Source organism: Fictibacillus sp. WQ 8-8 (assembly GCF_024494405.1).
GTDB lineage: Bacteria > Bacillota > Bacilli > Bacillales > Fictibacillaceae > Fictibacillus_C > Fictibacillus_C marinisediminis.
This window is the reverse complement of the sequence record NZ_JAMXKG010000016.1, coordinates 1-57671: the sequence shown is the minus strand read 5'-3', so window position 1 is coordinate 57671 and position 57671 is coordinate 1. Positions and strand designations below refer to the sequence as shown.

The 57671-nt window shown below is 42.5% G+C and carries 51 protein-coding genes, 2 tRNA genes, 3 rRNA genes and 2 riboswitches (1 of these 58 running past the window's edge); of the genes, 10 read left to right on the top strand and 46 right to left on the bottom strand.

The genetic code is table 11. The annotated features are described in order from the left end of the window. From essC to M1K46_RS21945, 10 genes are all read right to left on the bottom strand, one after another. Positions 1-3702, bottom strand: partial view of a type VII secretion protein EssC gene (gene essC / locus M1K46_RS21990; RefSeq protein ID WP_256227718.1) — the 5' portion only. The gene continues 324 nt to the left of window position 1, outside the view; the window shows 3702 of its 4026 coding nt (coding positions 1-3702); the start codon lies at positions 3700-3702; the stop codon falls past the left edge of the window. Positions 3703-3714: 12 nt separating this feature from the next. Next, the gene (locus M1K46_RS21985) at positions 3715-4077 is read right to left on the bottom strand and encodes a hypothetical protein (protein WP_256227717.1); all 363 of its coding nucleotides are present in this window, start codon (positions 4075-4077) and stop codon (positions 3715-3717) included. Between the two features lie 15 nt (positions 4078-4092). Further along, a complete protein-coding gene (locus tag M1K46_RS21980; protein ID WP_256227716.1) occupies positions 4093-4890 on the bottom strand; it encodes a PP2C family serine/threonine-protein phosphatase in 798 nt (265 codons plus the stop codon). Between the two features lie 38 nt (positions 4891-4928). Next, complete coding sequence (locus tag M1K46_RS21975; RefSeq protein ID WP_256227715.1) at positions 4929-5696, bottom strand: vWA domain-containing protein; 768 nt, start codon at positions 5694-5696, stop codon at positions 4929-4931. Positions 5697-6069: 373 nt separating this feature from the next. Beyond that, positions 6070-7368: an NCS2 family permease gene (locus M1K46_RS21970; RefSeq protein WP_256227714.1), complete on the bottom strand. Its 1299-nt coding sequence runs from the start codon at positions 7366-7368 to the stop codon at positions 6070-6072. 122 nt (positions 7369-7490) lie between these two features. After that, a riboswitch (purine riboswitch) is annotated at positions 7491-7592 on the bottom strand. Between the two features lie 256 nt (positions 7593-7848). After that, positions 7849-9387, bottom strand: a complete 1539-nt coding sequence (gene guaA / locus M1K46_RS21965; protein WP_053356036.1) for a glutamine-hydrolyzing GMP synthase — start codon at positions 9385-9387, stop codon at positions 7849-7851. 133 nt (positions 9388-9520) lie between these two features. Beyond that, a riboswitch (purine riboswitch) is annotated at positions 9521-9622 on the bottom strand. A gap of 41 nt (positions 9623-9663) precedes the next feature. Next, on the bottom strand, positions 9664-11853 hold the full coding sequence (locus tag M1K46_RS21960) for a DUF4129 domain-containing transglutaminase family protein (RefSeq protein WP_256227713.1): 2190 nt from the start codon (positions 11851-11853) through the stop codon (positions 9664-9666). Continuing rightward, the gene (locus M1K46_RS21955; protein WP_256227712.1) at positions 11840-13111 is read right to left on the bottom strand and encodes a DUF58 domain-containing protein; all 1272 of its coding nucleotides are present in this window, start codon (positions 13109-13111) and stop codon (positions 11840-11842) included. The genes M1K46_RS21960 and M1K46_RS21955 overlap by 14 nt, the downstream gene beginning before the upstream one ends. Then, positions 13108-14085, bottom strand: a complete 978-nt coding sequence (locus M1K46_RS21950) for an AAA family ATPase (protein WP_053356040.1) — start codon at positions 14083-14085, stop codon at positions 13108-13110. The genes M1K46_RS21955 and M1K46_RS21950 overlap by 4 nt, the downstream gene beginning before the upstream one ends. Positions 14086-14296: 211 nt before the next feature. Continuing rightward, positions 14297-14545 carry a phage holin family protein gene (locus M1K46_RS21945; RefSeq protein ID WP_062239894.1) on the bottom strand — a complete coding sequence of 83 codons (249 nt, stop codon included), beginning with the start codon at positions 14543-14545 and terminating at the stop codon, positions 14297-14299. A 1422-nt stretch (positions 14546-15967) separates the two neighbouring features. Here M1K46_RS21945 and cspC point away from each other — a divergent pair. Both cspC and M1K46_RS21935 read left to right on the top strand, forming a co-directional pair. Continuing rightward, the gene (gene cspC / locus M1K46_RS21940) at positions 15968-16168 is read left to right on the top strand and encodes a cold shock protein CspC (protein WP_053356043.1); all 201 of its coding nucleotides are present in this window, start codon (positions 15968-15970) and stop codon (positions 16166-16168) included. Between the two features lie 500 nt (positions 16169-16668). Next, positions 16669-17061 carry a hypothetical protein gene (locus M1K46_RS21935; RefSeq protein WP_256227708.1) on the top strand — a complete coding sequence of 131 codons (393 nt, stop codon included), beginning with the start codon at positions 16669-16671 and terminating at the stop codon, positions 17059-17061. 258 nt (positions 17062-17319) lie between these two features. On the opposite strand, the gene M1K46_RS21930 is transcribed toward M1K46_RS21935, so the two are convergent. Both M1K46_RS21930 and M1K46_RS21925 read right to left on the bottom strand, forming a co-directional pair. Continuing rightward, entirely contained in the window at positions 17320-17451 is a 132-nt protein-coding gene (locus M1K46_RS21930) for a hypothetical protein (protein ID WP_256227707.1), read from the bottom strand. Positions 17452-17616: 165 nt separating this feature from the next. After that, positions 17617-18333 carry a hypothetical protein gene (locus tag M1K46_RS21925; RefSeq protein WP_256227706.1) on the bottom strand — a complete coding sequence of 239 codons (717 nt, stop codon included), beginning with the start codon at positions 18331-18333 and terminating at the stop codon, positions 17617-17619. A gap of 587 nt (positions 18334-18920) precedes the next feature. On the opposite strand from M1K46_RS21925, the gene M1K46_RS21920 reads away from it, so the two are divergent. After that, positions 18921-19820 carry a DMT family transporter gene (locus M1K46_RS21920; protein ID WP_256227705.1) on the top strand — a complete coding sequence of 300 codons (900 nt, stop codon included), beginning with the start codon at positions 18921-18923 and terminating at the stop codon, positions 19818-19820. Between the two features lie 275 nt (positions 19821-20095). Here the strand turns inward: M1K46_RS21920 and M1K46_RS21915 are convergent, their stop codons facing one another. Further along, positions 20096-20803, bottom strand: coding sequence for a hypothetical protein (locus M1K46_RS21915; RefSeq protein ID WP_256227704.1), 708 nt, complete (start codon positions 20801-20803; stop codon positions 20096-20098). A 347-nt stretch (positions 20804-21150) separates the two neighbouring features. Between M1K46_RS21915 and M1K46_RS21910 the strand changes: the two genes are divergently transcribed. Together M1K46_RS21910 and M1K46_RS21905 are read left to right on the top strand one after the other, a co-directional pair. Then, positions 21151-22332, top strand: coding sequence for a DUF4317 domain-containing protein (locus M1K46_RS21910; protein ID WP_256227703.1), 1182 nt, complete (start codon positions 21151-21153; stop codon positions 22330-22332). A gap of 240 nt (positions 22333-22572) precedes the next feature. Further along, the gene (locus M1K46_RS21905) at positions 22573-23094 is read left to right on the top strand and encodes an ECF transporter S component (protein WP_256227702.1); all 522 of its coding nucleotides are present in this window, start codon (positions 22573-22575) and stop codon (positions 23092-23094) included. A gap of 98 nt (positions 23095-23192) precedes the next feature. Here the strand turns inward: M1K46_RS21905 and M1K46_RS21900 are convergent, their stop codons facing one another. The 4 genes from M1K46_RS21900 to M1K46_RS21885 form a co-directional block, all read right to left on the bottom strand. Beyond that, a complete protein-coding gene (locus M1K46_RS21900) occupies positions 23193-24176 on the bottom strand; it encodes an aldo/keto reductase (RefSeq protein WP_375162237.1) in 984 nt (327 codons plus the stop codon). Positions 24177-24584: 408 nt separating this feature from the next. Further along, positions 24585-27191, bottom strand: a complete 2607-nt coding sequence (gene ppsA / locus M1K46_RS21895; RefSeq protein ID WP_256227700.1) for a phosphoenolpyruvate synthase — start codon at positions 27189-27191, stop codon at positions 24585-24587. 323 nt (positions 27192-27514) lie between these two features. After that, positions 27515-28945 carry an aspartate ammonia-lyase gene (aspA, locus tag M1K46_RS21890; RefSeq protein WP_256227699.1) on the bottom strand — a complete coding sequence of 477 codons (1431 nt, stop codon included), beginning with the start codon at positions 28943-28945 and terminating at the stop codon, positions 27515-27517. Positions 28946-28967: 22 nt separating this feature from the next. Further along, positions 28968-29954 (bottom strand): asparaginase, encoded by a 987-nt coding sequence (locus M1K46_RS21885; protein ID WP_256227698.1) that lies wholly within the window; start codon positions 29952-29954, stop codon positions 28968-28970. A 191-nt stretch (positions 29955-30145) separates the two neighbouring features. Here M1K46_RS21885 and M1K46_RS21880 point away from each other — a divergent pair, with 191 nt between their 5' ends. Continuing rightward, entirely contained in the window at positions 30146-30499 is a 354-nt protein-coding gene (locus M1K46_RS21880; protein WP_256227697.1) for a helix-turn-helix domain-containing protein, read from the top strand. Between the two features lie 45 nt (positions 30500-30544). On the opposite strand, the gene M1K46_RS21875 is transcribed toward M1K46_RS21880, so the two are convergent. From M1K46_RS21875 to M1K46_RS21840, 9 genes are all read right to left on the bottom strand, one after another. Next, entirely contained in the window at positions 30545-30826 is a 282-nt protein-coding gene (locus tag M1K46_RS21875; RefSeq protein WP_256227696.1) for a hypothetical protein, read from the bottom strand. 10 nt (positions 30827-30836) lie between these two features. After that, positions 30837-31226, bottom strand: coding sequence for an SHOCT-like domain-containing protein (locus tag M1K46_RS21870; RefSeq protein WP_256227695.1), 390 nt, complete (start codon positions 31224-31226; stop codon positions 30837-30839). A gap of 16 nt (positions 31227-31242) precedes the next feature. Beyond that, complete coding sequence (locus tag M1K46_RS21865) at positions 31243-31605, bottom strand: DUF2089 domain-containing protein (RefSeq protein WP_256227694.1); 363 nt, start codon at positions 31603-31605, stop codon at positions 31243-31245. A 216-nt stretch (positions 31606-31821) separates the two neighbouring features. Next, positions 31822-33435, bottom strand: a complete 1614-nt coding sequence (locus M1K46_RS21860) for a DUF2326 domain-containing protein (RefSeq protein WP_256227693.1) — start codon at positions 33433-33435, stop codon at positions 31822-31824. Next, positions 33425-33655 carry an ABC-three component system middle component 7 gene (locus M1K46_RS25925; RefSeq protein WP_375162236.1) on the bottom strand — a complete coding sequence of 77 codons (231 nt, stop codon included), beginning with the start codon at positions 33653-33655 and terminating at the stop codon, positions 33425-33427. Before M1K46_RS25925 ends, M1K46_RS21860 begins: the two co-directional genes overlap by 11 nt. After that, positions 33639-34439, bottom strand: a complete 801-nt coding sequence (locus M1K46_RS21855) for an ABC-three component system protein (protein ID WP_256227692.1) — start codon at positions 34437-34439, stop codon at positions 33639-33641. The genes M1K46_RS25925 and M1K46_RS21855 overlap by 17 nt, the downstream gene beginning before the upstream one ends. Positions 34440-35240: 801 nt before the next feature. Beyond that, positions 35241-35861, bottom strand: a complete 621-nt coding sequence (locus tag M1K46_RS21850; RefSeq protein WP_256227691.1) for a hypothetical protein — start codon at positions 35859-35861, stop codon at positions 35241-35243. A gap of 1316 nt (positions 35862-37177) precedes the next feature. Next, positions 37178-37912: an SDR family oxidoreductase gene (locus tag M1K46_RS21845; protein WP_256227690.1), complete on the bottom strand. Its 735-nt coding sequence runs from the start codon at positions 37910-37912 to the stop codon at positions 37178-37180. A gap of 129 nt (positions 37913-38041) precedes the next feature. Next, complete coding sequence (locus M1K46_RS21840) at positions 38042-38305, bottom strand: Atu4866 domain-containing protein (RefSeq protein WP_191566418.1); 264 nt, start codon at positions 38303-38305, stop codon at positions 38042-38044. Positions 38306-38475: 170 nt separating this feature from the next. Between M1K46_RS21840 and M1K46_RS21835 the strand changes: the two genes are divergently transcribed. Then, positions 38476-39387, top strand: coding sequence for an AraC family transcriptional regulator (locus M1K46_RS21835; protein WP_256227689.1), 912 nt, complete (start codon positions 38476-38478; stop codon positions 39385-39387). Positions 39388-39658: 271 nt separating this feature from the next. On the opposite strand, the gene groL is transcribed toward M1K46_RS21835, so the two are convergent. Continuing rightward, positions 39659-41299, bottom strand: a complete 1641-nt coding sequence (groL, locus tag M1K46_RS21830) for a chaperonin GroEL (protein ID WP_053356066.1) — start codon at positions 41297-41299, stop codon at positions 39659-39661. 99 nt (positions 41300-41398) lie between these two features. Next, positions 41399-41683: a co-chaperone GroES gene (gene groES, locus M1K46_RS21825; protein WP_053356067.1), complete on the bottom strand. Its 285-nt coding sequence runs from the start codon at positions 41681-41683 to the stop codon at positions 41399-41401. A gap of 247 nt (positions 41684-41930) precedes the next feature. Between groES and M1K46_RS21820 the strand changes: the two genes are divergently transcribed. Together M1K46_RS21820 and M1K46_RS21815 are read left to right on the top strand one after the other, a co-directional pair. After that, complete coding sequence (locus tag M1K46_RS21820; protein WP_053356068.1) at positions 41931-42644, top strand: CPBP family intramembrane glutamic endopeptidase; 714 nt, start codon at positions 41931-41933, stop codon at positions 42642-42644. Then, entirely contained in the window at positions 42644-42844 is a 201-nt protein-coding gene (locus M1K46_RS21815) for a DUF4305 domain-containing protein (RefSeq protein ID WP_256227688.1), read from the top strand. The genes M1K46_RS21820 and M1K46_RS21815 overlap by 1 nt, the downstream gene beginning before the upstream one ends. Before the next feature lie 171 nt (positions 42845-43015). Here the strand turns inward: M1K46_RS21815 and M1K46_RS21810 are convergent, their stop codons facing one another. The 6 genes from M1K46_RS21810 to moaC form a co-directional block, all read right to left on the bottom strand. After that, the gene (locus tag M1K46_RS21810) at positions 43016-43252 is read right to left on the bottom strand and encodes a hypothetical protein (protein WP_256227687.1); all 237 of its coding nucleotides are present in this window, start codon (positions 43250-43252) and stop codon (positions 43016-43018) included. A 118-nt stretch (positions 43253-43370) separates the two neighbouring features. Continuing rightward, on the bottom strand, positions 43371-44504 hold the full coding sequence (gene solA / locus M1K46_RS21805; RefSeq protein WP_256227686.1) for an N-methyl-L-tryptophan oxidase: 1134 nt from the start codon (positions 44502-44504) through the stop codon (positions 43371-43373). A gap of 36 nt (positions 44505-44540) precedes the next feature. Then, positions 44541-45311, bottom strand: a complete 771-nt coding sequence (gene tatC, locus M1K46_RS21800; RefSeq protein WP_062239979.1) for a twin-arginine translocase subunit TatC — start codon at positions 45309-45311, stop codon at positions 44541-44543. Between the two features lie 17 nt (positions 45312-45328). Then, entirely contained in the window at positions 45329-45520 is a 192-nt protein-coding gene (locus tag M1K46_RS21795) for a twin-arginine translocase TatA/TatE family subunit (protein ID WP_053356072.1), read from the bottom strand. Between the two features lie 33 nt (positions 45521-45553). Further along, positions 45554-46201 (bottom strand): redox-sensing transcriptional repressor Rex, encoded by a 648-nt coding sequence (locus tag M1K46_RS21790; protein WP_256227685.1) that lies wholly within the window; start codon positions 46199-46201, stop codon positions 45554-45556. Positions 46202-46250: 49 nt separating this feature from the next. Beyond that, positions 46251-46739, bottom strand: coding sequence for a cyclic pyranopterin monophosphate synthase MoaC (moaC, locus tag M1K46_RS21785; RefSeq protein ID WP_062239988.1), 489 nt, complete (start codon positions 46737-46739; stop codon positions 46251-46253). A gap of 230 nt (positions 46740-46969) precedes the next feature. Between moaC and M1K46_RS21780 the strand changes: the two genes are divergently transcribed. Further along, complete coding sequence (locus M1K46_RS21780) at positions 46970-48907, top strand: ABC-F family ATP-binding cassette domain-containing protein (protein ID WP_256227684.1); 1938 nt, start codon at positions 46970-46972, stop codon at positions 48905-48907. 305 nt (positions 48908-49212) lie between these two features. Here M1K46_RS21780 and tsaD read toward each other — a convergent pair whose 3' ends face one another. The 12 genes from tsaD to M1K46_RS21720 all read right to left on the bottom strand — a co-directional run. Continuing rightward, entirely contained in the window at positions 49213-50229 is a 1017-nt protein-coding gene (tsaD, locus tag M1K46_RS21775; RefSeq protein ID WP_256227683.1) for a tRNA (adenosine(37)-N6)-threonylcarbamoyltransferase complex transferase subunit TsaD, read from the bottom strand. Then, positions 50229-50678: a ribosomal protein S18-alanine N-acetyltransferase gene (gene rimI / locus M1K46_RS21770; RefSeq protein ID WP_062239995.1), complete on the bottom strand. Its 450-nt coding sequence runs from the start codon at positions 50676-50678 to the stop codon at positions 50229-50231. Before rimI ends, tsaD begins: the two co-directional genes overlap by 1 nt. A gap of 9 nt (positions 50679-50687) precedes the next feature. After that, on the bottom strand, positions 50688-51380 hold the full coding sequence (gene tsaB / locus M1K46_RS21765) for a tRNA (adenosine(37)-N6)-threonylcarbamoyltransferase complex dimerization subunit type 1 TsaB (protein WP_256227682.1): 693 nt from the start codon (positions 51378-51380) through the stop codon (positions 50688-50690). Beyond that, complete coding sequence (tsaE, locus tag M1K46_RS21760; protein ID WP_053356079.1) at positions 51377-51832, bottom strand: tRNA (adenosine(37)-N6)-threonylcarbamoyltransferase complex ATPase subunit type 1 TsaE; 456 nt, start codon at positions 51830-51832, stop codon at positions 51377-51379. The genes tsaB and tsaE overlap by 4 nt, the downstream gene beginning before the upstream one ends. Before the next feature lie 9 nt (positions 51833-51841). After that, entirely contained in the window at positions 51842-52825 is a 984-nt protein-coding gene (gene thiL / locus M1K46_RS21755; protein WP_256227681.1) for a thiamine-phosphate kinase, read from the bottom strand. Between the two features lie 224 nt (positions 52826-53049). Then, positions 53050-53125 (bottom strand) — tRNA-Asp (locus tag M1K46_RS21750). Positions 53126-53160: 35 nt separating this feature from the next. Next, positions 53161-53237: transfer RNA gene (locus M1K46_RS21745), tRNA-Met, on the bottom strand. 149 nt (positions 53238-53386) lie between these two features. Beyond that, entirely contained in the window at positions 53387-54769 is a 1383-nt protein-coding gene (locus M1K46_RS21740) for an amino acid permease (RefSeq protein ID WP_256227680.1), read from the bottom strand. 101 nt (positions 54770-54870) lie between these two features. Then, positions 54871-56013, bottom strand: a complete 1143-nt coding sequence (locus M1K46_RS21735) for a trans-sulfuration enzyme family protein (RefSeq protein WP_256227679.1) — start codon at positions 56011-56013, stop codon at positions 54871-54873. A gap of 739 nt (positions 56014-56752) precedes the next feature. Beyond that, a 5S ribosomal RNA gene (gene rrf, locus M1K46_RS21730) occupies positions 56753-56868 on the bottom strand. Positions 56869-57249: 381 nt separating this feature from the next. Further along, positions 57250-57365 (bottom strand): 5S ribosomal RNA (gene rrf, locus M1K46_RS21725). A 206-nt stretch (positions 57366-57571) separates the two neighbouring features. Next, positions 57572-57671, bottom strand: a 23S ribosomal RNA gene (locus tag M1K46_RS21720); the annotation flags it as partial.

The window sequence follows — 57671 nt, the reverse complement described above, 5'->3', positions numbered from 1 at the left end:
TGTCAGCTTCTCAAGCTGGTCTTTGATCTCAAAATCCATATTCATCTGCTGCATAAAGTTTTCCGCATCATCGATCATGATGACAACAGGAGGATAGGAATTTTCTTCTTGCCCGTTCCCCCATCCGAAGGAGAGGCTGTCGCTTTTTCTTTCCTCCATCTTGGCATAAATCTCGCTGAACAGCTCTTTTGCCTGCATGAAATCTGCTGCATAGCCCTTCACATGAGGAAAGGCCGCCATGCTCATGATGCCTTTCGTCTGCGGCTCCATCTCGATTAGATAGAGATCAAGCTGATCGGCAGGGATTTGGTACATCAGCGATAAGGCCAGCGTTTGAAGTAGCGACGTTTTCCCGGATTCCACACGGCCCGTGACAAACACATGGTCTGCATCATCCAGATCGAGCGACTGGATGTCCAAATCCTCTACATCAATACCATACGGCAGCAGTTTCGAATCGGCCGTCGGAAACTCGTCCAGCAGCTGGTTTAAGGAAATTTCGCGAGGAAGCATCTGAATCGGTTTTGCCCGTTCTCCTTTCGCCTCGTCCGCCATCTTTCCGGAAATCTCCCGGATAAAGGATACCTTTTCAAGCTCACTCCCTCCGTTATAAGGAAGCATCCCCTGAAAGATATGGGGCGGATTGTGTCCCTTCACAAACCCGCGGCCTTCCGGCAAGTTGGCTGCAGCAAAATTCGGCCGTCCAACAGCATAGTAGTAATCGGTATGGTCAGCCAGTTCAAAAGAGACCATGGAAGCGAAGTTGCTTCTATAGCGCTCGTACATGTCGTTCGTCTGATTTGCCGTAGCGAACGTAAGGATGCCGTAAGTCGCCCCCTCACGAAGGATCGTTTCCAGCTTCTCATTCTCAAATTCAAACGTTGACCGGAACCGGTGATATCCGTCAATCACGAGCAGCAGGACAGGCAGGGATTTTTTTGTGATGCTGCGGTACGTTTCGAGCGAGCTCACCCCTTCATTGGAGAATAGCTCTTTCCGCTTCGCCAGTTCTTTCAGGAAATAACGGAACAGCCTCTGCATTTTTTCCGTATCTTCTTCATGGACGACCCCGCCAACTTGCGGAAAACGGGCAAAGTCTTTCAACTGCCTGCTAAAGTCCACGATGTACGTATGCAGATCGCGTGGACCATGCTGATAGAACAAGGAAAGAAGTGTGGACTGCAGGAACGTCGTTTTCCCGGATCCAGGCATCCCGAATGCCATCAGGTGTCCTTCCTTCAGATCCAGCTCCAATGGATACTGAGCCTGATTGCCCACATCATCAATGATGCCGACTTTCGGCTCCATCCACTTTTCGCTCGATTCCCAAGCACCGGAAGTCCAATTCTCGGTTTCTATCAAATCGGAGATCGGAAGACTTTCAGGCAGCGGCTGCAGCCAAGGACCCGGCAGCGGATGAACATTGTTCTTCTCCGCTTCTTCCTTCATATGCCGGATTAGCACTTGAATCTGCTTTTCTGCGGTCTTGCCTTCTGTCTTGATTCTTTTTTGCACTTCATCAGTTCCATCGAGCTTTACTTCGGAAATGGTGGCAATATTGGCCTCTTCCTCGTTCTCAGGATGATACCCTGCCCCGCTCCAAGCGGATTGGAAGTATTCCAGTACTTCGTTGTTGCCGACCTGGAAATAGGCCCGTCCAGGAACGTTGATGCTCGCAGCGTTTGGAATCTTGATCATTTCGCGGCTGTCGTTATCATCCTGTACGCGCAGACAGATGCGGAAACGGGAGTTACTCCAGATCTTCTCATCCACTACTCCGGCTGGTTTCTGTGTAGCGAGCAGAAGATGGACGCCAAGCGTACGCCCGATCGCGGCGATCGAAATCAGCTCATCCATGAATTCTGGCTGATCTTTTTTCAGCTGGGCAAACTCATCAATGATGATGAACAAGTGAGGCAGCGGTTCTTTTGTCTTCCACTCGGATCGGAAGTATTCATCAATATGCTGAATGTTGCCCGCCCGGTTAAACAGCTTCTGACGCCTCTCCAGCTCAGCTCGCAGCGAGACCTTCGCCCGGTTGATCAGGTTAGGATCCTCCAAGTTTGTAATGGTCGCCACGACATGCGGCAGTCCCTGGAACGTATTGGACATTCCGCCGCCTTTATAATCGATGAGCATGAACGCCATATCATGCGGGTGGTAAGTGGCCGCAAGAGAAAGAATCATCGACTGGATGACTTCACTTTTTCCTGAACCGGTCGTGCCTGCCATCAGACCATGCGGACCATGGCCTTTCTTTTCAATCTTATCGTGGATGTTCAAATAGACCGGTTTGCGGCCTTCTCTGACTCCAATCGCGACAGGAAGCGTAGTCGGATAGCGGTTTTGGCTCCACTTGGACACGACATCCAGTTCTTTTACTTTTTTCACGCCGTACATATCCAAAAACGGCAGAACCTTGGGGATTACTCCTGCAGAGGACTGCTTCACCCTTAGCGGTGCAATCATACGTGACATCGTTTTTGCCTCGGTCAGCGTAAAGTGGTCGATCGCTATTTTTTCAGAGCCAGTAAAGTAAACCACTTCATCCTGGTCATTGGAGAACGTTTCATACAATTGAGCCACACCGTCTCTCACTTCAACGATCAGTTCGCACTCCATCGGCAGTGCTTCTTTCGTCGGAGCAAGCAGAATGGCGGATGCGCCGATCGAATCTCCCTGTTTTAAAATGAGCGGCAAGAGGGAATCATCCTCCAGCAGAGAAAGGCTTGGCAGGAAAAAGACATATTCAGGAATATGAACAACGTCATCATTTTTTCCATCATTTTCAAGCTTTCTGATGTTGAGGCTGCTGTACAGCCTTTCAAACAGTTTCTGTGTCATCAGCTTTCCTTCAGCTACATACCGCCTTTCCCGGTCCTCATCCCAAACGTGAGGCAGCCATTTCATCCAGCTCCACTGTTCGCTTTCGCTTTCAGGATAGGCACTGACAAGCTTCACTTCTTCCGGAGATTGGTGGGTGATAAGCTGAAGAGCCAGTACGTGGGCCATCTCCAGGATATCCGCACGCTCCCCGACCAGTCCGACCACACGCTTTTCCTGAAGCGGGATCGAAACCGGGACATTCTGCAGCTCACGGTATTCGGTCTGCAATTTTTGCGCTTCCGCAATGAGCGGATTCACATCATAACCATCCTGTGCCGGTACTTCAATCTCCATTTTAAACGGACGAGAACCGAGGCCGAGCCTCAAGTCCATAAAGTCTTCAGAATTATAGGCGCGCTCCCATAACGAACTCTTTCGGTCTGCGATCCGGCGTACACAGTCCTGAGGATTCGGATCTTTTTCCCGAAGAAAACGGGACTGCCTGTTCTTCAGGTCTTCAATTTCTCCATGATGCTTCTTAATCTGTTCGTAATACTCATTGTGCAGCTGCTCCACTTCAAGCTTGTATGCTTTCTTCTTTTTGAAAAAAAGAATGATCGTCGCAATATAGGAGCCGAGCATCGGAATACTCATCGCCATCATAAAAATGGCATAGCTCGCACTGTTGTACATCGTTTTTGAAATATAGTACATGATTCCTACGGTTGCGAGCGTCAGAAAGATTGGAATGATCATGGACTCGAATGAAAATTTCGGCTCTGCCGGTTCCCCTTTTGGACGGTGAACGACCATCCTTCCTGAAGGCATCGCGAGCTTTAACCGCGGAGATCGTTTAAAATACGGCGACTTCCTCATCTCGTTCCCTCCTTAATCGATAATTTTCCATGCATAATCCATACTGGTCTGCTCCTCGGGCTGATCGTCTTCCGTGTAATCATCACTGGCCATAAAGTCATCTTCTTTTGGGAGTGATGACTGCGGCTCTTTGCTGAACCGCAAAAAGGAACCGTCCCAAACCCCAGCATCCGACAGCGATTTCTTTTTCTCCATACAGAACCAGTTTTTTTGATTAAAGGAATATTCAAGATCATAGGGCTCTTCTCCCCACCCCATCGCATGCCCTGCCCATTCGTGAAGCGCTTCGGCAATTTTTTTGCTTTCGAGATGGTTGGGCAGGCGCAGATCTTTTTCACTGTCATTATGTATAAAGGAAACAATAATCTCTTCCATTGATTCTCTTCCTTTCTACCAGGCGATGTCTAAAAAAGACAAGTCATCGCTTAGCGGAGATTGGAGCGATTTTTTCGCAAGGATCTGCAGCTGATCCGTTGATGGCAGCTGCTTCAAGCCGTCAATCGCTGAAAACCCATCAGAATAAACCGCGATCCGGCGTACTTCGCCGAATGATTGCCCCGTTACGGTATGAATGTCTCCGCCGATAAGCCCGTCCTTTGTTGACCATCGTTTTTTTGTTTCGGGTTGCATTTTACCATCAGACGTTACTTCCCCTGAGGAGTTCCAGACTCTTAATCGTATATCTCCTGAAGACGCAAGAAACATGCCGGCTTGGCTGGTCATCTCATCTGCCATGTCGATCCGGCCGCAGATGAACATCGTTTCGCTGCCTTTTGTCCGTTTTTCCTCGAGCACTTCTCTTAAAATAGGCGGCATGAAATTCGGCAGACGATGTTTTCTGATCGTCTCTGTCCCTTCCACTTTCAGCTCTGTCAGATATGAGGCGAGTTTCTCTTTAACGCCGGCTTCATCCCTATACTCATCAGCTGGAAGCTCCCCTAGCCACTGAATAAGCTTTTCAGATAAAAAGCGAGCGGCAAGATCCCCGCAAAAGGACAGACTAACCCCATCGCAGACTGCAAAAACGAGGCTTCGATCTTTCACTTCAAACGCTAAAAAATCCTGTCCCGAATCATCAGCTTCCTGTGTCTCACTGGACCTTGCATAACCGTAACGGATAGAAAAAGGATCCCGGTAAACAGACGATACCGGAGTTTCTTTCTTTTGATCACTATAATACGTATACATGGATTCACCTCAGGGTTTATGGAAATTTTAAATGTATATTAACGGACCGGTGTGGCGGCAGACATCTGAAATCCGAGAGAAACCAGGTCAGCATTCGTGCCCGGCAGCATCATCAGCGCTCCGGGTTCAATTTTATAGCCAGTTTCAATCATCATTTCCCGATAGCTCTCCGGCAAAGGACTGGAAAGGCGTTTCAGCTTGTTGCCATAGTCTTCATCGAGCACCGTTTCATACATGATACCCGGCCACTTTTTGGAGTTCTCAATGGGCTTGGATAAAATTTCGTCGGAGATAAAAATATTCTCGACGAGCACTTTTCCGTCTGGCACGGATAGGTTCATGATTCTTTGGACGATTGGCTCAGGATCTTCCCCCGTATAAGCTCCGTCAGTCATGTGGCATATTAATGGAGCAGGACAGTCCTGCATCTTTTCCAATTCCTGCAGGAGAATTTTTTCTGCAGCTGCAAAAGCCTTGGCTGTGTTGGTCAGCCGCTGGGTTTGGACATTATCAAGCGGCTTCATTCTTGCAAGCTCATCAATGCCTTTTATTCCGCCCAATACATCAAAAACATTGTCACTGTAGGCTAAAATTGAAACCTTATAGCGCGGGCTAAGCCTGCTGCCTTTTGTTGAACGGAACACCATCTGCCGGATCGCGGAGTTCAGTGCACTCGTTACCACATCGATCCTTCTTTTTTCCTGTCCGTTCCCGGCGTTCATCATCTGGTTCATGGACGCGCTGATATCGAGCAGGTACATGATGTACGCTGGTGTTTGCTGTGTTGCTTGAAGACGATAATCCATGTTTTATTCGACCCCTATAGTTTAATAGTTTCAATTAATTACCCTTATTGTAAGGAAAAATAATGGAAAAGTGTAGATAAGTTCGTGATTCTGTCATACTGCGAGACTATTTCCCTATTTTTTACGTTTTTATACTATATATCCCAGATGATTTTTGAACAAGGGTCTTCAGTTCTGTTTAATCGAATATTTACTTGCGGATTTGCCGCTTTTACTTGCGGTTCGACACGCTTTACTTGCGAAAACGAATCAGTTACTTGCGATTCGACACGATTTACTTGCAGAAACAGGATCTTTACTTGCAAAACACATCATTTTCACAAAAAAAAAACGCCCAGACAGGTTCACTGTCTGAGCGCTTCGTTTATATTTCCTACTCCACCAAGAAAGCAAAGTAACAGATAAAGATCAAGAACAATACATACATGATCGGATGAATTTCTTTTCCTCTTCCTTTAACAAGCATCGTTACAGGATACATAACGAATCCTAGCGCGATCCCTGTGGCAATGCTGTACGTAAGCGGCATTGCGATAATCGTTAAGAATGCTGGAACCGCGATTTCAAGCTTGCTCCATTCAATCTTGCCAAGAACCCCAACCATGAGGACACCGACAACAATTAATGCCGGAGCGGTTACTGCAGGTGTTACAACCACCAATAACGGTGAGAAGAATAATGCCAGCAATAAGAACAAACCTGTAACAACCGATGTAAATCCTGTACGTCCGCCAGCAGCAACACCGGATGCTGACTCGATATAAGCGGTTGTTGAAGATGTACCCAGAGTCGCACCGACAACGATCGCAGAGGAATCAGCCAGCAGCGCACGTCCTGCACGTGGAAGCTTGTTGTCTTTCATAATTCCAGCCTGGCTTGCAACCGCCATGATCGTACCGGCTGTATCAAAGAAATCAACGAAGAAGAACGTTAATACAACTACAATTAAATGCGGTGTAAATATTTTATCGAAATTAGTGAAAGCTTCGCCGAATGTCGGAGCAAGGCTTGGCACCTTACCAACGATTTGATGAGGGGCATCGATCAATCCAAAGATCATTCCAACAATCGCGGTAATAACCATACCATAGAAGATTCCGCCTTTTACTCCGCGGACGACCATTAGAATGGTTACGATAAATCCGAAGATGGCAAGCAATGTATCAGGCTTCGTCAAGTGGCCCAATCCTACGAATGTTGCTTCATTGGCAACAACGATTCCTGCACTTTTTAATCCGATAAAGGCAATGAACAAACCGATTCCGCAGGCTGTTGCGTATTTCAGTTCTACCGGGATCGCGTTAATGATGGTTTCACGAATTTTAAAAACAGTAATCGCAATAAAGATAAGTCCAGATAACAAAACACCAGAAAGCGCCGTCTGCCAAGGAATTCCCATGCCAAGCACGACCGAGAATGTAAAGAACGCATTCAATCCCATCCCAGGTGCAAGAGCGATCGGGTATTTGGCTACAAGGCCCATAAACAGTGTACCGTAAGCCGCAGCGAGGGCTGTTGCCGTAAAGACAGCTCCTTTATCCATCCCGGTCTGGCCAAGTATTGAAGGGTTAACGAAAAGAATGTAAGCCATGGCCAGGAACGTGGTCAGTCCGGCAATAAATTCTTTTCGGTAGGTTGTACCGTGTTCATCAAAGCTAAAGTAGTTCTTCATCATAATCCCCCTGATTATCTAGTATGGAAAAACAAAAAAGCTCAAGGTTTCTCTACCTTGAGCTAACATACAAAGGGAATAGAAATCACATGACGGAATCAGTGTATAAACCTGAATTCATATGATATTCCATGTACCTTCGTAGTCAGGCCATTTACGGCAGCCTGGTAGAAACTTTCGGGCCATATCCCCGAATTTATACGAAAAGACGATTGTCATGTTTATAAAAAATCGCACTAGCTGACTAGTGGCCAGCTTCAATGCCCCAAGTCCTCGAGGTCGCTTCACTCTCCCACCTCAACACAAAGGGCGTGTTGCTGCGGTAGTGCTCCAGCGCTTGTCGGACTTAAACAGGGCACTTACGCTTTTCTTATAATCTGTGACTTTTATACTGTTTACATGGAAATTATACAAATTGCTACAGATTTCGTCAATCTATTTCCGAATATTTTTATTGGAAATTTATAAAATGTTCGTTTATTACTCCCATTCAATTGTTGCAGGCGGCTTGGATGTAATGTCATACACTACACGATTGATATGGTTGACTTCGTTTACAATGCGCGTAGATATTTTCTCCAGCACTTCATACGGAATACGCGCCCAGTCGGATGTCATTCCGTCGATGGATGTAACCGCACGGATACCGATTGTGTAATCATACGTTCTCATGTCTCCCATTACCCCTACACTGCGGATATCAGGAAGAACCGTGAAGTATTGCCATACATCCCGCTCAAGTCCTGCTTTACTGATTTCGTCACGCAGGATGAAGTCAGATTCACGGACAATCTCAAGCTTCTCGTCAGTAATCTCGCCAAGTACACGGATTCCTAGTCCAGGACCCGGGAACGGCTGACGCCAAACAATCGCATCAGGAATACCAAGCTCTGTACCAACCTTACGAACTTCATCTTTAAAGAGTGTGTTCAAAGGCTCAATCAAGGTAAACTTCATGTCTTCAGGAAGTCCGCCTACATTATGATGGGACTTGATCGTTTGAGCTGTAGCTGTTCCGCTTTCTACGATGTCCGTGTAAAGCGTACCTTGTGCAAGGTAATCCACGCCTTCAAGCTTGCTCGCTTCTTCGTCAAACACGTAGATGAATTCGTTGCCGATAATTTTTCGTTTCATTTCAGGGTCAGAAACTCCCTTAAGCTTGCCAAGGAAACGGTCTTTCGCGTCCACTTTAATCACGTTCATGTGGAACCCTTCACTGAAGGTTTTCATAACACTGTCCGCTTCACCTTTGCGAAGAAGCCCGTGGTCTACAAAAATACAAGTCAGCTGGTCGCCGATCGCTTTATGGATCAATACCGCAACAACGGAAGAATCGACGCCGCCGGATAGAGCACAAAGCACTCTTTTATCTCCGACTTGCTGGCGGATTTTCTCCAGTTCGTCCTCGATCCAGTTTTCCATCGTCCAGCTGCCCTCACATTCACAGATGGCAAAAATAAAATTCTTTAGCATCTCATTTCCATATTCACTGTGGCGGACCTCAGGATGGAACTGAACGCCGTACAAGTGGCGGGAGATGTCGCTCATTCCCGCTACCGGACAGGAAATGCTCGTCACGTCGGTTACAAATCCTTGTGGAGGAGCAACAACAAGGTCACTATGGCTCATCCATGTCACCTGATGTTTTGGAAGATCTTGATACAGCTTGCTTTCATTTGCAATCGTAATTTCTGCTTTCCCGTATTCACGGTGGTTGGCGCGCTCTACTTTTCCACCGAAGTGATGAGTCATGAGCTGCATACCGTAGCAGATTCCCAGTACAGGGATGCCAAGGTCAAAAATCGCTTCATCCGCTGAAGGCGAATTCGGTGCGTATACACTGTTCGGTCCTCCAGAGAAGATGATTCCTTTTGGATTCAACTTCTTGATTTCTTCTGCAGTCGTTGTGTGCGGAAGCAGTTCACTGTATACCCCAAGATCACGAATACGCCTTGCGATCAGCTGGTTGTATTGGCCCCCAAAGTCGAGAACGACGATCATTTCACTGGCTAAATTCATTCTGTCACCCCATCTATTGATCTTTCCGTAGTATTTGCCAAATTTACCCTAACATATCCTTTTCTTTAACAAAAAACCGGAATCCCAGCTCTGTTTTTTCAGCGAAAAAAACAAAGGCAGAATTCCGGTTGTGCATAAAGAACCCTGCCTTCATAGTCAGGCAATTTACGGCGGCCCGGTAGAGACTCTCGATCCTTATTATCGAGGATATACGAAGGAGAATAATATTGACGGCATTGTATCTTAAGCACATTCTAACAATGGCTTGTCAGACGGTCAACCCCGCAGCTTTTTAATTAAATTTTCCCACAATTTCTTGTTGGTATCTGTCCATTGATCAGCAGTCTGCCTATTGCCGTATTGCAGAGATTCATAAGCAGAAGTCAGCATTCTCATATCCCGAGTATCAAGTGAACGGTCAACATAGACCGCATATTCCCTGAGTGTATAGGAAGGATCCTTTTTCAACCCGTAAAGCTGGGCCAGCCAGAGCAGCCGGTCATACGCATCTGCAAATGTTCCTGTCCCTTTTCGCCTGCGGAATCTCCAGATGTAATACTGACGGAGCCATTTTTTCCGGAACACAAGAGCAAGGAGTGCTGCTGCAAAGATAAGCGGAATCGCGTACAGCAAGGATTTGCCCAGGATGGCTAAACTTCCATCTCCATTTTTTCCCTTGCTCGCCGATTGGTCCTTCTTGTCAGGCTGCACTTCCTGTTTGTTTTTCTTCTTTACAGGAGAGACAACTGACGCCGCCGCGCTCTTCACTTCCTCTTCAATCTGGCTTGGGTTGGAAAACCCTCTTGTTGGTTCAAAAGGCACCCAGCCGACTCCTGAAAAATAAACCTCCGGCCAGGAGTGGGCATTGGCATTCGTAACTTTATACGTCTTATTCATGTTTTTCGTTTCCTGATACTCTCCGTATGTAAAGCCCTTCACCCAGCGGGCAGGAATGCCGACTGACCGAAGCAGCACGATCATGGATGTCGAAAAGTTATCGCAGTACCCCTTCTTCGCATCAAACAAAAACTTATCCACGTAATCTTCGTTTTTCTTTGGTGCTCTCACATCGACGGTATCGTATCCAAAGTTATTCAGCGAAAAGAAATTCTCTACCTCCTTGGCTTTATCATACGGATTTTCAGCATTCTTTACGATAGATGCCGCCAGTTTTTTGACTCGTAAAGGGAGCTCTTTTGGAAGCTGCAGATAGTATTCGGTCACATACTGCGGATAGGACTGGCTGCTTTCCCGCAATTTTTTCTCATCGTATTGCGGAAGCTCATATTCCATTTGGTATTTCTTTAGTCTCGTTGGATCGCCCCCGCTCATCGTATCAATCTTTCCGGTCAGCGGATCAAGCATAAAATCAACATTTTTTTTGGCTTGAATGGAAGTAATGACGCCTGGTGAAAGGATGAACGGATAGGTTTTCGCCATTTTGATCGTGGCTTTCTCTTCCATCATCTGAGCTCCCCCCGGTTCAATGAGACTGGAGATTGGAGCAGTATACTCCACCGATTGCGGGTTTAACGCATGAAATTCCGGGGAGAAAGAGTTTTCCCACCCTTTTCCGGTATAGGCGTCCTTCGTTTCGACCCGCCAGTAATGCTTTTCTTTTACGGTCGCGGTAAAAACCTCTTTGTAATCAAATTCGAACGGCCCTCCAAGATGGCTGTCATTCGTGCCATAGCCGATTCGGGCAAACTTGCTGTTGATGCCGGAACCATCTTCACCTTTATCCGACATGGACGTGATAAAAGGTACCGGGTCAGGCCATTGCGGAGATGCTTTAGGCGCAAGCAAGCCGAGCGTGGAAGACAGGGCGATGACCACGGTGAGCGGCACCATCCACATGATGGGAAACCGTCCTTTCATGAGCGAAAATCCTTCGGTCTCCACGATTTTCATTATTCTTAAGATGCCGACAAGAACCAGCCCGATAAACACAGTGCGCACGATCGCCATCTTCGCATCATACGGCGTAAACGTATCAAGGACCGTGATATATAGAACGGTTATAAATAAGAACAAAAAAATTCGTTTAGCCTGAATGAGCCAGTAATGCATGAGATAGCTCACGAGCCAGAGCAGGACAAAGAACAAAAGAGATCTGCTCAGCGAAGACATTTCCGTCCATTCCTGATTCCAGATGAACATCAGATTACTTTCCAGGTCACCGATCAGGTGAGGAACCCATTGGAATGATAGAAAAACATCGGGATAATACAGGGCATGCACGGCATACAGCAGGGCGATTAACTTGATCGGGAATGAGAGCCACACCGGCAGTTTGAAGTACGTAATAATAAACAAAAACGCTGTAAACACAACAAAGACCTGCGTATCCTCAGTGGACGTAATCTGGGTCAGCGGCCTGAGCCACTCCCACAGGAGCATAAACCCGAGAGCATAAAGAACAAGAGAGTAAATTGGGGATGGCCGGTTATCTTTAAATGCTTGCACGGTTTGCACCTGCCTTTAATGCGTCACTGAACCTCGGCCCGTAAATGGAAACCGCAGGAATTAAACTATTGTTTAAACGATGGATGGACGTGAGTTCTTGAGGGTGAAGCCTGTCATTGGCCGACATATAAAAATACACTGCGTTAGCCTGCCGGGCTGTAACCATTTCCAGTGTCCTGATCATTACATCATCCAGCAGCGGCGAGATGATGACAACAGTTCTTCCCTCCAGCCTGCCATCGATAAATTCCTGTTTCAGCCATTCATAAAAAGGCTTTTTTATATCCGGCTGAACGCTCGCAAGTTCATGAAAGATCCGCCATTCGTGGTCGGTTCCGCTGTTCATCAAAAGCTGCCCTTTATTCCGGGAACTGTATAGACCTATTGAGGCCCCTTTTTGCACGGAGTAATGCGTGATGGAGGCCGCAAAGGAAACGGCCTTTTCAAAAAGCCAGTCTTGATTGCCGTAGCTTTCTGCGGATTGATCCAGTACGATGACATAATCGTCATTCCGCTGATGTTCAAACACTTTTGTCAGCAGTTTGTTGGAACGTGCGCTTGCCTTCCAATGCAGCCAGGATAGCTTATCGCCGGGGGCATAATCCCTCACGCTTACCGTCGACGTATAGTCAGTCAGCGATTTTCTTCCGGCCCGCTGAATCCCGCTCTGAAGATGCTTGTCCATCTCCCAGCGCTCGATCTCCTGATACCTTGGATAGATGAAGACCTTATCAGACAGGTTTATTTTTATCTCTTTTTGCACGAAACCGAACACATCTCCTGTTTTCAGCGCGATGCTGTTCAGCTCATAAACGCCGCGCGGCACAGGCTTGATGCGGTATGTGTAGACAAGATTCTTTTTAAACAACGGAAAAAACAACACCCGGGAATGAATCTGATCTTCTTCCCCCCCGTGCAGCGCTTCTTTATATAAGGGAGCGGGAATCTCATCATGGATGACAAGATAAAAGAGAGGAAAAGGTGTTTTTCGTTTAAGGCGGATGGTCACGGTCAGTTCCTCACCGGCCATGAGTAGATCCTTGCTCAGTTCCCTCGTCATCTGTATTCTATGAAGCGGATAAAAGACCATCGTCACCGTATAGACGGTAAAAGGAAAAACGCTGTAAAACAAAAACCAGCTCACAAACCCACCCTGAAACATGGCGTACGAAAAGGTCAGTCCGAGAAGGAGTACGATGCCGGCAAGGCCAAGCGGGGTTTTATATTTGCTGTTCAGCTTCCACTTTAGCCGTTTCATCTGGCATGCTGCCCTTTCTGGATTGGAACAGGCACACGGTTCAGAAGATCACGGATGACGGTATCCGGCGTCTCTCCTTCAAATCTGGCTTCAGGTTTTAAAAGGATGCGGTGGGTAAGGACGTATGGCGCGAGATATTTTACATCGTCCGGCACCACAAAATCCCTGTCCATCATAAAAGCGTGTGCCTGGGCGGCCTTCATAAGCGCCAGCGATCCCCTCGGACTGGCTCCAAGATAGATGGAACGGTGATTGCGTGTGCGGTTTACAAGGTCAATGATGTATTTTTTTACGGTTTCATCGACATAAACGGCTTTCACTTGCTCTTTCATTCCGTTCAGTTCCTCTGCGGTAACGACAGGCTTCAGGTTATCGATCGGATGGTCTTGCACGATCAAGCTTAAGATCGATAATTCTTCATCAGGCGTCGGATAGCCCATATTTAATTTCAGGAGAAAACGGTCAAGCTGAGCTTCAGGCAGCGGATAGGTTCCTTCGTATTCAATCGGATTTTGTGTGGCCATGACAAAGAAGGGATTCGGCAGGATGTGGGTGTGGCCGTCAACGGTGATACTTTTCTCTTCCATGGATTCCAAGAGGGCTGATTGTGTTTTAGGGGAGGTTCGGTTGATTTCATCGGCGAGTATAACATTTCCCATAAGCGGTCCAGCTCGAAATTCAAAGTTCATTTCCTTCTGATTAAAAATGGAAACCCCGGTTATGTCAGAAGGCAAAAGATCGGGAGTAAACTGGATCCGGTTGAACTGAAGTCCCAGCGACTTGGCGATGGCACGCACCATCATGGTTTTCCCGACTCCCGGCACGTCTTCAAGCAAAACATGCCCTCCGGCAAGCAGTGCCACAATGCTTAACTCTGAAACCTGCTTCTTTCCTACCATGACATGTTCTATATTTTTAATAACAGCTTCCAGTTCCGAACGGTAGCTGTCAAACTTAACTTTGTTTATACTCATGCGGTCATCCCCCTTTATAATAGGCGATACGCGGCAACATCTAAGAAAGATATTCCCCCGATTTATGCCTGATAACCCTAATCCCCCAAAAGCAGTCTAGGTTCTATTTCCTATTTTAATTACATTCGCAATCAGTGGACTTAACTCCTTGTTTTCGACAAAAAATTAAAAAGCCGCCTAGATAAGGCGGCCTCGCTTACTTCTATACTCATTACTTGTTGCCGGATGATTCTATGAAATACTTAACCCCCGCTACGGTTCCGATGCCGAGCAGCGCGTATTTCAGTCCCACTAACGTGCTATGCGGAGTGGCTCCTCCTGCTTCCCAGAACGAATACAGCACTCCCAGCACAATGGCCACAATTGGAATATACCGGTTCGAAACCTTCGACGTTTGGCGGATTGCATACAGAACGACAGCAAGCCCCACATATGGCGCAAAGTTATTGATCAAGTCCATCCTTCACCCTCCTTTGATTGAGAAGATTTTATTATATTAATTTATTGCATTTTTCTTTTGAAAAGAACAAAAAAATTCATATCCAGTAAGGAAAGAATACAATTTAAAAAGCCTACCTCCGAAGAGATAGACTTAACTTCCATTCAGATTTTAGAGCATTAGCTGTGACGACGCTTTTTCTTTTTTACTTTTTTGCATTTAAATACAAACTTTGATGATGAACTTGATGATGAACGTTTGCATTTTTGTTTACTTGATCGGTGAGATGAACGTTTACAGTGCTTGCTAAAAGATGACATGTGAGTCACCTCCTATTAAACGATCTGAGAGAAAGAGTAAATCTCTTAATCTCTCAATATACTATGTAAAAATATGGCGAATCGTGAAAGATTAACCGTAAAATGTGCGTTAATCTTGAATGGCTGTTTTAAACCTGCAAATAGCTTATGGGAGACAACTTGTCTAACTTTTTGCGAATGAGCTTGAATTCTATTAAAAAAAGACAGCCTAAATATAAGCTGTCTTACCTTACATCTATTCTAATCCTGGTGCAGGGCCGAGTTTTTTTACCCACTTATTATGATTCATTTTTCCCCAGCAAGGATCACATTCTACCCTCTTCTTGCAGCATTTAGAGGATGAGGATTCTTTTTTACTCTTATGTTGAGAAGAACTTTTTTTACTCTTTTGATGTGAAGAACTTGAAGATTCTTTTTTACTCTTTTGATGTGAAGAACTTGAAGGGTCTTTATTCTCATGATGAGAAGAGCTCGATGATTCTTTCTTGCACTCATAATGAGAGGAGCTTGAGGACTCTTTCTTGCACTCATAATGAGAGGAGCTTGAGGACTCTTTCTTGCACTCATGATGAGAGGAGCTTGAGGACTCTTTCTTGCACTCATGATGAGAGGAGCTTGAGGATTCACTCATAAACTCATGATGAAAAGAGCTTGAGGATTCTTTTTCGCAGCATGAAGAAGTTTTTCTTAGTATTAATTTTTTACACTTCAAGTGGACCAAGGAACGGGATTTTTTTTTGCATTCATGTGAAGATGTTGAAGACTCCTCACAATTCTTAAAAAACATAAACATAAAACTCCTTAAAGTTAATTTTTTTATTATATATTCTATTTTATGCTTGTATTTAGACATTGCTTGGACTTATTAAATAAAGAACTAAAACATGCTGTTATTGAATTCAATTATCTTTTGAATATTGTATAAATATATTTAGAGGAAAAGCCACCTTTTCCAACCTTAAGATTAAGCATATTTTATTTAAGGTCCATTGATTTGCAACATCTTCCGATTCCTGTTATGATAGATATAGAATTATTTTTGTTCGGTGTAAACGATAGTTAATCATCACTTTGGGCAGGGATAGTAATATATTGTGTGGTAACGCACTAGGAGGCAACAAATATGGAACATGGTACAGTTAAATGGTTTAATGCAGAAAAAGGTTTTGGATTTATCGAACGTGAAAATGGTGATGATGTATTCGTACATTTCTCTGCCATTCAATCTGATGGCTTCAAGTCTTTAGATGAAGGTCAAAAAGTATCATTTGACGTTGAGCAAGGTGCTCGTGGAGCTCAAGCTGCTAACGTTCAAAAAGCATAAACTTAAATTAGCATATACAAACAGGCTCTATATATAGAGCCTGTTTTTTATTGTTTATATTTATTACTCCATAAAAAAACCCCACTCAACATTCGAGCAGGGACGTGGTACAAGGTATTTGAAAAATGGTTTATCGCTTCACAGGTTAGTTAACAGTATAACATACTGTTTGAAAATATCAGAATGTATGTTTCTTAAAATACAACTTCATACTATTCTTTACCTTCCCCCTTATTATCCAACTAACCCTCCATTTCAGATAACAAGAAAGCATTGCAGTTTACTCACAATAGCTGACCAGTCAGAAGTGAAATCACTTAAGTTCAATTTGCTTTTCTGCTTATAAATCTCTTTCTCCAATCAGCAACTCTTTATCGCGGTAACCAGGCAGCAGCAGGTAAAATTGTTTGGCAAGGAAGAGCGGCGTATACGGCATGTCGTTTGCCAGCCTGTCAAGGAAGCCTGAGAAACGCAGATGAACAAGACTACTCCCCCTTTGTATGAAGGATAAGGTTCCGCTTCAGCCGCCTGTCGAAGACCTTCACGAGCAATGGAGTGATGATCAAATACAGGCGCTTCAGCATCAGTTAGGTCCTTCCATCATCGGAAATCCTGACACGGTTAAGGAGAAGCTGCAGAAATTTTTAGACATGAGCCAAGCCGATGAATTATGGCGATCGCTCAAGTTTATGATCATCAAAAACGCCTGCGTTCCTATGAAATTTTGTCTGATATCACAAAATAACAGCCACAAAAACCCGGAATTCCTTAATTGGGATTCCGGGTTTTTCCACATGAGAAAAGCGCCGGGTCAGTCAAAACAGCCGGCTCTATATAATATTAATTTACCCCGCAGCCAATACCGCGAGCATAATGAGAGCGATAAGAAGTAAAATCATATTACAAAAGCTTTCGGTAGCTTAGTATCGAAAAAAGAAAAATAATGATATAAGTTCCATATAGGTTGGCTTCTAATTTTGTCGATATCTACTTAGAATTTGTAGATATTTCTCGGGAAATTGTTGAAATTTGAAAAATGGTGAATCCGAATAGTGTTTGTTGATACATAAGTTCTTTACCTGTATCGTCCAGGGGCTTGTCCATATCGGGCAGCGCTATAAGCGCTCCGATGTCAGATTGAACAAAGAACATCAATCGCCATCTTTTAAAAACACATATCCATTCCGTTCTAAGATTTGGCCATACTCCGAATAGCGGGTTTTGGTTCCCCACTTCTTCTGCCCATTTCCTTGGGAGAGAATGCTCGTCTGCTCGTAACTCATATCGCCCTGCGATACGAAACAAAAAAAGAGCCGATCAACCTCATTCTAAAGCAGCTCATTAAGGATGACTCTTATTTTGAATGAGGTTCTCAACCGCCTCAGTTGCATATCGCTTAAACAAATCTCCAATAGATTTCAATTGAGCCCTCGTTTTCTTGTACCCCCTTATTTTAGGAATATGGCGAAAAGCCTCTCCCATTTTCCTTTTGGTTTTTGGACAGCTTCTTCTAAACGGTTATTAAAATCATTTTGTGAACGCCATTCTTGTTTCTGTTCATCCCGCATGTTTTGTATTTCTTTTTGTAAGAGTTCACTTTTTTGTTTTTCTTGTTGCAGCAATGTTTCGTAATGGAGATTTTGCTGTTCCGTTAATTTTTGAATTTTAGCGTTCGTTTTTTGTGCTGAATTTCCAATCGTAGAACTGATAATATGATGATCTTGCTGGAGCCGGGAAACGGTTGTTTTAAGCTGTGACATATCGTTTGTCAATTGGACATTCATTTCACGTGTGGCTGCGAGTTCATTAGCCAAAAACATTAAGATCTCTTTCAATTGTTTGGAATCGCGGGGTAAATTGTCATATGTATCGGGTATCGCAATTTCTGTTTCATCTGTTTGATTGGATCCTTCTACTCTTTCTTTTTGTTGATACACAAGGTCTTTAGCTGTATCGTCCAGGGGCTTGTCCGTATCGCGTAACGCTATAAGCGCTTCGATGTCGGATTGAACAAAGATACGCCGATCGCCATCTTTTAAAAACTCATATCCATTTCGCTCTAAGATTTGGCCATACTTTCGAACAGTGGGTGTTGCAATCGCCACTTCTTCTGCCACTTCCTTGGAAGAGAAAGCTCGTTCATTTGGTTGTATATCATTTCGCATATCGGACCTCCTTTTCTCCTAATTATGGGGTTTTTTGATGGATTCGTATATCGCCCAGTGATACAAAACACACAAAAAAGAGCCTTTCCGCCCCTTTCTTGAGGAATTCTATTAAAGATGACGCTTGTTTTTGATCGAGGTTCTCAACCGCCTCAACTTCCATTTTATCAAGCATGCATTTTGTTTAAATAAAACAGATCTTCAATGAATTTCACTTGGGTCTTTTGTTGGCTTTGGTACATCGTCCGATACATTGGATGTAAATGCCCTAACAGAAGTAATATCTAAAAGACCAGGATAGTCTTTTTTTACTCAGCTCTTTTTGGAGCAATACATAACAATCAGCATTTTCTACTATAGTAAAACTACAGCTAAACGTTGAAGACAAGCAACTGCTTATCAAAAACGAAACAATCTTTTAGGAGAAATTAAGCGTGCTATTAATGAAAGGGATACACATGTTCTCCCGCTACAAAAGACGAAACGAAAACTCATGTCTATTTAAACGAGGGCAGAGCATTTAACTTGTTATATTAATTTTTAAAGGCGTATCATTGCTTAGGTACGTATGTCAAGGAGGCACAACGATGAAACAACTTTCGCGAACACATACAGTCTTACTGCTTACATTTCTTGTGATTATGTGGGGTGTCAATTGGCCATTATCCAAGATCGCACTTAGCTATACTCCCCCATTATTATTTGCCGGAATTAGAACGATTTTGGGCGGCCTTATTTTACTTATTTTTGCCCTTCCAAGATATAAAAGGCTTCGTTTTAAAGAAACATGGCATTTTTACTTTATTTCAGCTTTTTTTAACATCATCCTTTTTTATGGTCTTCAAACGGTAGGTCTTGGTTATGCACCAGCAGGATTGTTTTCTGCCATTGTATTCATCGAGCCGGTGCTGCTCGGGATTTTCTGTTGGATTTGGCTTGGGGAATCGATGTATAGATTAAAAATGATTGGATTACTCCTTGGCTTCACAGGTGTTGCAATTATAAGTGCAAGCGGATTTACAGGTGGTATTTCAGCTGTTGGTATTATCCTGGCTCTTGGCTCTGCAGTAGGCTGGGGATTGGGCACGGTTTATGTTAAAAAAACAGGTGATCGTGTTGATTCGATCTGGATGGTTACCGTACAGCTTATTATGGGTGGGCTCTTCTTATTAAGTGTAGGCTCCAAATTTGAGAGCTGGTCAAATATCCAATGGGAAATGCCATTTATAGCAAACTTATTATTCATCTCTACCTTTGTCATTGCCTTTGGCTGGCTGGCATTCTTTACACTCGTCGGTTCAGGCGAAGCGAGCAAAGTCGGATCATTCACTTTCCTGATCCCGCTGATCGCCATCCTTTGCAGTTCTTTCTTGTTACATGAAAATATTACCTTGAATTTAGTAGTCGGTCTTTTATTTATCGTTATCAGTATATTGTTTGTAAACATGAAGCTCAAATCCAAGACGGTACCCGACTCGAGTGTTTAAAGGTAAAGACATGTAAAAATACACAATCAGTTTAAAAGAGATGATCTCTGGATTTAACAGAGTTCATCTTTTTTTTTGGATTTTTATAATATTCCTTGTCGTCTTGGCTTTTGACTTTGTCGATATCTACTCAGAATTTGTAGATATTTCTCGGGAAATAGCTAATTTGTGAAAATCGTGAATTCTGAATGGTATTTTTTGATACACAAGGTCTCTAGCAAAATCGATCGCAATCTCATGTTATATCGCCCTGCGATATGAAACCTTTCTGCACCTTATTTTCCGAATATGGAGAAAAGCTTACCCCATTTCCCATTACGTTTTTGTATCGCTTCTTCTAAACGTTTATTAAAATCACTTTGTGAACTCCATTCTCTTTTCTGTTCGTCCCGCATGTTTTGTATTTCTTTTTGTAAGAGTTCACTTTTTTGTTTTTCTTGCTGCAGCAATGTTTCGTAATGGTGTTTTTGTTGTTCAGTTAATTTTTCAATTTTAGCATTAGTCTTTTGCGCTGAATTTCCAATACTAGAACTTATAACATGATGATCTTGCTGGAGTCGGGAAACAGTTGTCTTAAGCTGGGATATATCGTGTGTCAGTTGGACGTTCATTTCTCGTGTGGCTGCGAGTTCCTTGAATAAAATCATTAAGACTTCTTTTAGTTGATTGGGGTCATGGGGTAACTCTTCATATGTATCGGATACAGCAATCTCTGTTTCATTGGATTCTTTTAATCTCTCTTGTTGCAGATCTACAAGATCTTTAGCTGTATCGTCCAGGGAGTTGGCCGTATCGCGAAGCGCTATAAGCGCTTCGATGTCAGATTTTACAAAGATACGCCGATCGCCATCTTTCAAAAACTCATACCCATTCCGCTCTAAGACTTGTCCGTACTTTCGAACAGTGGGGGTTGCTATCCCCACTGCTTCCGCGACTTCCTTGGAGGAGAAAGCTCGTTCATTCGGTTGTATATCACGTCGCATATCGGGCCTCCTTTTCTATTTAATAGTTTATTATGCAGGTTACATTCGCAAGTTATATCGCCCAGCGATACAAAAAACTTAAGCATTTTTATTAAGATGAGATATACCTATCTAAGTATATCATTTCGTTAAATATGAAGATTTTTTGACAAACTTGCATATCGCCCAGCGATACAAGATACATAAAAGAGCCACTTGTCCACTCCTCTGCAGAAAAACCCCATCACCCTTAACTCGCCTAAGTATAAACAATTTATGTTAAAATAAATGCTGCTTCATACTCAAGGTGGAGAGCCCTTTCTACCTTCAAATTTACAAATCAGGGCAACTTAGGAGTGTATTAAACTATGAACAAAAAAGATATCGCACAGCTGCGAAAACAATTTAAAAAAGAAAATGCTTCACTTAACATCTCCACCATCTTTAATGTGTATATAACGAAAGAATCGAGTGACATTTATCATCACCAGAGCCAGCCTTTTGAAATGCTAGATTCTGAACAACAAGAGCTGTTTCTGAATAATTTTAAAAAATTACTTGCCGGCAACCTGGATGAGAAGCTCTTTGAATTAAAGTTTCAACGTAATGCTGAGAACAGCAGCCAGCTCATCCTCCATCAAGGTTTGCTCAGCAGTGATACCGAGGACTGGAAAGAGCGAATGCTCCAAATGGTAGGCAAAATGCTGCAGGATCGGCTATACGAGATGGATATCGTGATTACCTTCATTAAAGGAGAATACTTCAAACCGACTAAACGCCGTGGTGCTGATTCTGAGGAAAATGGACACGATACCGTTTACTCTCATCCCTTTATTCTTTGCAGTATTAACAATACGCAAGATCCTAAAAAGGAACTGCTGTTTGACTATGTGGAAAAAGAGTTCAAATACAACTTTGTGCTTGATCCCATCATCAACCTGAATGCACCAATTGCAGGATTCCTGTTTCCTTGTTTCACTGATAATGCGGCCGATGTGAACCACATCCTGTATTCGGCAGGGAAAATCCATGAGCCTGATTATTCATTCATAGAGCAAGTGTTAAACGCTGAAGAAATGATGACAGCTAGGGATGATAAAGCCGTTTTTGAAGAAATTATTAAAAACGTAACCAGTGATCAATTAAATACATCCACTCTCTCCAATGTGTATGAAGAAATTCACCGTATGATTGAAGAAAATGAAGAGGAAGAACAACCAAAATTGGACACCAAGGACGTGGAACGTGTGCTCAAGATGAGCGGCCTTGAAGACATCAACACGGAAAGGGTAGAATTAGCCTTCAAAAATGTAATAGATGATGACAAGTACGAGATTAAAGCAACCAGCGTCGTTCCGAAGTATAATTCAAAATCCATTAAAATTAACACCAAAGTCGCCAACATCTCCATCAGCCCTCAGGATCTGCGATACGTCAAACAAGTTCATCTCAGCGGCAAACGCTACCTCATGATTGAAGTGGAAGAAGACACCGTTATCGAAGGCTTTACGATGATTCCAGAGGCTTTTGCGGAGAAAGTGGAGAATTAATCGATCAAAACGAACAGTAAAAGATAGAAAAAGCTTCTCACAAGTTTTTAACTTATGAGAAGCTTTTTTATAGATTTTTTTTCGATATTGCCTTCCATACCCCAAGGGTTCACCCCTAAATGCCGTATATTTACTATTTTCTAAAGCGTGACAGATAGCTATAATAGATGAGTGGGATATCCCACACCTTTACAAATAAAAAAGCTAGTAGGCTGAAATATAAATGAAAGAGGTAATTATGTGAATACAACATCATCATCGATAGCATCCACAAAAACAAGAGCATTAGTCATCAATGCCCTTTTCATCGGATTGACTTTTGTGGCAACGTACATTAACTTCAAACTTCCGATCATGGGTAACGGAGGATTAATTCATCTAGGTAACGTTCCTCTATTTGTAGCGGCATTTGTTTTCGGCAGAAAAACAGGAGCCATTGCAGGCGCAGTCGGAATGGGTTTATTTGATCTCCTCTCCCCGTGGACGGTGTGGGCACCGTTTACCTTCGTTATCGTAGGAGCAATGGGATATGCAGCCGGACTCATCTCCGAAAAAGTACCCGGCAACAAAGTGCTGGTCAACACCCTGGCCGTAGCCGCCGCCCTTATCATTAAAATCATCGGCTACTACTTTGCAGAAGTAATCCTTTATCATAACTGGGTTCAGCCTTTTGGGTCTATTCCGGGGAATTTTTTGCAGGTTGTTGTAGCTGGTATTATTGTCGTGCCGCTTGTAGCACGCATAAAGAAAAGAATTATATAGATTGAATATCCCGGAAGCTTTCTGGGAAAAAGCAACGAATGAATGAAAAAGCTTCTCACCCCTTTTCAAAAGGATGAGAAGCTTTTTTATAGTCCTGTTTAATCGATTGGCAGAGGGGCATTTGGTGCTACAAGACTTTGTTCCCTGAGCTCCTGCCAGAAAGCAGAAGGAATTTTTTCCTTGGCGGCTGCTATATCCTCTTTCACATGTTCCGTCCGGGTAGAGCCGGGAATGACAGCAGCTACTGCAGGATGGGCCATTGAAAATTGAAGAGCTGCACTTTTAATGCTAATCTGATGCTTTTCAGCAATCTGCTTCATCCGCTTCGCTTTCGAAGCAATGTCATCAGGAATCTTTCCATAATCGAAATGATCTCCTCCAACCAATACGCCGGAATTGAATGGAGCTCCGACCACAATCTTTACATTTTTCTCTGCCGCCTTTGGCATTAATTTAAGCAAGGCGTGCTCATGGTTTAAAAGCGTATAATGGGTCGCTTGCAGGCAGATATCTGGGCGTGTTTCTTCCAGTTCAATGGCGAGTTCGATCGGTTCGGTACGGTTGACACCAAGCCCCCACGCTTTGATTACACCTTCTTCACGCAGGCGGGACAGCACGCGAAACGCCCCTTTTCTCGCAATATCAAACTGTGTTGCCCACTTGTCTCCGTGAAAATCAGGCGACACATCATGCACGTACACAAAGTCCAGACGATCCGTTTTTAAACGCTCAAGACTTTGCTCAATGGATCGAAGCGTCGCATCTTCACTGTAGTCCGTAGTAATCTTATTTTTACGGCCGTACTCAAACATCCCTTCCTTTTTCTCTGTCTCCTCTTCAACGACCCTGCCTACCTTCGTTGATAATAAATAGTCATCACGATTGTGTTGGGACAATACTTCTCCGAGCCGCAATTCGGCCAATCCCGCACCGTAAAATGGGGCTGTATCAAAATACCGAATCCCCAGATCCCAAGCGGTCTCAATCGTTTCCCTTGCTTCCTCCTCCGGCACTTCCCTGAACATATTTCCAAGCGGGGCCGTACCCAGCCCCAACTTTCCTTTAATCAAGCTCATAGTCATTGCCTCCTATTAGAAGATTAGTGATTTTATAAGGCTGTTTTCGCAACCTTTGTTGCTCTTGAGGGTAGTTGTTTTCCGTTCCAGGCTGCTCGCTTTCCGCGGGGCGTGCGTTGAACCCACCAGCGCAAGCGCCTCCTTGGTTTCACCTGTCACGCTCGTCCCGCTGGAGTCTCGCCCCTTGCACTCCAATCAACTTGTCGATGAAGTTTCTTTACAAAAATGTTCCCAAAGCAAGAATCTTTTAGAAAAGAGCCTATTATAAAAAGTAAAGGGCAATACTCCAGCGTAAAAAAAGCTACTTTAATTTGATTCCTTATCTGTTTGGACTTTAAACACTCTCACACAAAAAAGCCGCCTAATCAATTGGCGGCTTATCATAATGACCCGTTCATCCTAATGATCGTTCATTTACAATATTTCTATATACCCTTCTGTACCATGCACCCGAATTCGCTGTCCGTCTCTTATTAGTCCGGTGGCATTTTCCACCCCGACAACTGCTGGTAAGCCATATTCACGTGCGATAACTGCTCCATGGGTCATCAGTCCACCAACTTCGGTAACTAGACCTTTTATGGATACAAATAATGGTGTCCAGCTAGGGTCAGTATAGGAGGTGACTAATATATCTCCATCTTCCAGATCAGCATCTTCCATGTTTAAGATGACACGTGCTCTGCCCTCTATAACTCCGGAAGAAACAGGCAGGCCTGCAATCGCTTCGGCTGGGAGATTTTCTCGTTTGTACTCACCTGCAATGATTTCACCATCAGACGTGATCACACGTGGGGGAGTTAGTTTTTCATATAATTTGTACTCGTCTTTTCGTTTGCTGATGATCTGTTCATCCAGCTTATTTGTGCGTACGACTTCGCGAAGTTCTTCAAACGTGAGATAGTATATATCTTCTTTTTCATGAATCACATTGGCTTGAACGAGTTGTTCGGCTTCTTTCAGTAATGCCTGCTTATATACGAAGTAGCGATTGATCATGCCGTATTTTGGATATTCACGATAACCAATGAAATTCCGGATGATGCGAATCATTCGTTTTGTCTCTTTGGCTTTTTGTTTACCATCCGGCAATTGCATCAACCGATCCAATAACTCTTGTTCCTTTTTTAAAGCTTCCTGCCGCCCTTGCTCAAATCTTTGATGACTGGCATTCGGTTCAAAGTTTTTGATGTTACTGAGAATCAAGGGGATAAGTGTTGTTGGTTTCTCGCTCCAACGGCTTCTCGTAATATCGATCTCTCCGGCACATCTCATTCCGTATTTGTTGAGATAATGATGGATGGCGTCCCGGGTTTGTTGTCCTCCTTCAAATTGGACGAGTTCATCCAAAAAATGATCATCCTTTACCTGTTGCAGATACTCAATGACTTCTGGATAAGGACGAATCACATCGGCGACATCCATTAATGCCAAACCCATTTCCGAAGTAATATTGTTTGGTACAGATTGAGATAGCGTGTCGGCTGCGTTCTTTTCACCTAACCACTTGTTCATGTTTTCATTGATCCATGCTGAAGCATCGAAAGCAGCCATAAATACAGCTGAACTTTGTGGATTAAATAAGATCTTCCTTAGTTCCTGGATATCTTCCAAAATAAAATCCATTAAATCCGATCCTGATGTGGTTTTAATGTTGTGTTTTAATTCTTCAATCGATGCTTCGTTTTTCTTGATTAACTCCGTAACGATGGTCGGATCGTTTTCGTTTGGTGCTGGAACATCCGCAGGTTGACCATGTTTTCTTTGCCCTTGTGCATTTTCGTCATCTGGTACCGATTTTATAAAATGTTCTCGCTCAATGACGGTCATTAGTGCGTCCTTCATCAACGGATCGTGCTGGCCCATGGCCTGTAGTAGACCTTTCCGACTGCCAGGTGAAGCCAAGCGTTTTGTCGCATCAACAAATAATCTTCCTCCAGCTCTTCGCATCGGGGCTGGAGTGACTAACAGGAAAAACGACAGTCCAAATGGTTTGATGGCATCGGTCATCATTTGCTGGTGGCCGACAGAGATATAGACGTGATTTTCATGATCATCCGCTTCTGGGATAGGGTATAGCGTCGTAATCGGCCGGCTTTGAACGATGTAGAATGTATCATCAGCCAAACACCATTCGATATCTTGCGGGCTGCCAAAATAAGCTTCAATCTGTCTTCCCATGCGTTCCAGCTGCAGGATTTGCAGTTCAGTAAGTGTTTGAGTCTTTTGCTGATCAGGATCGATCGGCTGAGTCTCAGTTCCGCCTTCTTTTCGTCCATAGATGGCCAATTTTTTGGCTGCTATCCTCTTATCGACGATTTCTCCTTCCTGTACTTTATAACAATCGGCAGAGACCAAGCCGGAGACCAGTGCTTCTCCAAGCCCAAAACTGGCATCGATGGAAAGCAGCTTTCGGTTAGAGGTCATCGGATCAGCGGTAAATAGAACCCCGGACACCTGAGGGAAAACCATCCTTTGAACGATAACGGAAAGATAAACCTGTCTGTGGTCAAATCCATTCTGCATACGGTAGATTACCGCCCGATCTGTAAATAGAGAAGCCCAGCATTTGCTGATATGCTGCAGGATTGCTTCTTTTCCGATGATATTCAAATAGGTGTCCTGCTGGCCAGCAAAAGAGGCATATGGCAGATCTTCAGCGGTCGCACTGGAACGCACGGCATAAGCATGTTCATCGCCAAACCGGGAGAGGTAATCAGCAACGGCGTTCACAACATCGGAAGGAATTTCTGCTTCCATAATGATTTGTCGAATCTTTTTGCTGATTTCACCAATTTGACCTCGATCCTCTGCTTTTAGCTTTGTCAGCTCATCCAACAAAGATTGAAACGTTTTGTTTTGTTCGATGGCTTTTTGATATCCCACTGTTGTAACACAAAATCCTTCAGGTACTTGTATTCCTTGAATTTTTGATAATTCCCCTAAATTTAACCCTTTTCCGCCAACGAGCAAAAGCTGTGTTTTTTCCATTTCCTGAAAATCGAGAACCAAAGGACGCATACTATATCTCCCCTAACCATTGGATTTGGTTTCTTGGATATCCTTATCCCCCTTAAAGCATGGAATTAAAATTCAATTGTATTTTATCAACAGCAAATAAGTATAAACAGCCTATTTTTACCATTTTTTATATGCTATAATTAACTTAGGGAGAGTTAGCCCGAAAAAACCTTTTCAAGATTAAGACATTGAAATTTTATAAAACCGATTTAAAAAAGGATTCCCGCCTTACTGGGAGTTATTTAAATTCGTTTATACCACTATAAAAGGTGAGATACGCAAAAAAGAGATGATGAGCACTTGCTCACCATCTCTTTTCCATATTACTCTTGATTTAAAAGGACCCCACCCGCAATGCCCGGGATGGTCATCTCAAACGGATTCAAAATTAAATCCAATTCTTCTTCTGTTAGGACATCATACAGCAGGCAAAGCTCTCGTACGGATTTGCCGGTTGTGATTGCTTCGCGTGCAATTCGTGCACAAACTTCGTATCCTAAGTGCGGATTGACGGCGGTAATGATGCCTACGCTTCGTTCCACATATTCTTTCATGCGGTCTTCGTTCGCCTCAATACCGGACAGGCAATAATCCGTAAAGCTTCGGAAGGCATTGTTCATGATGCTGATCGATTGAAGCAAGTTAAAGACGAGCACAGGCTCCATAACATTCAGCTCCAGCTGACCCGCTTCCGATGCAGAACATATCGTCAGGTCGTTCCCGATGACCTGAAACGCGACTTGGTTAATAAGCTCCGGCATGACCGGGTTTACTTTTCCAGGCATGATAGATGATCCCGGCTGGCGCGATGGCAAGCTGATTTCACCTAGTCCCGCACGAGGCCCTGAAGCCATCAAGCGCAAGTCATTCGCGATCTTGGACATGTTCATCATACATACTTTCAACGCCGCGGAAACTTCTGTGTAAGCATCTGTGTTCTGCGTCGCATCGACAAGATGCTCCGCTCCGACAAGCGGCAAGCCGCTGATGTCTGCGAGGTGCTTAACCACATTTTCAATATACTGTGGATCGGCATTTAAGCCTGTCCCGACCGCAGTCGCTCCCATGTTCACTTCGTAAAGATGCTCGCGCGTCTGCTTAATACGCTTAATGTCGCGTTCCAATACACGGCTGTATGCTTCAAACTCTTGGCCAAGGCGAATCGGTACCGCATCTTGAAGATGGGTGCGCCCCATCTTAATCACGTGGTCAAACTGTACAGCTTTCTTTCTGAAAACATCTAGCATATAAGCCATCGTATCGAGCAGCTTCTCCAGCAATGTAAGCGTCGAAATATGAATCGCTGTCGGAAACACGTCGTTCGTCGATTGTGACATGTTCACATGCGTGTTCGGGCTTAATTTTAAGTAGTCGCCTTTATTATGGCCAAGCAGTTCCAGTGCACGGTTGGCGATGACTTCATTGGCGTTCATGTTCATGGAAGTCCCGGCTCCGCCCTGAATCGGATCAACGATAAAGTACTCGTGCCATTGCCCTGCCAAAATCTCATCAGCCGCTTGAACGATCGGCTCACCCAGTCCTTTATATAAACGGTGAACATCCATATTGGCCAAGGCCGCAGCCTTCTTCACCATAGCTAATGCATGAATCATTTCCTTATGAATTCTGTATCCCGTGATTTGAAAATTTTCTACAGCGCGTGACGTTTGAATTCCGTAATAAACGTCTGCAGGAAGTACCTTTTCACCTAGAAAGTCTTTTTCCCTGCGATATGCGGTCTCACTTGTTATCATTTCCCCTGCTCCCTTTTGTGTTTTAGAATGTGATATCATCTGCAATTGGGGTTTCCATCCATTCCTTTACCTTGCGTGGATCCTGCGTCTTACCCAAAACCCCCATAAACTTAGGTACGATGGCTTCTGTATTCATGTTTCTGGAACGTATAACGTTTTGATTTACTTTCCGCCCTACTTCATATATTTCAATATCCTCCCCTTCTTCCAAACATTGTGTCGTAATGACCACGGGGATTCCACACTCAATTAATTCGTCCAATTTCTCCAATATATTTCTACCCTGAAACGGAATGCCACCGCTTCCATAACTTTCGATCACAATTCCCTGACACTGGGTTTTCAGGTAATCAAAGAATTCCGGCTTCATCCCAGGATATAATTTTACCAGAGAAACATCGGTACAAAGTGAAGTATCGAGCTTAATTTTCTTATTCTGTGAGTAATGAATAGGCTTGGTGTACTCAATATGATCTTTATAAATCGAAGCAATATAAGGATAATTGATACTTTCAAACGAATCATAGCTCTTCGTCCTCAGCTTGATGGCCCTTGTTCCTTGAATGACTCTCCCATCAAAAACGACATATACGCCTCCGATCTCTTCACAAGCAAAGCGAACCGCGTCCGCGATATTTCGTTTCGCATCGGTTTTCTTAAAAGAAATTGGGATTTGGGAACCTGTAACCACCACTGGCTTTTCGAGATCCTGCAGCATATAGGAGAGAGCCGCTGAAGTATAAGCCATGGTGTCTGTTCCATGCGTAATCACAAAACCGTCGTACTCCTCGTAATGCTCATAAACCGCTTTTGCCATTTCAACCCAATATTCCGGCTGCATATTGGTACTATCAATATTAAGCAAAGCCTTACTATCAATCTGGCAGAGTAAATTGAATCCCGGCACATGACGTAAAATCTCGTCGGCTGTCATCTCAGGAACCAGCCCATTTTCCCCTTCCAGCGAGGCAATTGTCCCACCGGTAGTAAGCAGAATCAACTTCTTCAATATAACCCCTCCTTAAAGCCATTTCTATAAAAATTAAACGAGCGTTTAATTTATTCATTAATATGCGTTACGCGTACTACATACGCAATTTTAGTAATGATCGAGAGGGAAATCAAGCTTATATTATTCAATACGCGTACACCTTATTTTTATCTGTGATATAATAAACGAAATCAAAGGGGAGTTAAAAGATGATTTTAACTAGATTAACAACTTTAAGGAAGGACAAAAGGTGGTCACTGCAGTATACGGCGGATCGGCTCGGAATTGCTAAAAGTACATATGCAGGCTATGAATCGGGGCACCGCCGCCCTTCATTGGAAGCCATTGCACAAATCGCTGATTTATTTGACACCTCCACCGATTACATTCTGGGCAGAGTCGATCACCAAACTCCTCAGCTGGTTGAGGATACGTCCCCATGCATGGAATTAACGGATCTGTCTTCTTTAAATCTGTCTGTCGACGGCATCTCCCTTTCTAAAGAAGAAATGCAGCAATTTATTGCGTTTATCAGAGCCAAGCGGCAATTGGAAGGTACATAAAAAAAAGAAGCAACTCAACTCATGAGAAGCTTCTTTTTGATTGAATTAAAGTCTGATCTTAACTTCCGTACCATCCTGCGCTTTAACATCAACCAAGATCAATCCAGGGTAGTTTTTCAGTTCTTTTACGATGGACTTTAGCATCTCTTTATCAATGATTGGCATAGTAAAGCTCGATTTTTTTCTGTCCGAATAATCCTTCGTCCACTTCTGTAATTGCTGCTGAAAGAACGTTGAAGAGAAAATAGAAATTCCCATGCTTAGAAGTGCGTATGGAATAGGCATGGTGAACCGTACATCTTTTGTTTTCACCTTTAATTGCAACATAGGCGAACCACTACTCGATAATGACAGAAACGGTATCTCCGTTTGCTGACTTCACATTAACAATTTGGCCATCCAACTCGTTTTCAATCGCTTCGACAATCAGATTGATATCAATATCTTTTACATATTTCTCTGATTCAGGAATGCTCGATGCGATGCTGTGGCCCGCCAGTAACACGACCTTCACTAGTTTGATTGGCAGATTGGCTGTGACATTATCACCTTCAGCCGAATAAACACGGACTTTTAGCATTTTATCCAAATACTTATCCGCTTTCTCTACTCGACCGCTGCCTGTTTCTTCTTTTTCTTTTAAGACTTGAATCAGTTCTGCACCCTTATCCGCATCAATTTTACCTTCTTGCACCATCGTTAGCACTCTTGTAATTTCCTCTTTCATGATAACCCCTCCTTATTCATTTTTTTAAAAGTTTAATGGCTTCCTCCGGAGTGATCTCGCCATTTTCTAACATGGTGACAACCTTTTTCTCGTCGACTTCATTTTTCTTCTTCTGTTCATAACCAAGAGATGAAATGACGTCGGAAAGCTTACCGCGAACCGTCGGATACGATATCCCCAGTTCCTTTTCAACCTCTTTAATATTACCTCTACATGTTAAAAATACTTCCACAAAATGAAGCTGATCCTTTGATAATGAAGCCAGTTTAGATAGTTCAAACTCATTTTCTATGGTTGTGCTGCAATGGGTGCAGTGCAGTTTAGTAATTTTCAGCGTTTTACTACAGACAGGACAATCTGTGATTACTTGATAAGCCATTTTCACGATCCCTTCCTTAACTTTACATTTATTATACGAAGAATATTCTAATAAGTAAATAAAAAATGTTAATTTTTATCTTATATATTATTAAAATAATAAATAACATTATTAATAATATTGATTTTATAGTTCAAAGGAAAGAATGAATCAGCGTATATCAAAAGAAAAAAGCTTATCATAAGTACAATGAACTTATGATAAGCTTTCTGTTTACTATCTATTATTCCATGACCATCCGAATAGCTCTTTTCCATTTACTGATAACTCTAACACTTTAGTCTCCTTCAATATTTTTTGACTAATTGGACTATAAGCAGAAATTTTATCAAAGGAAATGAATATTTGTTTATCTGCACTTTTATATTTCAACAATATTTTCTCAATGGCTACATCGGATATTTGTTTTAATACCACAGAGTCGTGTATTAAAATAGGTAATTGAGTTAACTCCAATATGCTTAGATCATACACAACCATACTTTTATAAGACGTGCCAGTACCTGTATCATCTATAGTTTCAAAGGTATATTGATTCTTATCAAATGTAACAATGGGCGGCTTTTTACTACCTGAATATATGTAATCATTGATTTCTAACATTTTGGTATTAATTATATTTTGTAACTGATGCAATTGTTCAAGCTTTAAATTATCTCTCCGCTGTTTAACATCCTCTCTAGAAAATTTTAGTGTATTTGACATATTAAATGCATTATTTTCATTTTCAAGGATTTCAATCCTTTTTTGTAAATTTGAATATTTAACTAGTATCATTTTCGATAAATTAGGAACTTGAATAATTTCGTTGATTTGTGCTTCTAATTCATCTATTTCACTTTGTGCAATTGCGATTAATTTGCCTAGTTCTAATTTCTTTCGTTTTAATTCCAACTTTAATACTTTTCTAATTTCTATATGAAATTTCTCGATTTCTGACAATTTCCTTACCTTAGCATCAGGAAAAAAAGTTAATAAATCATCAAAATTTGTTTCTTTCAGATTTCCCGTTTCATTGATGTTTCCTTCAATGATTGCCAATTGTGAATGGAGCTTTCCACGATGTCTTTTTGTAATTGACAAATTTCTTTTCAATTGTAACAATTCCTCTGATTTTATAGAATCTATGTCTAAGAAGTAGCCATTTAATTCTTTTGATATTTGTTCCTTTTCATTATTAAGAGAAGTTAACTCTTTTAAGTTAGCTACATATTTTCTTTTACCTGTCGAAGATACATAATTATATTTTTGGGCATTTTTAAATGCTTTTAATTCGGACTCTTTTTCTTTTAATAAGATATCTAACTCAGAAATGACACTATATAAACCAAAAAGCTTTAATAATGCATTAGTTGGCTCCCCCATTTTTTCATTAGGAACAATATTCAACGGTCGTTTTTCATCTAAATTGTCTTTTCCATATATTCTTGAAAAGCGACCAACAATATTGCGAAAGCTTATATCATTAAGAGAAATTTGATACATGTCTTTTAATAATTCACAGTAATTATCAAGGGAAATATTAGACAATATATTATAGTTCTTATCACATTTATTAACACTTTCAAGATCATTTGTAGTCCTTGAAAAAAAATATTTCTCTTCATTAAAAATAAAACAAAACTTTATTTCATGATTTCCTATATTTCTCTGTATATCTGATGACTTCATAACATAGTCCTTACCACCAAATACAAAGTCAATAATCATTAAAAAGGTAGATTTCCCTATAGAGTTACTTCCAAAGTCATCACCCAGCACTGTATTTAGTCCTGCATGAAACTCTACTCTGGTTTGCATAAATCTGTCGCATATAATTTCATACAGCATTGATAATTCTCCTTAAGTTATAATCATAATCAATTTTTCCAAGAGTATATAAGCATTCTAATGTTTCTATGAATTCAGCTGTGCTCTCAAATTCATTTACTACATTTAAATATAGTTGATAAATAGTTATGTGTTTTTTCTCTTTTATCTCAAATAGAATTATTGGAAATTTACTTATTACACTTTCTTTATAAGAAAATAATTTATTCGGTAATTTCATTGAATACCTCACAGTTTTGCACAAAATATGACACTACAACTTCACAGGCTTCATAAGATGAGCTGCTTACCCGAGAGTGCAACCAGTTAACCAAGGAGGAAAAAATATCACTTTTAACCGATATTTCTTTCTCACATTTTAGAAAGGTTGTCCTTATTTCGGATGCAATTATATTAAAATTAAGCTGTCCAGAATCTTCCAGATTCCGGAATGTTTCTTTAATAAAATTAAAATAAATACAAACATACGATTCAATCTTAGTTTTTAAAATTGGATACGTATCTTCGATTTTTTCTGATATCTTTAATGCTTTGTTTTCTAATTCCATTCTCTTTAGTGTTTTCATGTTAGCAGTGGAAAGAGCATTGATTACTAAAATAATTTCATCCTCTATATCTTGATGAGAAGCTGATACTCGTGCATTTGCAAGGTTTAATAGTTTCTTTTTTAACCCTACTAATCTTAAGTATTCATTTTTTGTTTTGTTATCGTCGTATAAACCATGACAATCCTTACATAATGCAATTTTATTTTTGAAGTCCTCACAATTTGTGCCTAAACGTTCTAATCCATCTAGTTCTATTATTTCAGCCTGTAGGGGACTATTCGGATATATATGAGCTATTTGATAGAGTTTACTTTTGCTATTTCCTTTGGCTACTAATAAATTTTTTCCACACAAAGGACAAAGTCCACCTACCTCTAATAAATAGGCATGATCCATGTTTTTAGTTATTGGTATTCGATCAATCAAATATGGATCTACTTTTTTTGCTTCACCCAAGTTTACGCCTCCTTATCTAAGGTAAATAGACAGCTAAACACAGAAAACTTATTTCCACCAACCTATATTTACCATAATACTACAATTCTCCCTATTTTATTTATAATAATTAGATAAAATACTGTGTAGAATAAATGGCCTTTCAATGTAATATTCAAACTGGAGTATCATATTATTAGTAGATAACTTTATTAAATAATATACTTCTAAACATTTTAGACCGGTTTAATTAAGAAAATAAAATATTAATAGTTGTATATTGCAGTATCGGAACAGTTGAGGTGCATTTCACAACTACTGCAAGCAAGGAGCTATTTTAATTTTGTAGAATTTTATTTATTTATTATCTGTAAAAAAAGAAGCATGTTATAAGCTTAGTGGACTTATAAAACGCTTCAAAATAGAACCTTCAGGTAAACGTGAAAACACACCTGAATTTCTTAACTCCTTATATCATAACTGGTGGGCGGTTTATTAAAAATCAATCCGTTCTAAAACTTCTTCTACGATCACAGTTTCTGTTATTTGGGTCATAGATGTTTAAAATGCAGTAAACGATCTACAAAAAATGTATATATCCACATAACCTTAGAAATAAAAAAGAAGCCACTCAAGAGTGCGGTGAACTCATGAGAAGCGCCTCATTATAATGCTGGTATATCAAGGCTTCAGGGCGTTACATCATACCGCCCATGTCAGGCATGCTTGCGCCACCAGCATTTTCTTAAAATTGCAGCAAGAATGGATGAACAACCCTTGTAAAAACATAAAGTAACTGGACTTGAGGTCTACTTATTAAAATTATCTACTTGCGTTTTTGTATTCCCTGTATGCTATCGCCACGTTTACCCAAATGCCTGAGAGTATATAAGGAATAGTTAATAATTTTATAAACAAGTCAATTAAACTTTCTATTTCTAAACCATCCTTTTTAATATCTACTAATACCTCTTTACTAAAGATGTCTTTTAATAGGTCGGGTGTAAAGTAAAAAACAAATGTTACACTTAATATACTTAAAAATAATGCATTAACAATTTGTACTGCAACTTTAATTTTTTCAATATCAAAAACGAAAGCAACAAAAACCCAAGTCAATATAAAGAAAAAAACATAAATTAAAAAAAAGTACAAGTCATTATTTATAAGCATAGGTATAAACACACCGATTACCATAAACGGTAATAAAGCAAGTATAACTGGTGCAGAGATTAACCAAATTACTTGGCGAAATACGGTATTTGCTTCTATAATTGAACTTCTAATTAATCTGGCATAGAACAAAGTCAAAAAGAGATACACTAATATTGATGATTGAGCAGGGGCGAAACGATTTAATATTACTCCTAAAACTGATAATATAAAAATTAATAATAAAAAGATTTTATTATTATCTAATAAGATAATAAATTTCTCTTTCACTTATCTCCCTCCTTGACATTTTATATTAAATTTAGAACTGCAAATGCACTACCAAATACTTATGTTGAAGGAATGTTATTTATATTAAATTCCCTCTCAACAATGGCTGCATATGCTAATGGGCGACGTTCAATTTCGTTTTTTTCTCACTGCTAAGTGCCGAACCAACTGCACCCAATAAACTGACTGTTGCACTTGTAGTGTCTAGATTACTATCTTCAGCAATTCCTTTCGTAAAATCAATGGCCGAAGAAGCTATTGAACAAATTGTAGAAAAATTTATCATGTTCCATTTAAAAGATTTCATTTCACCTGAAATATATCTTATTTCATCCTCAGAACTCTCAGCAAAATACTTTATTTTTTCCTCAATTTGAAATTCTGGAACAAGTTCAAGATGAAGAATAAACTCTTCTATATATCTGCGAAATCTTCTTAGCTTATCATAATGTTTTTCTTTAAATCGAAAAATATCATAAGGATCGTCAACAATAGCAGGAACAGGTAATACCTTTTCAATTATTCTTGCACGAAGTTTTTCTTTTAGTAAATCACGTGTGTGCTCTTTCTCTGTTTTAGGAAGAAAATAAGATAATTCATTATAACTATCTGTGATAGGTGTATATTCTGTAAGTGTTCCAAGTACTGTTGCAACCTAAAAGCATTTAATAATTTTTGATATTTGTTTTTGTAGTAATTTTAAATCGACTGTCATCCAAAAAGTCTTGATACGCAAATTTTAACAACACAAAAAACCACTCCCTTATTTTAGAGGAAGTGGTTATTGCTTTCCATATAAGTTATTTCCATTACTACTTCATAAGAAGTGCATGACATAGGTAGAATAGAGCGGAGAAATAGCCTTAGCTATTCCTCCGATGTTTGGCTTAAAAGCCTTACATCATGCCGCCCATTCATTTAATAAAATAATAAAAGAAAATAAATTTATAAAATCAATGATATTATAGGGTTTTCATCTTACACTTATAATAATTTAAAACAGAAGGAAAAAAAACTATGAGCATAATTATGAGCATTTTATGATGGATTGGGTAGGGTACTTTTCCTTACCCTTTTCCACAATAATCAGCTTTTAGACTTTATTTTTTACGTTTTATTATTTGTGCATATTATTGGAATAAACATGAAATAACACATCATTATAAGTAGCACGGTTTCGTCAGACTTTATTAATATCTTTGAAATAAAGTTTGATTAAATTAACTCTATAAACCTTGATAAAAAAGTAAATATCATAAATAGGACTGATAATTTTTGTTATCTTCCATAAATCTTTCAATACGGTATTTCAAGCTTTAATTGGCAGCTGTTGGTCTTACAATGATCTCGTTTACATCAACGTCCGCAGGTTGCTCAATCGCAAATAGGATCGTACGAGCAATACTGTCTGGTGAAATCGCAATCTTCCGATACTCTTTCATCACCTGACTAGCTTCTTCATCCGAAATACTATCAGCGAGTTCAGATTCGGTTACCCCCGGTGAGACGATGGTTACGCGGATATCATCTCCAACCTCCATACGAAGCCCTTCAGATATAGCCCGGACAGCGAATTTAGTGGCGCAATATACAGCCGCAGTAGGAGAAACGGTGTGTCCGCCAATTGAGGAGATATTAATGAATTGACCAAATCCTTGTTCTTTCATAATCGGAAGCCCTGCTGCAATGCCATGAAGAACGCCGCGAATATTCACGTCGATCATACGATCCCATTCGTCAACCTTTAGAGCTTCAAGTTTTGAGAGGGGCATCACACCTGCGTTATTCACAATCACATCAACTTGTCCAAATGTGTTTTTCACATAGTTGATGAGTTCTTCCATTTGATCCCTTTTGGTAACATCCAGTATCCTATAATCGGCTGAGCCACCTTCTGAACGAATTGCGGATGTAAGAGCCTCTAGTTTTTCCGTGCGTCTTGCACCTAATACAACACTGGCACCGCTTTGAGCAAGAAGACGTGCAGTAGCTTCACCGATACCGCTGCTTGCCCCCGTAATTACTACTACTTTTCCTGCAATGTTAGACATGTTTTTTCCCCCTTAGATTTTTACACTTTTTCTCAAGAATACAAAAGCAACCTTTTCTTTGCATATACGAATTAACCTTTATGGCCTCCGGTTATTTCAAAGGCCAATTCGCATTTTTAGAATTTCGAGTTACTTTTTTTCTTCTCGATGGAGAATCATTCCTGCATGATAGAGAATTCCATTTCGAAAATCACCATCTGCAGTAAAACCAGTATCATCCACATAATCGATATGATTGCCTGTAATTGTGTAACTGCCTTGATAAGCACTTTTTCTGTTGCCTCGAGCCTCATCATAACGGCTGTTAGGCAGGAGTTCATGACGGATGTACCCGTCTTTCGTGACCCACATACCGATATATGAATGTTGTTCTTTGCTTGTTTGTTTCGCCATTTCGTTCCCCCCTTTTGCATAATTATCCCGTAATCGGGACTTTATAAGGTAGCCAATTCGCAGTAAATCATTGCCTAATCCTCTAAATTTTTATAAAATTGGGCTATCCAATATTAGAGAGGTCATACTTTTTCGCAAGTATTCTCAAATCAAAGAAAGGAGTCGTTATGATGGAAGAAAAAAGGATGGATAATAGAGTCATGGAGCAGCAAAAGGAATTAGCGGGACACATTGAACGATTTTGTTATGACGATGGGGTTCACTCTACTGCTATTTCTTCATTGCATTTCATTCGTGCTTCTCATAAATCAGAACCAATACATTCAATCCATGAGCCAGCCTTATGTATCGTCGCCCAAGGAACAAAACTAGTTATGCTGGCACAGGATGGCTATCAATATGATCCTGCTCATTATCTCGTTGTGTCTGTGAATCTGCCAATTTCAGGAGAAATAATCCAGGCGACCTCAGAGTCCCCGTATTTGTGTCTTCGATTAGATTTTGATCCGAAGCAAATCTTCGACATTATTAAGGAATCTAATCAAACAACAAGCAAAAAGGGAGATTCCCAACCAGGCTTGTTTGTAAGTAAAATGAATTCACTTCTGCTTGATGCCGTATTGAGACTTGTTCGTCTTTTAGATACGCCAGAGGATATTCCCTTACTCGCACCTTTAGTGATCCGTGAAATTCTTTACCGAATTCTACAAGATGAACAAGGTGATTCTGTAAAACAGATAGCAATGATCGGAAGTCATGCGCAGCGTATCGCCAAAGTGATTCATCTGATAAAGCAAGATTTTGCTAAGCCTTTACGCATTGAAGAACTAGCTTTGACCGCAAACATGAGTTCTTCATCACTGCATCATCATTTTAAACAAGTTACGAGATTAAGTCCTTTGCAATATCAAAAACAATTAAGGTTACAAGAGGCTCGTCGCCTCCTGCTTTCTGAGGTAGCAGACGCTGCAAATGCCGGATTCCAAGTTGGTTATGAGAGTCCTTCTCAATTCAGTCGTGAATATTCTCGAATGTTCGGTCTGCCCCCAATAAGCGATATAAAACGCCTTCGTGAATCTTAACTTCACTTGTCCCTTTCGATTGAAGCAGGTGTAGGAGAGATTCAGGAGAGTTTAGGACATACAGCATTAATATAACTATGATGTTTATGCTCATACACCATCAACAAAGAAGAAAAGGCCTCCCACCAGTTCATAAACCAATGAAAGACCTTCTCTATTAAATTTGTTTTTAGTTAAAAAAATGCTCATACTTTTACTCACTAGGAGCAAAAGTATGAGCATTTATCTTTTATTCACTTAAAAACCTCTATATATCAAGGTTTAATGGCGTTTACATCATGCCGCCCATTCCGCCCATGCCCATGCCGCCCATGTCAGGCATGCCTGCGCCGCCAGCGTTTTCTTCTGGTTTGTCAGCGATAACAGCTTCTGTCGTTAGGAACATAGCTGATACGGATGCTGCGTTTTGAAGTGCAGAACGAGTTACTTTCGTTGGGTCAACGATACCGGATTCGAACATGTTTACCCATTCGCCAGTAGCAGCGTTGAATCCGATTCCGATTTCTTCGTTTTTCAAGCGTTCAACAACTACAGATCCTTCAAGACCAGCGTTGTGTGCGATTTGGCGAACTGGCTCTTCCAATGCGCGAAGAACGATTTTCACACCAGTTGCTTCGTCACCGGAAGTTTCAACAGCTGTAAGTGCACGAACAACGTTCACTAATGCTGTACCACCACCGGATACGATTCCTTCTTCTACTGCTGCACGAGTAGAGTTTAGGGCATCTTCAATGCGAAGTTTGCGCTCTTTCAGCTCAGTTTCTGTAGCTGCACCAACTTTGATAACGGCTACTCCGCCTGCTAGTTTAGCCAAACGCTCTTGAAGTTTTTCTTTATCGAACTCAGAAGTAGTTTCTTCTAATTGAGAACGGATTTGTGTTACGCGGCCTGCAATTTTGTCAGACTCGCCAGCACCTTCAACGATTGTTGTGTTTTCTTTCGTTACAACAACTTTAGAAGCTGTTCCGAGTTGGCTGATGTTCGCAGACTTAAGGTCAAGTCCTAGCTCTTCAGTGATCACTTCACCGCCAGTAAGGATCGCGATGTCTTCAAGCATAGCTTTACGGCGGTCACCGAAGCCAGGAGCTTTAACAGCAACTGCGTTGAATGTTCCGCGAAGTTTGTTTACTACCAATGTAGCAAGAGCTTCACCTTCAACATCTTCAGCAACAAGCAATAATGGCTTGCCTTGTTGAACCACTTGCTCTAATACAGGAAGGATTTCCTGAATGTTTGTGATCTTTTTGTCTGTGATCAAGATGTAAGGATTCTCAAGAACCGCTTCCATTTTGTCAGAGTTGGTTACCATGTATGGAGATGCATATCCACGGTCGAACTGCATACCTTCAACCACTTCAAGCTCAGTAGTGAATCCTTTAGATTCTTCGATTGTGATAACGCCGTCGTTTCCAACGCGCTCCATAGCTTCAGCGATCAATTGGCCTACTTCATCGTCAGCTGCTGAGATGGCAGCAACTTGAGCGATAGACTCTTTGCCTTCGATCGGCTTGGAGATCTTTTGAAGTTCTTGAACGGCTACTGCTGTAGCTTTTTCGATTCCTTTGCGAAGAACCATTGGGTTAGCGCCGGAAGTTACGTTTTTCAATCCTTCACGGATCATGGCTTGAGCAAGAACAGTCGCTGTTGTAGTTCCGTCACCGGCAACATCGTTGGTTTTGCTTGCTACTTCGGCAACCAATTTAGCACCCATGTTTTCGAAAGCATCTTCAAGTTCGATTTCTTTCGCGATCGTTACACCATCATTCGTGATAAGAGGTGAACCGAATTTCTTTTCAAGAACGACGTTGCGTCCTTTTGGTCCAAGCGTTACTTTTACTGCGTTTGCAAGTGCATCTACACCGCGAAGCATTGCGCGACGAGCGTCTTCACTGAACTTAATGTCTTTAGCCATGTGTAAAACCCTCCCATAATTTTAAAGTTCGTAAATTTAAAAGCTATCGATGCAGCTTTCATAAAGCTGTCTATGTAGCTTATCTGTTAATGGTTAGAATTAGCCGATTACAGCTAAAACGTCTGTTTCACGAAGAATAAGGTACTCTTTACCTTGATACTTCACTTCTGTTCCTGCGTATTTTGAAAAGATGATAGAATCTCCCTCAGAGACTTCTAGCGCTACGCGTTCTCCTTGCTCAGTTACGCGGCCTGTACCTACTGCAACAACTTTGCCTTCTTGCGGCTTTTCCTTTGCAGAGTCTGGTAAAACGATTCCGCTTGCAGTCTTTTCTTCACCTTCTACAAGCTCAATCACAATACGATCACCTAGTGGCTTTAACAAGTGAAACACCCTCCTCAAAATAATAGAAAGTTTAAATTTATTAGCACTCTGATTTAACGAGTGCTAACTCCATTTCCTATAATAAATAATTTTTTTCCACTTTGCAAGTATAGACCTGATGGTTTTAAGAAAAATTTATGAAGGGGGTCCCATGCCATGTTTTCAAGCAATCTATGTTAGAATAGGGAGATACATGGGAATGCTGAAGACATGACCATACCGAACCTAACTAAAGGAGTAATATACATTGACGAAGCGTTACTTATGGATTGTACTCACTTATGTACTGATGCAGCTGTCAGGCTATGTCGGTTACCCCCTCTTGAACTCTCTTGGCATTCCAAGGGATCACTGGGCCGGACTTTGGGGAACCATCAGCTTTCTCGCTGCTCTCTTAATTGTTCTTCTTCTCCTCATTCCCGATATGAAAGACCCGTCTTTACGAGGAGGACGCGTATCCCGTTCATCCGCTGTCGGCTGGGCCATTCTCGGAATCTTCATGGCTTATGGGGCGCAGATTATTGCCGGACTTATTGAAATAAAACTGCTTGGCATTAAGCCAGGCTCTGAAAATACTCAAATGCTCGTTAAGATTGCGAAACTCACTCCTTACTTTATGGTTGTGACCTCCATTGCGGGTCCGATCCTGGAAGAGATCATTTTCCGAAAAATTATTTTCGGGAGCCTGTATAAACGGTTTAACTTTGTGATCGCAGCGCTTATCAGCTCACTGATTTTCGCAGCGGTACACTTTGATTTCACCCATCTGCTCGTTTATACAGCCATGGGATTTGTATTTGCATTCCTGTATGTACGGACAAAACGCTTGCTCGTTCCCATTGTCGCCCATGTCTCCATGAATACCCTCGTCATGCTCGTACAGGTGGTTTTTGCTGATAAGATCAATGACTTGCAGGATAAAGCGGAGAAAATGCAGATGATTATTGGGGGACTTTTCTAATGAGAACATCACCATTTTTTATGAGCGGTTTATATACTGTCATGGGCATCCTTTTCACCTGGCTCGCCATTCATTATTCCAATGAATACGGCGTCACCGGGATTTGGACCCTGATCACCATGCTTGTGGCGACCTTTGATTTTGCCAATGCGATCAAGTACTTCCGATTGCATCGCCACATTAAAAAGTATAAGAAATAAACAAAACCCGGCTGGACAGTGTGTCTGAGCCGGGTTTTTTGTGCGGTTCAGGGATCTTTGCGGCTGTTACTATTGGTTCGACACGAATTACTCACCGTTTTTCATGCTTTACTCACGGTTTGGCGTGATTTACTTCCAGTTCGACAAGCTTTACTCACGAAAACAGAGACTTTACTCACACAACACATCATTTTCAAAAAAATCCACAAAAATGTGGCCACCTTTGACTTTGCCAATGCGATCAAGTACTACAGGCTTGACCGCCACATCAAAAAATACATTAAATAGCAATAAAGGGGCTGTCCAAGAAGTCTGTAAGCTGTTGATTTCCGTTCCTGGGTGCTCGCTTTCCGCGGGGCGTGCGGTGAGCCTCTTGGCGCTAGCGCCTGCGGGAGTCTCACCTGTCACGCTAGTCCCGCAGGAGTCTCGCACCTTCCACTTCAATCAACTTTTCATTGAAGATTTTCAAGCCAAAAAGGAGCTGCTGAAGGTCAATTTTCGACTTTCAGGACAGCCCCTTTTTTATTTACTCTTTTTCAAATCGGCGGATGGAGAATGAAGAAATATCTTGTTCACTCTTTCCCGCTATGATTAATTCGCTTAAAACCTGGCCTACTGCAGAGCTGAATTTAAAACCATGTCCTGAAAAGCCTGAGGCAATGGCCACGTTAGAATGGTTCGGATGTAAATCGATGATGAATTTTTCATCTGGCGTCATAGTGTAAATACAGGTTTTACCGAATTTCAACGACCCGCCTTTTGGCATATAGCGGTTCAAAAAACCAGCAAGATCGGATTCATCTTCCTCTTGTTCACCAAAAAGAGCTAATGGCTCATCCGGATTGATTCGATCGCCTCCATCATGCCGCCCCGTCTTTAGCCCCGAACCGTTGATGCTTGGAAAGCCATAATAAAGACCTTGAGGTGTATCTACAGCAAAGGCTGGAAAGGATTGAGAGTTATAAAGTTCTTCATGGGCATCGAACCAGGCAAATGTTTTTCTCACCGGTTTAAGAGGAAGATTCAGCTTTAGCTTGGCAAGGAGTGGCCCAGACCACGCTCCTGCCGAAACTACCAGGGCATCTGAAGAAAATGTCTGTTCCTCCGTCCTAACAGTTACTTTCTTGCCGTGGATATACAGTTCTTTAACCTTCTGATTGGTTAGAACCTCTGCTCCATACTTTTCTGCAAGCTCTCGATAAGCTTCGATACATTCCTCGCATTTTAGCACTCCGGACGTTGGCTCATAGCATCCTATATAGTTTTCAGGCAATGTCATTCCCAGCCACCGCTCGTTCACTTCATGCGAAGACAACACTTCAAGAGGCAGAGAATAAGTCTTTGAACTGGAGATAATATTCTGAACGAATTCGGATTGATGATCCCCGGCATTCAAGACGCCTGTTTGAAGAAACAGCTCTTTGCCTGTCTCTTTCTCCAGGTCTCTCCACAACTCCCGTGCTTTCAGAACGAACGGAACATACTCTTCTCCCTCTGCGTACGCATACCTTATCATTCTTGTATCCCCGTGGTGGCTGCCTTTGTTGTGCGGTGGATCATATGAATCTAACAATAAGGTTCTTTTTCCGCTCTTCGATAAAAAAGATCCTGCCGCCATTCCCATAGAACCGGCTCCAATGACAATAACATCATAGTGCATGATTTATTACCTCCATCTATAAAAAAACACACCTCATTAATCGAGATGTGTCTTTTCCAATTCAAGATCAAGCATAGCCTCTTCTTCTGCTTTCAGCCGCTTTTTATAGGCATTGGCCGAAATTAAAATACTGATCTCATACAGAATGATGAGCGGAACGGTGATGGTCAAGTGTGAAATCAGCTCTGGAGGACTGATCAGACCTGCCACAACGATAATTCCAAAATAAGCGAATCTCCTGATCTTTCGTAAAAAATGAGGAGTAACAAGCCCAAGCCTTGTTAAGAACATGACAAGGACCGGAAACTGAAACAACAAACCAAACGGCAGTATTAAACTGAACAAAAATGAAAAATACTCGTTAATCCCATATTCCCCTTCGACATTCAGCGAATTCGCAATGTTCGACATGAAATGAACGACGAGCGGAAACAGAATGAAGTAGCCGAAGCTCAGTCCGGCTGCAAACAGCAGAAAGGAAATCGGAATGTAAGAGAGTGTTACTTTTCTTTCATTTTCAAAAAGACCGGGGCTGATAAAAGCCCATATTTGATAGAGCGCCACCGGCAGGGAAAGCAAAAGCGCAATAATAAAAGCAAAATCTATATATACCTTCAGAGGATCGGTAAGATTAAACGCGTTCATCTGGATGTCTTTTGCTACATTGTCACTTTGCAAATAAACAATGACGGGCTTGGCAAAAAAGAGACCCACAACCATAAAGAGAAAAAAGAAAACGGCCGTAATGACGATACGGTTTCTTAATTCACCCAAATGGTCGTAGACCGGCATGTTTTTATCTGTCATTTTGTTCATCCTAACTGCTACTTCTGTTCGTTTTGGAGAGACTCTTTTTCTTTCTTGTCGTTATCATGATCATCCATGAGTCCCTGTGTCGCATTTTTAAATTCTCTTAACGTTTTTCCTGCTGCCCGTCCAAGTTCCGGAAGCTTTTTCGGTCCAAATACGACTAATGCGGCCGCGGCGATAAACACTGCACTACCTGCTCCAATCATTCCAGACACCTCCTTTACTGCAAAATGGAAAATCTAAAAATCAACTGATGGGTAATGTTTCATAAAATAAATCAAAGACTGCAATTCCACTGCTAAATCAATATGATGCACCCTGATCTCGGCCGGCAGTGTCAGGCGCGCAGGTGTAAAGTTCAAGATGCCTTTGATCCCAGCCCGAACGAGCTGGTCGGCAATAAACTGGGCAGAGCCCACTGGAACGGTCAGGATGGCGACTTCTACATCACTTTCCTGAAGCTCCGCTACTATGTTGTCAATAGAATGGATCGGAACTCCAGCTACTTCTTTTCCTACCTTGGCCGGATCCACGTCAAAAGCGACCTGGATGACTGTATTATTGTTTTTTATAAAGTTATAGTGCAGGAAAGCGGTCCCTAAATTTCCAACGCCAATCAAAGCAACCTTTGTTACTTCATCCTGGTTAAGCGTTTTCCGGAAAAAAGATAATAAATAGTTTACGTTGTAGCCGTAACCCTTTTTCCCGAGAGCACCGAAGTAGGAAAAATCCCTTCTGATCGTTGCTGAGTCTACTTTTACTGCTTCGCTAAGCTCTGCAGAAGATACCCGCTGCTTTCCTGAAATGGAAAGGTTTTTCAGAAAACGGTAATAAAGCGGAAGCCTCTTGGCAGTTGCCTGCGGTATTTTTATCTGTTCCTGATTCATATTAGAGCCCTCCACTATCAGAAAGCTTATCTACAGTTTACCATATTTTTTAAGTGGTACGTTGAAAATCCCCGTTTTTTCCGCCGGTTTTGCTCTGCAAAAAGGTTGGTCCAATGATCATTCCCTTATCCACGGCCTTGCACATGTCATAAACGGTTAACGCTGCGGCACTCGCTGCAGTCAAAGCTTCCATTTCAACACCGGTATTGCCTTTTGTTTTCACGGCTGCTTCAATATGCAGCCTGTACTGTTCTTTATTTTCTTCTTCCCATTGAAACGTAATATCTACACCCGTCAGGGACAGAGGATGGCACATTGGAATCCAGTCGGATGTTTTTTTCGCTGCCATAATGCCTGCGACCTGCGCAACGGCAAGGACATCGCCTTTACGAAACGAGCCTTCTGATATTTTTGTGTAGATTTCCTTGTTAACAGCGATTGAGCTTCTGGCTGCAGCTGTACGGACCGTCGCATCCTTTTCGGAGATGTCTACCATTTTTGCTCTTCCTTGTTCGTTAAAATGCGTAAAAGATTCCATAACCTTCTCCTTCTTCCTAGAATATACACTATCTTTGAAATCTATGGCGGATGATTTGCACTTTAATTCTAACGAAATGTTGAACATTGATTAGTTGCTCCGCTTCGCTTATGTAAGCTACACTAAGAGTAGACAGAATTCAGCAATACAGGCTAATCGAGCAGCATCTCATATCGCATTCAGTCTGTGAACCTTGTTATTCGTCGATAGGAATTTGAGGTGACTATACATTGATTATTTTGCAAGTGAATGACTTAACAAAATCATTTGGGGCTGACCCTATTTTATCGAATATTAAGCTGGAAGTCCAAACCCGCGACAGAATCGCGCTTGTCGGAAGAAATGGAGCAGGCAAATCCACGCTTTTAAAAATCATTACCGGTGACATGTCCTACGATTCAGGACAGCTGATCATGCCAAAAGGCGTCCGAGCCGGTTATCTAGCCCAGGACACTGGCCTTGAGTCCGAACTGTCCATCTGGGATGAGATGATCAGCGTGTTCGAGCCGCTTCGGAAGATGGAAAAGCAGCTGCGCAGCATGGAGAGCCGAATGGGCGAACCTGCGCTGACCGCAGATGAAGCAGCCTACAATAAACTGCTAAAAGAGTATGATGAACTGCAGATTCAGTTCAGGGAAGCGGGCGGCTATCAATACGAATCGGACATCCGCACGGTACTTCACGGCTTTCAATTCAGCGGGTTTGACCCGTCAACTCCCGTGCAGACATTAAGCGGAGGGCAGAAAACACGCCTTGCGCTGGCTAAACTGCTCCTTACAAAGCCAGACCTTTTAATACTGGACGAGCCGACCAACCACCTGGACATTGAAACACTCTCATGGCTTGAGCAATATTTGCAGTCCTATCCCGGCGCGATCCTGCTCGTCTCGCATGACCGCTACTTCCTGGATAAAATCGTGACGACGGTCTATGAGATCTCCCGCCATCGCTCTTCCAAGTTTAAAGGCAACTACACGCAGTATCTGGAACAAAAAGCAGAACGCCTTGCACTGGATATGAAAGCCTATGAGAAGCAGCAGGATGAGATCGCCAAGCTTCAGGATTTTGTTCAAAAAAACCTCGTCCGGGCCTCTACCACTAAACGTGCACAGAGCCGCAGAAAGCAGCTTGAGAAAATGGAAGTCATGGACAAGCCGCTTGGTGATGAAAAGTCCGCTTCCTTCTTGTTCGATATAGAACGCCAAAGCGGCAATGACGTATTAAAGCTTGAACAGGTCGCTACCGGTTATGAGGACGGTGTGCCGCTCATCACTAACATTGACTATCATGTTTCCCGCCAGGACAGCGTCGCGCTAGTCGGGCCGAACGGCATCGGAAAGTCCACTCTTTTAAAGGCCATCTTAAAACAGCTGCCTTTATTGGAAGGAAACATCGCTTACGGCGCCAATGTGAAGATCGGCCATTATGAACAAGAGCAGGCGAACCTCAGCTCCAATAAAACATTGCTGAACGAACTCTGGGACGAGTATCCGGACAAAACGGAAAAAGAAATCCGAACCGTTCTAGGCAACTTTCTGTTCAGCGGGGATGACGTACTCAAGTATGTCAATGAGCTGAGCGGCGGCCAAAAAGCCCGGCTTGCTCTGGCTAAACTGATGATGCAAAAAGCCAACCTGCTGTTATTGGACGAACCGACAAACCATCTGGATCTCGACAGCAAAGAAGTTCTTGAACAGGCACTCATCAATTTTCCCGGTACTATAGTTTTCGTTTCTCATGACCGTTATTTCATCAATCGGATTGCCACCAAGGTCGCTGAGCTTTCACGGACGAAAATTACAAATTATCTCGGTGACTATGATTATTATATTGCGAAAAAAACCGAGACGCGAGAACGTGAAGAACTAAAAAACAAAAGTCTCCCTTCCTCCCCGCAAGCGGATGAACCCGCCTCAGCCGGAGCGTATAAACAGGACAAGGCGGCTAAACGCGAGGACCGAAAGCGGCAGAGGAGAATTGAAGAAATAGAGACCCTCTTGGAGAAGCTTGAAACCGAGCAGGCTGTTCATGAAGAAGCGTTATGTGATCCCGCCGTTTACCAGGATTATGAGAAAACGCAGGAACATAATGAAAAGATCGAACAGATCAAAGCAGAAACTGAGCATCTTATGGAAGAATGGGAACTGCTCCAGCTCGAAGAAGAATAATGATTCACAACAGCGGTGCCAGGCACCGTTGTTTTTATTTTGCGATAATTCACAGTATCCACAAGGTTATGCACAGCTTTTATAGATAATAACTCTTTCATCAACATAGTTATACACATTATCCACAGTTTCATAAAATGTTATCCACATTATTTTATGCACAGGCATAGAAAGCAGTTTTATTGCTTTTTTTTCATTTATTCACATTATCCTCTGTCTTGTGGATAACTTTGTCCACATCTCACTAAAGCACCAAAATGCCTCAACAAAAAAATCCCTTCTCACATGTAGAAGGGATTCTTACGTTATTGTGCCTCTAAATCGAGACCTGGTACACCATTGAGTGCCCAGTCTGCTCTTTTTCCTTTTTGATAGGCAATACTGCCGGCTGCTGCGATCATAGCAGCATTATCTGTGCATAAGTTGAGCGGAGGAATAATGAGCTCATAGGGAAGATCGCTGAACTTAGCTTCCAGCGCCGCTCTTAATCCTTTATTCGCTGCTACACCGCCTGCTAAGAGCACCTGTTTCACATGATGCTCACGCGCAGCACGTGCGGTTTTTTCTACAAGCACATCAATGACCGATGCCTGAAAGCTCGCCGCCAGATCTTCAGGCTTAATGATCTCTCCGCGCTGCGCCGCATTGTGGACGGTATTGATAACAGCTGACTTTAAGCCGCTGAAGCTAAAATCATAAGAGTCTGCTTCCAGCCAGGCACGGGGCAGGTTAAGGACGGGTTCTCCATCCTGCGCGAGCCGATCAATGTGCGGTCCTCCCGGATAGGGAAGGTTCAAGGTACGCGCTACTTTGTCATAGGCCTCTCCAGCTGCGTCATCTCTCGTCTCACCGATCACTTCAAACGAGCCATGCTCCTTCATCAGAACAAGCTCAGTATGGCCCCCGGAAACAACAAGAGCAAGCAGCGGGAACTCCATCTCAGTGATCAGCCGGTTGGCATAGATATGCCCGGCGATATGATGAACCGGTACGAGCGGAAGACCATGGGCAAATGCCAAGGCTTTCGCTGCATTCACACCGATCAAAAGCGCCCCCACGAGTCCTGGTCCCTCTGTAACGGCAACCGCCGTCACGTCTTCCATTGTAATTCCCGCATTCTGAAGCGCTTCTTCCATCACTACTGTAATCTGTTCAACATGATGGCGTGATGCCACTTCAGGCACGACTCCGCCAAAACGCTTATGGCTTTCAATTTGTGAAGCGACTACGTTTGCCATAATTTCTGTTCCATTTTTCACGAGCGCGACCGCTGTTTCATCACAGCTCGTTTCAATCGCCAGTATAATTTCATCCTGTTTCATCAAAGCATCACCCACATCACTAAAGCGTCTTCCCCATTATCGCTGTAATAATTTTTTCTGATACCGCCATCCTGAAAACCAAGCTTGCGGTATAAATTTTGTGCTACATAGTTGCTGACCCTGACTTCAAGGCTGAGCCTTGCTGAACCATAACGCTTCGCCAGTATCATCGCCTGCTTCATGATTGCTTCCCCAAGCTTCTTGCCTCTGTATTCAGGGCGGATCGCCACATTTGTAATATGGGCATCATCTATAATGACCCAAACACCGCAGTACCCGACAATTTTCCCATCCGTCTCTAGTAAAAGGTAGTAGGCAAACTGATTATGGACAATCTCATTATAAAAAGCTTCCTGTGTCCAAGGCAGAGTAAAGGAAGCGTGTTCGATTTCAATGATATCCTGCAGGTCATTGACCGTCGCCAACCTGTATGTGTATGTCTCCTCCATGGTCTGCACCTACTTCTTCTGTGCCGCCAGCCAATTCACTTCTGCTTCTGCAAGCTGAAGGTAGCTGGGAACAAAATGATGGACAGATTCTGGTTCCTTCCCCATGCCGATTCGTGCCAGTTCAGACGGGCGCGGGTTATGATCAGCTGACGTACCGAACACCGCTTGATCACCGAGCTCTTCTAGAATACTTTCTTTATGCAGCTCTAAATCGTTTCCCAAAAACAGAACCGGTTTCTCCAGGCGTTTCAATTCTTCAAGCCAATTGGTCCTCAATGCAAGCCGGTCCTCTTTTACCGCTTGAAAGCTGCCTTTTTCACAGCCATACAAGCCTGTATATAGCTGGGTCCTCCTGGCGTCAAACAACGGGCAGACATAGCCATTGAAGTATTTTCCGTTCTGAGCCAAGACCTCAAGACTGGAAACACCTGCGAGCTCCTTTTTCAGCGCCCAGGCCAGCGTTTTCGCGATTGTTACCCCGATTCTTACTCCTGTATACGATCCCGGCCCTTTCGCCGTAATGATCCGGTCCAGATCGGCTGGCTTCATATTCATTTCCTTCAATAAATCATGAATCGCCGGCATAACCCGGATGGAGTGATTCTTTTTCAAGTTCGTCGTATAATCCCCAATGACTTTCTCTCCATCAACCACAGCAATACCCATGACGAGGTTCGATGTATCTATGGCTAAGGCCTTCATTTTCCTAACTCCTTACATATCGTAATAAATCGTTCGCCTGCAGGGTGAAATTTCAATTCCCTTTTTTCGTCTCCCGTGCGGCGGATCTCAATATTCAGCCGGTCTTCCGGAAGCCGGTCAGCAATGAACTGTGCCCATTCCACCACCGTTACTCCTTCACCTTCAAAATATTCCTCAAATCCCAAATCTTCATCGCTGTCTTCCAAACGATATACATCCATATGATAAAAAGGCAGACGCCCCTTATATTCTTTAATGATGGTGAATGTCGGTGAATTGACCACCCGCTTTACACCCAGACCCTTGGCAAGACCTTTTGTGAATGTCGTTTTACCTGCACCAAGATCTCCTTCAAGAGTAAGCACATCCCCCGGCCCAAGCAAGGTTCCAAGCTTCTCAGCAAGCTCACTCGTTTCTTCAGGAGAGGCTGTTGTTATTAAAAGTTGTTCCATACTTGCACCTCAATCAGAAAAATGGTTATATCCCGCTTTCGACAGTTTTTCAACCGAAGTTCCTTTGTCCAGCAGCACACCGGGCGTCCCTTTTGTTACCCGTCCGATCACCGTTAAACAAATCCCGGCTTTTTCGCAAGCCGCCTGCACTTCAGGAAAGGCATCCGGAGACATCGTCCCGATCAATTTGTAATCTTCTCCGCCAAACAGCATCCATTCGTCCTGCATCTTGCTGGGATAGTACTGGATGGCTGCACTTTTTGGAAGTTTATCATGAAAAAGTGTGATCGAAACACCGCTCGCTTCTGCGATCTCATTTGCTTCGCTGGCCACGCCATCACTGATATCGTTCAGCGCCACTCGACTATTGGACTTCGCCAAGATCCTCCCTGCCCCCACATGCGGCAAAGGGAGCTGATGCTCTTTGACAAGGAGAGCTTCCTCTGTGCTGAATTCACCTTGGTGAGACCGTTCTAAAAGCAGGGACAATCCACCCGCTGAATCTCCGACCGGGCCTGATACAAAAACAACATCATCAGGTTCAGCGTTGCTTCTCAAAAGCTTCCTTCCTTGCTCTACCTGGCCCAATACGGTCACAGATAAAACAAGAGGACCTTTCGTAGAAACGGTATCGCCGCCGATCAGATCCATATCATATTCTTCAGCAAGTGCAGCCATCCCCTTGTAGATCTGGGACAGCTTCCCTTCCTCCCATGAAGGCGGAATAGAAATGGAAACCAAGTAAAAGAGAGGTATACCACCCATTGCAGCAATATCGCTAATGTTGGCGGCAAGCGCTTTATGGCCGACATGAAACGGAGTCAATGTGCTTTGCGTGAAATGAACGCCCTCCACCATCGTATCAAGGCATACAATCTGATCAAGCTCTGAACCTTTTATGAGAGCCGCGTCATCCCCAATTCCTTGTATAAGCGATGACTGTTTATGGCTGGCCGGACTAATCGTTTTAATCCACTCAAATTCATCTTTCATCGTATGTACCCTTCCACTTTCACGGTCGTTTTTAACAAAAAAGCCTTTTGATTTTATACCCTATCCTATTTAAAATCCCTGTGCTTTTTTTACAAAAAAGCCTTAGGCATCGAATGATCCTAAGGGTTATGTGTCTTTTATTAGTTTATCTTATTTTATGAAAAAAACCTATTTTTACATAAAAAAACACGAAACAAATTGTTTCGTTTACGTTTTAAAAGTAATGGCGGACCCGACCGGGGTCGAACCGGCGATCTCCTGCGTGACAGGCAGGCATGTTAACCACTACACCACGGGTCCATTTATCATTTACTCATGGAGTAGATAAATTAAATTGGTTGCGGGGACAGGATTTGAACCTGCGACCTTTGGGTTATGAGCCCAACGAGCTACCAGACTGCTCCACCCCGCGATGATATGATGTATTCGGCTGACTTTTTCATCCGAACTTATTTATGTCTGAGTCGACAATAATTAATATATCATGAATTTTGAAATCACACAACCCCTTTTGTATAATTGCACGCCAGTAAATTTTTACTGACGTGCAACTTAAAATTATTATGCCACTTTCTCGTCTTTATTATCCTTTTTATTAAGACCTTTTCCATAATAAAAAGCAACTAGTCCTAAAATCCAGATCGGTCCAACGATAAGAGCGATTCGTGTTTCTTTAAAGTACCCCATGATTCCTACCACCATCAGCAAAAAGGCTAAAGCAATATAAGATCCATAAGGCCACAGTGGTGTTTTGTACTTCAATTCTTTAAGTTCTTGCGGTGATAACGACTTTCTGAACTTCATCTGGGACAAGAGAATGGTTCCCCAAGTCCATATTGCTCCGAATGTAGAGATACTTGTAATCCATACAAACACTTTAGATCCCGGGAAGAGATAATTCAGAATAACCCCGATCAATAGGACTCCTGAAGATACAAGGATTGCCTTTGACGGAACACCGGTGCGGCTGATTTTTTTCATGCCGGCCGGCGCCTGCTCCTGCTCAGCCAGATTGAACAGCATGCGTCCTGTGCTGAAAATACCGCTGTTACAGCTGGAAAGGGCTGCTGTCAAAACAACAAAGTTGATGATTCCAGCGGCTTGGGCAATACCGATTTTATCAAAGGTCAAAACAAATGGGCTTCCAGTAGTACCAATTTCATTCCACGGGTAGATGGACATGATAACAAAAAGTGCACCCACGTAGAATAGTAAAATTCTCCAAAACACAGTGTCAATTGCACGGGCAAGTACCTTTTTCGGGTTTTTAACTTCTCCAGCCGTGACACCAATCATCTCAATGCCCAAGAAGGCGAACATGACCATCTGCATGGACATTAAAATACCTTTAACTCCATGAGGAGCAAATCCTCCATGATTCCAGAGGTTGCTGATCCCTGTAGCAATTCCGTGATTCCCAAAACCGAATATAATAATGCCTAGACCTGTAACAATCAAAACGATAATAGCGACAATCTTAATTAAAGCAAACCAAAATTCAAATTCTCCATAGGCTTTTGCGGTGATTAAGTTGACAGAAGCCATAATAACCAATGCAGCTAGTGCCCATATCCATGTCGGTACATCTGGAAACCATTTTTCCATATAGATTCCGACAGCTGTAATTTCGGCCATACAGGTAACCACCCATAAAAACCAGTAGTTCCAGCCGGTGATATACCCTGAAAGCGGTCCAAGGTGATCTTTTGCGTATCGGCTGAATGAGCCGGCTACAGGATTATGAATCGCCATTTCTCCAAGGGCTCTCATAATCAAAAACATGACGGCGCCCGCAATCGTATAGGCAACGAGTATAGCAGGACCAGCAAGCTTTATAGCATTAGCAGAACCCAAAAATAACCCAACACCAATTGCGGCACCAAGTGACATTAATGTGATATGTCTTGATTCCAATCCACGGTGTAATTCTTGTTGTTGCTTCATATATCTTGTTGTCCTCCTTGCTGTCTTTGTAAAGCGCTTTCATAGCTATTCTAGCACATTCTCACAAATTCGACAAATCTGATAATTTACCATAAATTCCCTTACAGCGCATGATTAAGGGCGTTTTGGAAGACTTCGGTAATGTCCCCCTTATCTTCAATGCCAACCGAAATCCTTACTACATGTTTCGTAATCCCCAGTCTTTTTATAAGCTCGTCCGGCATGGCTCGATGAGAAGTCCCTAGCGGATAGGATACACTCGTCTCCACACCTGCCAGCGTTGCAACGATTTTAACCCATGATAAGTGGCGGAAAAACCCTTCAATATCGGCATCATCACTCAGCTCAGCAGTAACAATCGCTCCGTTGCCTTGCATGCTGACCGACTCAGGATAATATACCTTTTTAATGGCTGGATGTTCCTTCAAAACCTCTGCTAACCAAGCTGCGTTCTTCACTTGCCGTTCCATTCTTACGCTCAAAGTCTTTAATCCTCTGGCCGCCAGCCACGCATCAAAAGGTCCGAGATTACATCCAAGGTTCGCCATCTTTTCTTTGGCTTTTTGGACAATGTCCTGATCCCCTGCAATGATTCCCGCTGTTACATCACTATGTCCTGCAATATATTTTGTCGCACTATGTATGACTACGTTCACACCCTGCACATACGGCTGAAGAAGGTATGGAGTAGCAAATGTATTATCAATCATCGAGATGACTTTATTTTTCTTGGCCAGCTCTGCTATCCCGTGAATGTCCTCTACTCTAAGCAATGGATTAGTAATGGATTCAGAGTATAAGATCTTTGTATTGGGCTGTATGGCTTCTTGTATGGACTGCTGATCCGCAAAAGGGGCAAACGTGACTTCAATGCCAAACGTCTTCAATTCTGAAGCAAACAGATGGTATGTACCGCCATATAGATCATCACAGGCAACAATATGATCTCCGCTTTGCGCAACTGCAAGCACCGCACATAAAATCGCTGAGAGTCCAGAAGACGTCGCTGCTCCTGATGGTGCTCCCTCCAGCCGTGCCACTCCCGTAGCTATATCATCATTGTTCGGATTATCCACCCGTGAATACAAGTACGGCTTGTTTCCTCTGAAATAATCTTCAATGTCATCCAGGTCTTTAAATGAATAGGCAGTGGTTTGGTAAATAGGCTGTACCTTGCTTGCCACTTCCGACTCCCGGATTGTACTAAAATGAACAGCTTTTGTATCAAACTTTTTATCCTCCATGCTAACACCTCTTCAGCCATAATTTCACCTATCATACCATATCTGCTGTAGAAGAGTTATGTGTGTTTTTAATAAATTGCAGAGATACTGCGTTGGCTGGTGTGTGGAAAGGGGTTTATTGAAGAAAAAGAACTTATTAGGGTTTGTTTTTATAGATTTTCTGGGGTTCCCCCTATGGGGTGGCTTCTTTTTGATGTATATATGAGGGTTCAAGGAGGGTTCGAGGTCAGATGAGGGTAATTTAGGCGATCTTTCCATGGGCGATTTGGATCGTTACTTGCGGGTTTGGTTGGTTTACTTGCGGCTTTGGCTCGTTTACTTGCGGTTCGACAGCGTTTACTTGCGATTTCATACCCGTTACTTGCGATTCGACAAGATTTACTTGCCTATCACGTCATTTTCATACTTATTTGGTTGATCCCTCGATGGTTTTATGAAAAATAAAATAAGTAATTAGTTTGTATAGGCTTTATTTTTTCGTTTTCTCTTTGAAAATCATCTTTTTGTGGCTAATGGATAAGGTTTTGAAGGTTCTACTTTGTTGTCCGAGAGCGTTACTTGCGGATTTGGTGGGTTTACTTGCGGATTTGGCTCGTTTACTTGCGGTTCGACAGCGTTTACTTGCGATTTCACACCCGTTACTTGCGGTTCGACAAGGTTTACTTGCCTATCACGTCATTTTCATAAAAGAACATACAAAAAAGCACCGCTGGAATCAATCCAACAGTGCTTCGTTCATGCCTGGCAACGTCCTACTCTTACAGGGGGAAGCCCCCAACTACCATCGGCGCTGAAGAGCTTAACTTCCGTGTTCGGTATGGGAACGGGTGTGACCTCTTCGCTATCGCCACCACTGAATATCCCTTGCTCCGAGCACGACCCAGGCGGCGATATGCAAACCACCTTATTTGGTTGATCCCTCGATGGTTTTATGAAAAATAAAATAAGTAATTAGTTTGTATAGGCTTTATTTTTTCGTTTTCTCTTTGAAAATCACCTTTATGTGGCTAATGGATACGGTTTTGAAGGTTCTGCTTTGTTGTCCGGGAGCGTTACTTGCGGATTTGGTGGGTTTACTTGCGGATTTGGCTCGTTTACTTGCGGTTCGACAGAGTTTACTTGCGATTTTACACCCGTTACTTGCGATTCGACAAGGTTTACTTGCCTATCACGTCATTTTCATAAAAGAACATACAAAAAAGCACCGCTGGAATCAATCCAACAGTGCTCGTTCATGCCTGGCAACGTCCTACTCTTACAGGGGGAAGCCCCCAACTACCATCGGCGCTGAAGAGCTTAACTTCCGTGTTCGGTATGGGAACGGGTGTGACCTCTTCGCTATCGCCACCAGACATATGTAGGTTTTTCAACCTATTTTGAGGTATATTCCCTCAAAACTAGATAACTTTCCATCCAAACTTTCACTGATGCTAACGTCCAGCTCCATGAACCATATCCTCGAGGTCGTTTCAATCCCTCCTACGAACACCAAAAACGTGTTCTTGTCAGGATCTCCAACGCTTGTCGGATTTAAACGGTTCATACCGCTTTTGTTAATAAGGATAAGCCCTCGACCGATTAGTATCTGTCAGCTCCACGTGTCACCACGCTTCCACACCAGACCTATCAACCTCATCATCTCTAAGGGGTCTTACTCA

Excerpts from the sequence above, each read along its gene's own strand:
- M1K46_RS21985 (WP_256227717.1), bottom strand. The coding sequence starts at position 4,077 with ATGGAAGAGATTATTGTTTCCTTTATACATAATGACAGTGAAAAAGAT.
- M1K46_RS21980 (WP_256227716.1), bottom strand. The coding sequence starts at position 4,890 with ATGTATACGTATTATAGTGATCAAAAGAAAGAAACTCCGGTATCGTCT.
- M1K46_RS21975 (WP_256227715.1), bottom strand. The coding sequence starts at position 5,696 with ATGGATTATCGTCTTCAAGCAACACAGCAAACACCAGCGTACATCATG.
- M1K46_RS21970 (WP_256227714.1), bottom strand. The coding sequence starts at position 7,368 with ATGAAGAACTACTTTAGCTTTGATGAACACGGTACAACCTACCGAAAA.
- guaA (WP_053356036.1), bottom strand. The coding sequence starts at position 9,387 with ATGAATTTAGCCAGTGAAATGATCGTCGTTCTCGACTTTGGGGGCCAA.
- M1K46_RS21955 (WP_256227712.1), bottom strand. The coding sequence starts at position 13,111 with ATGAAACGGCTAAAGTGGAAGCTGAACAGCAAATATAAAACCCCGCTT.
- M1K46_RS21950 (WP_053356040.1), bottom strand. The coding sequence starts at position 14,085 with ATGAGTATAAACAAAGTTAAGTTTGACAGCTACCGTTCGGAACTGGAA.
- M1K46_RS21945 (WP_062239894.1), bottom strand. The coding sequence starts at position 14,545 with ATGGACTTGATCAATAACTTTGCGCCATATGTGGGGCTTGCTGTCGTT.
- cspC (WP_053356043.1), top strand. The coding sequence starts at position 15,968 with ATGGAACATGGTACAGTTAAATGGTTTAATGCAGAAAAAGGTTTTGGA.
- M1K46_RS21935 (WP_256227708.1), top strand. The coding sequence starts at position 16,669 with ATGAAGGATAAGGTTCCGCTTCAGCCGCCTGTCGAAGACCTTCACGAG.
- M1K46_RS21930 (WP_256227707.1), bottom strand. The coding sequence starts at position 17,451 with ATGAGTTACGAGCAGACGAGCATTCTCTCCCAAGGAAATGGGCAGAAG.
- M1K46_RS21925 (WP_256227706.1), bottom strand. The coding sequence starts at position 18,333 with ATGCGAAATGATATACAACCAAATGAACGAGCTTTCTCTTCCAAGGAA.
- M1K46_RS21920 (WP_256227705.1), top strand. The coding sequence starts at position 18,921 with ATGAAACAACTTTCGCGAACACATACAGTCTTACTGCTTACATTTCTT.
- M1K46_RS21915 (WP_256227704.1), bottom strand. The coding sequence starts at position 20,803 with ATGCGACGTGATATACAACCGAATGAACGAGCTTTCTCCTCCAAGGAA.
- M1K46_RS21910 (WP_256227703.1), top strand. The coding sequence starts at position 21,151 with ATGAACAAAAAAGATATCGCACAGCTGCGAAAACAATTTAAAAAAGAA.
- M1K46_RS21900 (WP_375162237.1), bottom strand. The coding sequence starts at position 24,176 with ATGACTATGAGCTTGATTAAAGGAAAGTTGGGGCTGGGTACGGCCCCG.
- ppsA (WP_256227700.1), bottom strand. The coding sequence starts at position 27,191 with ATGCGTCCTTTGGTTCTCGATTTTCAGGAAATGGAAAAAACACAGCTT.
- aspA (WP_256227699.1), bottom strand. The coding sequence starts at position 28,945 with ATGATAACAAGTGAGACCGCATATCGCAGGGAAAAAGACTTTCTAGGT.
- M1K46_RS21880 (WP_256227697.1), top strand. The coding sequence starts at position 30,146 with ATGATTTTAACTAGATTAACAACTTTAAGGAAGGACAAAAGGTGGTCA.
- M1K46_RS21875 (WP_256227696.1), bottom strand. The coding sequence starts at position 30,826 with ATGTTGCAATTAAAGGTGAAAACAAAAGATGTACGGTTCACCATGCCT.
- M1K46_RS21870 (WP_256227695.1), bottom strand. The coding sequence starts at position 31,226 with ATGAAAGAGGAAATTACAAGAGTGCTAACGATGGTGCAAGAAGGTAAA.
- M1K46_RS21865 (WP_256227694.1), bottom strand. The coding sequence starts at position 31,605 with ATGGCTTATCAAGTAATCACAGATTGTCCTGTCTGTAGTAAAACGCTG.
- M1K46_RS21860 (WP_256227693.1), bottom strand. The coding sequence starts at position 33,435 with ATGCTGTATGAAATTATATGCGACAGATTTATGCAAACCAGAGTAGAG.
- M1K46_RS25925 (WP_375162236.1), bottom strand. The coding sequence starts at position 33,655 with ATGAAATTACCGAATAAATTATTTTCTTATAAAGAAAGTGTAATAAGT.
- M1K46_RS21845 (WP_256227690.1), bottom strand. The coding sequence starts at position 37,912 with ATGTCTAACATTGCAGGAAAAGTAGTAGTAATTACGGGGGCAAGCAGC.
- M1K46_RS21840 (WP_191566418.1), bottom strand. The coding sequence starts at position 38,305 with ATGGCGAAACAAACAAGCAAAGAACAACATTCATATATCGGTATGTGG.
- M1K46_RS21835 (WP_256227689.1), top strand. The coding sequence starts at position 38,476 with ATGGAAGAAAAAAGGATGGATAATAGAGTCATGGAGCAGCAAAAGGAA.
- groL (WP_053356066.1), bottom strand. The coding sequence starts at position 41,299 with ATGGCTAAAGACATTAAGTTCAGTGAAGACGCTCGTCGCGCAATGCTT.
- M1K46_RS21815 (WP_256227688.1), top strand. The coding sequence starts at position 42,644 with ATGAGAACATCACCATTTTTTATGAGCGGTTTATATACTGTCATGGGC.
- solA (WP_256227686.1), bottom strand. The coding sequence starts at position 44,504 with ATGCACTATGATGTTATTGTCATTGGAGCCGGTTCTATGGGAATGGCG.
- tatC (WP_062239979.1), bottom strand. The coding sequence starts at position 45,311 with ATGACAGATAAAAACATGCCGGTCTACGACCATTTGGGTGAATTAAGA.
- M1K46_RS21795 (WP_053356072.1), bottom strand. The coding sequence starts at position 45,520 with ATGATTGGAGCAGGTAGTGCAGTGTTTATCGCCGCGGCCGCATTAGTC.
- M1K46_RS21790 (WP_256227685.1), bottom strand. The coding sequence starts at position 46,201 with ATGAATCAGGAACAGATAAAAATACCGCAGGCAACTGCCAAGAGGCTT.
- moaC (WP_062239988.1), bottom strand. The coding sequence starts at position 46,739 with ATGGAATCTTTTACGCATTTTAACGAACAAGGAAGAGCAAAAATGGTA.
- tsaD (WP_256227683.1), bottom strand. The coding sequence starts at position 50,229 with ATGAAACAGGATGAAATTATACTGGCGATTGAAACGAGCTGTGATGAA.
- rimI (WP_062239995.1), bottom strand. The coding sequence starts at position 50,678 with ATGGAGGAGACATACACATACAGGTTGGCGACGGTCAATGACCTGCAG.
- tsaB (WP_256227682.1), bottom strand. The coding sequence starts at position 51,380 with ATGAAGGCCTTAGCCATAGATACATCGAACCTCGTCATGGGTATTGCT.
- tsaE (WP_053356079.1), bottom strand. The coding sequence starts at position 51,832 with ATGGAACAACTTTTAATAACAACAGCCTCTCCTGAAGAAACGAGTGAG.
- thiL (WP_256227681.1), bottom strand. The coding sequence starts at position 52,825 with ATGAAAGATGAATTTGAGTGGATTAAAACGATTAGTCCGGCCAGCCAT.
- M1K46_RS21740 (WP_256227680.1), bottom strand. The coding sequence starts at position 54,769 with ATGAAGCAACAACAAGAATTACACCGTGGATTGGAATCAAGACATATC.
- M1K46_RS21735 (WP_256227679.1), bottom strand. The coding sequence starts at position 56,013 with ATGGAGGATAAAAAGTTTGATACAAAAGCTGTTCATTTTAGTACAATC.